This window comes from Streptomyces sp. NPDC048671 (genome assembly GCF_055587045.1).
In genome coordinates, this window is the sequence record NZ_JBVJHB010000011.1 from 282,744 (window position 1) to 335,353 (window position 52,610).

The window sequence follows — 52,610 nt, forward strand, 5'->3', positions numbered from 1 at the left end:
CCCTGGCCGCCGGCCTGGTGGCCGGCATCTCGTGGGCGGTGGCCGAGGACGTGCTGCCCGACGGGCTCACGGTCTCCCTGGAGGGCCAGCTCACCCGCAACCGGGTGCAGCTCTGGCAGGACGCCGCGCACCTGGCCGGGCAGCACCCGCTACGCGGCATCGGCCCCGACCGCTTCGCCGAGCTGAGCCCCACCGCACAGGAGTCGCTCCGCTCCGACGGCAAGCCGCACTCGGCGCCGCTGCAGCAGGCGGCCGAGCAGGGGGTGGTGGGGGTACTGCTGCTGGGGGCCGCGTTCGGCTGGCTGCTGTACGTGCTGTGGCGCTCGCCGCGCGGCACCCCGGTGGTCCTGACCGCCGGTGCCGCGCTCACCGCTCTGGCCGCGCTGGCGGGTGTCGGCAACGCGCTGAGCTTCACGCCGGTGACGGCCGGGGCCGGTCTGCTGGCCGGTCTGGCGTCCGCCAGGCGGCCGATCGGGGACGGCGGACCGGCTCGCGACATCGGGACGGAGCGGTTGCCGCGGGGCGGGGACGGTGCCTGATGCCCCGGCCGGCGGCCGGGGCGTCAGTGCGGCGCCCGAGGGCTCCGGCCGGTGCGTCGGTGCGGTGTGTCAGGCTCCGGCCGGGGCGCCGGTGGCCGGCAGGTGCAGCCGCTCACGGATGAAACGGACGCCCGCCTCCGCGTCGTCCACCGTCACCGTGAACGTCCTGCCGTCGCCGAGCCGGAGCACCAGGCCCTCGCCCCGTCGCACGACCACGGCGGTGCCCTGCTCGGGGCGCCAGCGGTAGCCCCAGCCGCCCCACTGGCGCGGCGTGACCCGGGGTGCGAACTCCGCGCCCACCACATGGGTGAGCAGGATCCGGCGGCGCGGCAGACCTATGTGGCCGCACCGCACTTCGAGGGCGTCGCCGTCGACCCGGACGGCCACGTTCACGAAGGCGAGCGTGCCGAAGAGCATCAGCAGTCCGGCCGCCATGCAGCCGATCACCGACATCAGCAGCGGTGCGATGCCGGAGGTCCAGGTGGAGCTGACGGCGAGCTGGATGCCCAGCGCCAGACAGGCGGCGCCCGCCGCGGCGAGCACCCACTGGGTGTGGTTGGTGGCCCGGCCGGTCCAGACCGCCGAGTGGGAGTCGGCACCGGTGTGCCTCGGTTCTCGGGGATGGTCCCTCATGCCAAGCAGCGTACTGAAGAAACCGCGCGGGGGAACGGGTCCGACAGCTCCGGCCGGGTCGCCGGACGGTCAGCGGGCGGGGCTGACCGCCGTGAGCCGACGCCCCTCCGGGTAGGCCAGAGCGGCTTCCGGCAACTCCGACACCCGGCCGCCGAGGAGCACGGCGAGTCCGGTGCCCGGTTCGGCCGACGGAGCGGGTTCGGCCCCGATCCGGCGCAGTGCCTGGGCCGCGACGGCTCCGGCGGAGCCGTGCAGGACCACGGGGGGCCGGCCGGGCTGCCGCACCGCGTCACGGATGCGCTCGGCGACCAGCTCGTAGTGGGTGCAGCCCAGCACGACGGCCTGGACGTCGGGCGGGGTGAGCGCGGCGGCCGCGGCCAGGGCCCGGTCGATCCCCTGTTCGTCGGCGTACTCCACGGCGTCGGCGAGCCCCGGGCAGGGGACCTCGGTGATGACCGCGTCCCCGGCGAAGTCCCTGATGAGCCGGCGCTGGTACGGACTGCCCGTGGTCGACGGGGTGGCCCAGATCGCGACACGGCCGCCGCCGGCCGCGGCGGGCTTGATCGCGGGGACCGTGCCGATGACCGGCAGGGCGGGTTCGAGCTCGGCCCGCAGCGCCGCCAGCGCGTGCACGGAAGCGGTGTTGCAGGCGACGATCAGCGCGTCGGGACGGTGGGCGGCGGCGGCGCGCGCCACCGCGAGCGCGTGCTCCGTCATGTCCTCGGGGGTGCGGGGCCCCCAGGGCATGGTGCCGGGGTCCGAGGAGAGCACCAGATCGGCGTCCGGCCTCAGCCGGCGTACTGCGGCGGCGGCGGCGAGCAGGCCGATTCCGGAGTCCATGAGCGCGATCTTCACCCAGTCACCATAGTCGACAGCCCTTGCGGTCCCGGCTCAGTGGGGCAGACTTCGGCCAATGAGCGCCATTGTCTGGATCGCCGTGGGTTCCCTCGCCGCGTGGGTGTGGCTGCTGCTGGGGCAGGGCTACTTCTGGCGGACGGACCAGCGGCTGCCGGAACGCGCGGACCCCGCGCACTGGCCGTCCGTCGCGATCGTCGTCCCCGCACGTGACGAGGCCGACATGCTTCCGGTGAGCCTGCCCTCGCTGCTGGCGCAGGACTATCCGGGACCGGCCGAGATCTTCCTGGTCGACGACTGCAGCAAGGACGGCACCGGGGACGTCGCCCGAGCACTGGCCGTACGGCACGGAGGACTGCCGGTGACCGTGGTGTCGCCCGGGGAGCCCCAGCCCGGCTGGACGGGCAAGCTCTGGGCCGTACGGCACGGGATGGCGCTGGCACGGGCCCGGAATCCGGAGTATCTGCTGCTCACGGACGCCGATATCGCGCACGAGCCGGACAGTCTGCGGGAGCTGGTGGCGGCCGCCGGGTCGGGCGGCTTCGATCTGGTCTCGCAGATGGCGCGGCTGCGGGTGGAGAGCGCCTGGGAACGGCTCGTCGTACCGGCCTTCGTGTACTTCTTCTCGCAGCTCTACCCGTTCCGGTGGGTGAACCGGGCGGGGGCGCGGACGGCCGCGGCCGCGGGCGGCTGCGTACTGCTGCGGACCGAGGCCGCGGTACGGGCGCGGGTGCCGGAGTCGATCCGGCAGGCGGTGATCGACGATGTGTCGCTGGCCCGTGCGGTGCAGGGCAGCGGCGGCAGGATCTGGCTGGGGCTCGCGGACCGGGTGGACAGTGTGCGCCCGTATCCCTGCCTGGCCGACCTGTGGCGGATGATCTCCCGGAGCGCGTACGCCCAGCTGCGGCACAACCCGCTGGTGCTGCTCGGCACGGTGCTGGGGCTCGCGCTCGTCTACCTCGCGCCGCCCGTGACGCTCGTGGCGGGACTGCTGGCCCCCGATTCCGTGGCGGCCTGGACGGGGGGCGTCGCCTGGGTCGTGATGGCCGGCACGTACATGCCGATGCTCGGTTACTACCGGCAGTCCCTGTGGCTGGCGCCGCTGCTGCCGTTCACCGCGCTGCTGTACCTGCTGATGACGGTCGATTCGGCGGTGCAGCACTACCGGGGCCGCGGTGCGGCATGGAAGGGGCGTACGTACGCCCGTCCCGAGGCCGCACCGGACCAGTGAACGGCAGGGCTCACTTGCGGCCGGGGGTCCAGTTCATACCCCAGCCGTAGGCCTGGTCGATGGTGCGCTGCGGGCTGACTCCGCGCGGCGGCACGAGGTAGCGGGCCTCTCGCTGCACGGTGAAGTCGCCCCCGTTGTTGCTGATGAGGGCGAGTGCGCAGACCGTGGACGGGACGGTGCACTCGTCGAGCGAGAAATCGATCGCGGCGCCGTGCTGGGGCTGAAGGGTCACCGTGGCGTGCAGATCGGCGAAACTCCGGGCCCCTTCGTAGATGGTGACGAAGATCAGGATCCGCCGGATCCTGGCCTTCTGGTCGAGGTTGATGGTCAGGTTCTCGCCGGAGGCGACGGCGCCGGTCCGGTCGTCACCGTCGAGGTGGATGTAGGGCGGCTGCTGGAGGGCGCCGAAGGCGTTGCCCAGCGCCTGGACCACTCCCTTGCGTCCGTCGGTCAGCTCGTACAGGGCGCAGAGATCGAGGTCGAGATCCGCGTGGTTCGCGACGGCCCGGCCGAGTTTGCTGCCCCACCCCTTGAACTGCTTGCGCACTTCCCAGTTGAGATTGACGCGCATGGAACCCGAAGTGCCGCCCTGCTTCGCGAGCGAGACCGACGGCGCTTCCTTGGTGAGCGTCACCTTGGTCAGCCGGACGGGCTGGGTGACGGGCGGCGCGGGGGGTGCGGGAGGGGCGGGAGGCGTCATCGGGGCGGCGGCGGCCGGCTGGGGGTACTGCGGCGGCTGCGGCGGCGGCATGGAGGCGACCCGGGTCGCCGGGTTGGGCTGTTGGGGTTGCGGAGGCGATGGGGGCTGAGGGGCCCTTTGCGGCTGCTGCGGCTGCTGCGGCTGCTGCGGCTCGTCGACGGAAATCCCGAAGTCCGTGGCCAGGCCCTCGAGCCCGGTCCCGTATCCCTGGCCCACGGCCCGGAACTTCCAGGAGCCCTGGCGCCGGTAGAGCTCACCGAGGATGAACGCGGTCTCGACCGTGGCGTCGGCGCTGTCGAACCGGGCCAGTTCGGAGCCGTTCGCCGTGTCCGTGATCCGTACGTACAGCCCCTTCACCCCGCCGAACGTGCCGCCGTCCGCCGAGGCCGCCACCACGATGCGGTCGACGACGGACTCCACCCGTGCCAGATCGACGGCCAGGCTGTCGGTGGCCGCGCCGCCGTTGACTCGCTTGCCCTCGTGGCGCACCGCACCGGATGCGTGGGCCGGCTGGTTGTAGAAGACGAAGTCCGCGTCACTGCGCACTTTTCCCGAACCGAGGAGAAGGAGCGCCGAGGCGTCCACGTCCGGTGTTCCGGGGGCGGTGTGCCACCCCAGTTCGACGCGCACGGCCTGTGCCGCCACTGGAACATTGGTTCCTTTTAGCATGGTCATGCTCGCCCCCATCACGAGTCCGGCTGCCGAGACCCTTCCCGGTCAACCTAATGCTCTCCCGCCGCAGAACCCACAGCGGCACCGGCAGGCGTCCAGGGATCCGCCGGTAACCCCTCGTGAACTCGCCCCTTGCACGATCAGGACGCGGGGGTGGGGGCGCTCAGCGGGTGACGGGGCGTGGCGCCGTTCCCGCCACCGGGTGCGAGCGGTGGCGGGCGCGGCGCCGTTGCCGCTACCCGGCGTAGGTCTCGTACTCGGCGATCTTCGGGGTGCCGTTCGAGCCGGTGATCTCGAACGTGATCTTGCGCAGGGAGGTCCGGGGGAAGGTGATGACTCCCGCACCGCTGCCGGAGGTCAGCACGGTGCCGGTGTCGCCGTTGACGACCCTCCAGGATCCGATGGCGCCCTCGGCTCCCGACGCCTCCCGGATGCTGATCGCGGCGACGGCGGTGGCGGAGGGCCACTTGACCGAAACGGAACCGGTCGGGCCGGCCGGCGACCAGTAGGTGCTCATGTCACCGTCGCGCACGTTGCCGTAGCTCGTCCCGGCGGCCTTGCCCGAGCCGTCGGCACCGGCGCCGATGCTGAGGTTGGTGCCACTGGGCTGGGTCGGGTCGGGCGTGGGGTCGGTGGGGTCCGGCGTGGGGTCGGTCGGGTCCGGGGTCGGCGTCTGCGGCGAGCAGTTGCCGTCCGAGACCTTCAGCCCCTTGTTGGCGCCCGCGGTCTGCGTCACGATTTCCGGCACGCAGCCGGCGTCGTCGAGGCTGTAGGAGTAGGGGATGCTGACCGTGGTGTTGGACTGCGGGCCGGGGCCGGCGGGGTGGTTATCGCTGCCGGGGGCGGACCACGTCACGTTGTCGAAGGTGTTGCCGCTGACCTGCCAGTATCCGGCCGCGTCGGTGTAGAAGGTACCGAGGACGTCCTTGGAGTCCTTGAAGTAGTTGTTGTCCACCTTCGCGCGGGCCCCGGCCCGGGAGTTGATGCCGGACTTGTTGAGCTTCACGTAGTAGTTGTTGTAGATGTGGGAGATGCCGCCGCGCAGCAACGGGGTGCGGGAGTCGACGTTCTCGTAGAGGTTGTGGTGGAACGTCACGAAGCCGTTGGAGAGTTCGGTCTCGCTGGACCCGATCAGACCGCCGCGGCCGGAGTTGCGCAGGGTGCTGTACGACAGGGTCACGTACTGGGTGTTGGCCTTCATGTCGATGAGGCCGTCGAACCCGTCCGATTCCCCGCCCGAGGCCTCCAGGCTGGCATGATCGACCCAGACGTTACGGACGTTGCTCTCCATGCCGATGGCGTCGCCGCCGTTGGACGTGGGCGAGCCGGACTTCTTGACGTTCCGGACGGTCACGTTCTGGATGATGATGTTGCTGGACTCGCGTATGTGGATGCCCAGTTGGTCGAACACGGCCCCGTTGCCGACACCGACGAGCGTGACGTTGCTGATCTGCTTGAGTTCGATCACACCGGCGGCGGTGTTGCAGCTGCCACCCGACACCTTGGTGGTGTTCGCGTGGTTGATGGTCCCCTCGACCTCGATGGTGATCGGGGTGCTGCTGCTGGCCCGGCCGCACAGGGCGGCGTGGATCGCCGTCCCCGTGGTGGCCCGCACCGTCGCCCCGCCCGCACCGCCGGTCGTCCCACCGTTCTGGGTCGCGTAGCCGGTGGCGCCGCTGGTCGCCGCCGAGGCCTCAGGCATCGTCAGAACCGCGCCTGTCGCTGCCGCCAGGGCCAATGTGGCCACCGCCGCGGAGAGGCGCAGTGCAACTGGTCGTCTCATTTTCGTCTCCCGATTCGTCTTCGAACTGCGGGTGCTGGTCGTGCATGCCGCGGTCGTGCCGGTGGGGCGTCGAAGCCGCCGGTCCGGCGCCGGACCGGTAGCGGCGCATGCGTGATGTCGTGGCAGGGGCCACGACAGCCACTTCCACCGGAACGAGGATCTTGAAAACGGAAAGCGCTTTCTGGATGCAGACCATAGAGCCGCTCCAGTTGGGCTGACAAGACTCCTGCACGCCTGCGAAATAGTTCGGACTGCCCTCAACACGCTTCACTTGCAACGGTGTTGACTACGCGTTCGGGACCGTCGAGGAAGACTTGCCGGCCGACCGCCCGGAATCCGCCGGACTCGTACCGCCCGTCGGGGCAAACGCTTTCATTCACTGACCAGGGGAACTGGTGAATCTCACCGGCGCCCGTGACCGGAGACGTCGTCGTACAGCGGACCGGCCGTCAGGTCCCGCGCAACGGCCCTGTCCTCGACGCCGCAGGGCTGTCGCTCATGGCATCCGCCGCACTACGCCCTGGTCGTCGAAGGCCGCCCCGCTCCCCTGCCCGAGGTCCAGCCACAGCTCGGTGAACCGGTCGAGCAGCCCGGCCGCCGCCGCCACATCGTCCGTCAGCGGCCGGTCGGCCGAATCCGCGTCGAGCACCGCGGCCGCCAGACCGAAGGCCCGGCCGACGGGCAGCCCCGGGTCGAGCCGCATGTCACGCTGGCGCAACGCCCTTACGGCCGCCACGAGTTCACAACCCACGACGAGCCGGTACGCCTCGCACGCCCGCAGCGTCTGACGTGCCGCGAGCGACGCGAAGCTGGCCTGCTCCTCGACACCGCGCGAGAGCACCGCATGGCCGAGGGACGCGGGCGCGGAGAAGGCCCGCAGATCGCCGAGCGCCGCCCCGGCCGCGTACTCGAGGATCATCACGCCCGACGACGCCGGTGCGCCGTCCGCGAGGAACGGCCGCAGCCGGGTGAAGCCCGGTTCGTTCAGCGTGGACAGCCGCGAGGTCGACAGGCGCGCCACCTGCGTCACCGCCAGCCTGAAGTGGTCCAGGGCCAGGGCGAGCTGAGCGACGTAGAAGCCCCCGTGGTGGTAGGCGGCCATGTCCTGCGCCGAGATCAGCGGGTTCTCGGCCGCCGCGTTGATCTCGACCGTGAGCACGTCTTCGAGGGCGTCCGCCGCATCGTGCGCGGGCCCGTGGATCTGGGGCACGCAGCGGAAGCCGTACGGGTCCTGGATCCGGCCGAGCGGCGGCGTGGGGCGGTCGGGGGCGCCGAGCAGCTGCCGCATCCGTTCCGCGACCGCGTACGAACCGGCGTGCCGCCGCGCCTCGTGCACGGGCAGCGCGTACGCCTCGTACGAACCGTCGGTCGCCATCAGGGACAGCGCCGCCACCACCTGAGTGGCCGCGATGAGGCCGCGCAGCTCGTGCAGGGCGAGCGCGGACTGACCGAGGGTCAGCGCGTTGCTGCTGATCAGAGCCAGGGCGTCGTTGTTGTCGAGGGGCTGCGGGGCGGGGGCCGCCCCCGGCCCCCGCCAGGGGTGTTCGCCGGCCAGCGCGAGACCCATCTGCGCGAGCGCGGCGATGTCGCCGGTGCCGACCGAGCCGAATTCGTTGACCTTGGGGTAGGCACCCGTCTCCAGGGCCTCGCAGAGCGCCGTGACGACGGTCGGGCGCAGGCCGGCGCCTCCCGCGAGCAGCTGGTTGGCGCGGACCGCCAGCATGGCGCGGACCTGCCGTGCGGGCAGCTCCTCGCCGATCGCTCCGGCGTGGCTGCGCAGCAGGCGCAGGCCGTGGTCGGCGGCCGCCCCGGTCGGCACGGACTCATTCCGGTTGGCACCCACACCGGTGGATCGGCCGTAGACGCGACCCCACGAGGCGATTTCCCGAGCGGCGTTCCACGAGGTCTCCACCCGCTTCATCCCGTCCGCGCCCGGCACGGGTTTTGCGGTGGATTCGGCCATACGTACGACATCTGCAACCATCAGTCCGCGGCCGTTCAGGACGACAACCGAGTCACTGTCGCCCGTCACCCTGTCCGCGATATGAGACGACATCACTCGTAATTCCTCCTCAACCGGAAGCGCGGTCTTGCCCTACGGCCACTCGTCATCAGGGATTTACACCTGAGCGGCGACTGACTATTGACAATCTATTCAGACACCGAGAACTCTGCATGATGATATGCAGCCGGGCAAGGGACTCCACATGATCCAATTCGATACGGTCAACAAGCGCTTCCCGAACGGCACAACCGCGGTGCACGACCTCTCCCTGGAGATGCCGGAAGGAGGCGTGACCGTCCTCGTCGGATCTTCCGGTTGCGGCAAGACGACGGCACTCCGCATGATCAACCGAATGGTGGATCCGACCTCCGGGACGATCAGGGTCAACGGCAGGGACGTCCTGGAGCAGGACGCCGCCGAGCTGCGCCGCTCCATCGGCTACGTGATCCAGCAGTCCGGGCTCTTCCCCCACCGCACGGTCCTCGACAACATCGCGACCGTGCCGCTGCTGCTCGGCTGGGGCCGCAGGAAGGCACGGGCGCGGGCGGCGGAACTCCTGGAGACGGTCGGCCTCTCCCCCGACGCCGGGAAGCGCTACCCGCACCAGCTCTCCGGCGGCCAGCAGCAGCGGGTCGGTGTGGCCCGCGCGCTCGCCGCGGACCCGCCGGTGCTCCTGATGGACGAGCCGTTCGGTGCCGTCGACCCCGTGGTGCGCACCCAGCTCCAGGACGAGCTCCTGCGCCTCCAGAGGGAGTTGAACAAGACCATCGTCTTCGTCACGCACGACATAGACGAGGCCGTCCGGCTCGGCGACCGCATAGCCGTCTTCCGCACCGGTGGCCACCTCGTCCAGTGCGCGGGCCCCGCCGAACTGCTGGCCCGCCCCGCGGACGCGTTCGTCGCGGACTTCCTCGGCGCGGAGCGCGGCCTGAAGCTGCTGTCCCTGACCACACTGGCGGAGGTCACCCAGGAGCCCGCCCCCAAGGGCACCCGCTGGCAGCTGACCCTCGACGCCGCACGCAAGCCGCTGGCCTGGCGCGACACCGAGACCGAGGCGGAAGCCCCGGTCCGGCCGCTGCGGGACACGGACTCGCTCCTGTCGGCGCTCAACGAGTCGATCGCCGCGCCGAGCGCACTGGTCGCCCGCGTCGACGCCGAGGGCGTCCTCACCGGTGTGACGTCCCGCGAGGACATCCACGACCACGCGGGACGCGTCCACAGCGACGCGAGCACGGTGGCCGCGTGACCGTCGACTGGTCGTGGATATCCGACCACACCGGCGAGCTCACCACCCTGGCCCTCTCCCACCTCCAGGCCGCCCTCACCGCCGTACTCCTCGGCCTGATCGTCTCGCTCCCCCTGGCCGTCCTCGCGCACCGCGTACGCCGGCTGCGCGGACTCCTCCTCGGGCTGTCGAACATCCTGTTCACCATCCCGTCCATCGCCGTCTTCGTCCTCCTCCTGCCGGTCAGCGGGCTCACCCGCACCACCACCGTCATCGGCCTGACGATCTACACGCTCGTCGTGCTCCTGCGGAACACCGTCGAGGGTCTGGACTCCGTCCCCGCCAGGACGAAGGAGGCCGCGAAAGCCATGGGCGCCCGGCCGCTGCGCACCCTGCTCACCGTCGAACTCCCCCTCGCCCTCCCCGTGATCATGGCGGGCGTGCGGATCGCGACGGTGATGGCCATCTCCCTCGTCTCCGTGGCCACGTACATCGGGGACGGCGGGCTCGGGCAGCTCTTCACGGACGGGTTCCAGCGCAACTTCCCCACCCCCGTCATCGTCGGCGTCGTTCTGACCCTGCTCCTCGCGCTCGTCGCGGACGCGGCTCTCGTCGCCCTCCAGTACGTCCTGACTCCCTGGACCCACCGGCAGAAGCAGGGGGCCTGAGCGCTCATGTACGAACTCTTCAAGGATCTCGGCGCCTGGCTGGTCAGCAGTGAGCAGTGGACCGGGCCCGACGGCATCGGGCACCGCCTCGCCGAGCACCTCCAGTACTCGCTGCTCGCCACGCTGATCGCCGCCGCCATCGCACTGCCGGTCGGCCTGCTCATCGGGCACACCGGGCGTGGTGCCTTCCTCGCCATCAACCTCTCCAGCTTCGGGCGCGCACTGCCCACGGTCGGCCTCGTCGTACTGGTCTTCCTCGCCAGCGGCCTCTCGATGTGGCCCGTCTACATCGCCCTCGTGGCGCTCGCCGTCCCCTCGATCGTCACCAACACGTACGCCGGGATGACCGCTGTCGACCCCGAGGTGCGGGACGCCGCGCGCGGCCAGGGGATGCGCTGGCACCAGGTCCTCCTCCAGGTCGAACTGCCGCTCGCGCTCCCTCTGATCATGACCGGGCTCAGGCTCGCCCTCATCCAGGTCGTCGCGACGGCCACCATCGCCGCGTACGTCTCCTTCGGCGGACTCGGCCGGTACGTCTTCGACGGGCTGGCCCAGCGCGACCTCGTGCAGGTGCTCGGCGGCGCCGTGCTCGTGGCGGTCGTCGCGGTCGTCCTCGATCTCGCGCTCTCCGCACTCCAGCGCACCCTTTTCCTCCCCCATGGCCTCAAGGGCATGGGAGGTACCCCCATCCGCCCCGCCAAGCCGGCCCAGGAGCACACACGATGAACCGCAGAAACCTTCTCGGCGGACTCCTCGCCGCCGCCTCCGTCCCCGCGCTCGCCTCCTGCAGCGGCGGCGTCACCTCGCTCGACGGGCAGGGGTCAGGCGGCGGAGGCGGAGGCTCCAGCAAGGACGGCGTCACCATCGGCACCGCCAACTTCACCGAGAACCAGGTCCTCGGGTACCTCTACGCCGCCGCGCTCGAAGCGGCCGGTGTGAAGACCAAGGTCCGCCCCAACCTCGGCACCCGCGAGATCCTCATCCCCGCCCTCAAGGGCGGCGACATCGACCTCCTGCCCGAGTACCAGGGCGCCCTGCTGCACTACCTCGACACCAAGGCGGAGGCCTCGGAGGAGGGCGAGATGCAGAACGCCCTCGCCATGGCCCTCCCGAACGGCCTGCAGATCCTGCCCTACGGCAGGGCCGAGGACTCCGACGCGTTCGTCGTCACCCGGGAGACCGCCGTCAAGTACGGCCTCAAGTCCCTCGCCGACCTCGCCCGGCACAACGGGAAGCTCGTCATCGGCGCGGCGCCCGAGGTCAAGAAGCGCGCGGTGGGAGCGGTGGGCCTCAAGGACGTGTACGGCGTGGAGTTCAAGGAGTTCAAGTCCCTCGACTCCTCGGGGCCGCTGGTCAAGGGCGCGCTCAGGAAGGGGGACGTGGACGTCGCGAACCTCTTCACCACCGACACCGACATCGCCGCCGAGCACTGGGTCGTCCTCACCGATCCCAAGAACCTGGTCCCCGGCCAGCACGTCGTCCCGCTCATCGCCGACCGCAAGGCCGACTCCACGGTCCGCAAGGCGCTCGCCCGGCTCGGCAGCGCGCTGACGACCGAGGACCTCACCGAGCTCAACCGCCTGGTGGACAAGGACAAGAAGGACCCGCAGGACGTCGCGGGCGACTGGGCGGCACGGCACGGGATCAAGTAGCGGCCGCCGCCGGACCGCGGAGCGGGGGTTCGGGGTGCGCGGAGCGGTCGTTCCCCTCCTCCCGTTCCTCGCGGCGCACTTCTGCACGGGCCCGCTCGTGGATCCGCTGGGCGGCGCGGACGTCTCCTGGATGGCGGGCCCGGTGGTCCCCGCCGCCCTGTACTGGCTGCCGGCCCGCCACGACACCTCACACGTCCCGGAGGAGACGCGGTACGCCCCGGTGCCTTCGAAGTAGCTCCCGCCGTCACCTTCTTCGTGGCGCCGCGACGGGCCGTCGGCCGTACCGTCCCGGTTCGTCAGACGATGGCGGGGACGGTTTCGGCACTGCTGGTGGACCAGTTGGTGACGATGGGCTTGTCGACGTTGGCGGGCTCGGGGAGCTTGAGCTCGGCGGGGTCGGGGTCGTCCTCGGTGACGGCGATGATGACGTTCTCGAATTCCTTGCCGTCATTGCTCTTGGTCGTCTTGGGGCTGATTCCGGTGTACGCGACGCTGGAGCCGCTGAGCTTGATGGGGTCCTCGCCACCCTGTCCGACTGGAGAGGCGAGACCGTCGGCGCCGGATCCGAAGGACACGCTGGGGGTGTTGGTGTCCAGGTAGCAGGTGATGCCGGACTTGGCCTGGGCCGTGACGAGGTAGTAGCCGCCGGCCTGGGACTCCGAAGAGACCGTGAAATCCAGGTCGTTGGTGCCGCAGGACTGCCCGTAGCCGCTCTTCCCGCCGTCGCCGGAGCCGGCCTTGTCGCCGCCTGAGCCGGACTTGTCGCCGGAGCCGGCCTTGTCCTCTCCGGAGCCGGACTTGTCGCCGGAACCGCTGGTGGAGGGGCTGTCGCTGGAGGGGCTGTCGCTCCCTCTGCTGCCGGTGGAGGGGGCCGCGGAGCTGCCGGTGTCCGCGACGTCGTCGGGGCCGCAGGCGGTGGCGGTGACGGCGAGGGCCGTTACGGCCGCGGCGGCCAGGACGAGACGGGCGGAACGGGCGGCGAGACGCGAACGCATCATGATCTCCAGCGGCTTTCGGTTGCGATGTTTCCTGCTGCACCGATGACACTAGGGCCGAGTCGATCCTCAAATGATCCTGTAAATGTCCAGGTTCTGTTTCAGCAACCTCGGTTCCAGGAATCGGCGTTGGCTTGCGCCGACCACAGCTCAAGGGGCTCGTCCGGCGCCAAGTCCCAGAACCGCGACCGGCACCTGGTCCGACCACTGACTGCCCTGCTGCACGATCAGCGTGCCGTCGTCCTGCCGCCCGGCCCGTTTCACGACCGCAGGCGGCCCACCGTCTCGGGCGTGAGGTGCTGGGCGAGCACGTCGAGGGCCGCCGCTACCTCGCGCAGCCGCTCGGGGTCGTCCGTGCCGAGTGCGGTGGCCAGCGCGTCGCCGATCCGGGACGCCCGGACCTCGGAAACCCACTCGGACACGTCGGGCGCCCGTCGGATCAACTGCCGTCTGCCGTCGGCCGGGTCGGGCGCGGTCACGATCGACCCCGCGTCCCTCAGACGTGCCACGGTGCCCGAGACCTGGCTCTGGGGCAGGCCCGTGCGCACGGCGATCTCGCTCACCGAGGTGTCGGGGTGACCGAGGAGGTCACTCAGCACGACGAGGGCCGCGCGGGTGCCGACGCGAGGGGTGTCGGCACTCGGAGGCAACTCCGGGAGTGCCTCCTCCCCGATCTTCATGAGGGTCCGGCCGAGCAGGAACAACTGGACCGGGGTCATCGAGGAGCTCATGACCCGCACGCTACTCCCACTCCATCATTGACGATGCATCCCCATTGATGTATCGGAACAGACGCACTGAGCCGTCCGCGGCGGACATGCCGTGGGCGAGCGTGAGCTGAGCCCGTACCCGCGCCGGGGCGATTGGATGGTCAGCTCTGCCGGCGCAGATCGATGGTCCGCAACGCGGCAGGGAGATCCGCCCGATAGGGAATCAGGCCGAAACGCCGGTGCTTGATGGTGGCTGCCACCGTCACCCGGGCCCGCACGGGAGCGCCGGCGGTGGCCTTGACGATCAGTGTGAAGGTCTCGTCGCCGATCAGGGGGTGCCTGCTGGTGGGCTGGATGCGCCATTCCGGGTCGCTGTCCCTTTCGCCCATTCCGATGACGCACAGGTCCTCCCGGCCTTGTCCGGGGGTGAGTTCGAGGCTGGTCTCGACGATCGCGAGCTTGGCGCTGAGCGCGATGGTGGTTGCTCGCTCCACCGGGTGGGAGCGCTTCTTGGGAGAGATCGACCAGGCGATCGGCTGCCGGTCGGCAGGCTCATCAGGGGACTCCAGGAGAACGCCGACGGCTGCGTCGGCGAAGGGGTCGCCGTTCGCCGGTGGGCGGAAGGCACACGTGAGACTGAGGAGGAGATAGTCGCTGTACGAGGCCTCCGAGGTCAGGAAACTCAGCCACTCCGCCTCGCCCGCGGCTGCTTCCTCGGCCGTCAGTGGGTGGGCGATGGCGGTGCTGAGGGAGACCCGGCCCGCGATGCGGTGCTGCGGGGCAGGCGACTGCAGCCGGGGCACCTCCACCAGATCGATCGCGTGGAGCGGGGTCAGGGGCAGTTCAAGCCGGGTCACGAGGCAGCTCCGTGGTTCGAGTCCGAAGGGCGCCAGTCGCCGATGAAGCAGAACGAGCCCCAGTCCCGGTATTCCGGATGGCGGGCGCGGACGGCCGACTGGGCGGCGCGGAAGGCGGCGCGGCGGTCCGGTGTCCGAGCGAGGCGCTCGTAGAGCGTCCCGAAGAACTCCGTGGCCACCTGGGGGTGGACCGGCCACAGGCACCCGATGACCGCGGAGGCGCCGGCCGAGAGGAACGCGGCGGGCAGGCCGCGCAGATTGTCGTTGACGTCGAAGCGGCCCAGAGCGGATTCGCAGGAGCTCATCGTCACGAGTTCGACCCCCCGCAGGTCGGCCTGGAGTACGTCGTGGGCGAAGACGCGGCCGTCGTTGTCCGGATCCGGCGACAGGAAGAGGCACTGGTACCACGACGCCCACTCGTTGTGCGCCCCGTGCGCGGCCACGTGGACGTACCGTGCGTCGGCGAGTTCGGTGAGCAGCCGGCGCGGCGTCGCCGCGGTCCCCAGCACCGCCTGACCGCCCATCGCCGCGGCGACCTGGGCGGCGTGTGTCTCCAGGCCGTCCTGGGCGAGGAGACCGTGCCGGGCGCCCCCTGCCGCGGATGCGAAGGCGACGAGCCCACGTCCGGGGGGACGGTGACGGCCGGGCGCCGGAGTCCGGAGGAAGCCCAGGCTCAGCACCTGAGTGACGGTCCAGTCCTCGGCGAGGGGAGCGCCGTTGACCTCCAGCAGGTGGTACGGGAGGTAGTGCAACGGGCCGTTGGGCCAGATGCACAGATGCCGCTTCCCCCGGGCCCGCCAGCGATCCAGGGAAGCGGCGAAGGCCGCCAGATGCGGGACGCTGTCCTGCCTGAGCTGTCTCTGTGCCTCACGGCTGACCGGCCGGTGCAACGGGTCCGCGACGACGGCGTGTCGCAGGGCCGCGACATGGAAGGCCACGGGGTGGGCGGAAAGGGTGTGTGCCGCGCGTGTGAAGCGAATGAGCCCGGCTTCGAACTCCGACAGGAGCACGGTGTGGTGCTCCATCTCGTCCCGGGTCACAGCCAGGCCGGACAGCGAGGTCACTGGTACCTCGGAGCCGTCCCGGTGGGCGTGGCCGAGGTACAGCGAGAGCAGCACCGTGTCCTCGGTCAGGAGCGCCTGCAACTCGTCAGGGAACATCATCGGCATCCGGTCCGTCGATCCGGTGGCGAGGAGTTCCTGACTGATCCAGCGGTCGGCGGCGCGCTGCATGTTGCGGTGCTCCGTCTCGGCGTCGCCCCCGAGTTCGGACTCGCCTGTGCCCACGTAGAAGAGCATGGCGTCTTCGGCGCTCGGCAGTTCGGGCTCGCTCAAGGGTCCGGACAGCGCCGGCTCTTCCGCCGTGATCCGGGCCAGTAGTCGCGAGAGCCTGGGGGACGGTGCGAATGGACCGGGCCGTGCGGCGATGACCGTGAAGTCAAGTCCCTTGGCAGCTTGGTGAATCGCGAGCATCAGGCCGTAGGAGATGGTGGGTCCGCTCAGTTTGAGGACCAGCTGCTGGTACAGATCCCTCAGCTTCCAGCCGATGACCTCGTCAACGCCGCCCCGCAGCCATACGGAGGCAGGGATCAGTGCCGCCACGGCTTCGCCGGCACTGCTCTCGTCGGCTGCCAGGGCACTGCGTAGAGAGTCCCGACATCTCTCCCACGTAGGGGCTGACGCGCAGCAGCCCCGCGGCGAACAGCGTCTCCGCGAGTTCGACGATGTCCTCGGCGCGGTCGCTGCCGCGCAGAACGGAGATCTGCTCGTCCGCGACGGCACAGGCGCGACGGAAGAGCAGCCCGTCGGCCACCTCGGTCAGCGCGAACCGTCCGGCCTCGACGTAGGCGTCGGCCGCCCACCACCACGGCCCGCCGTGTCCGGCGCCCCAACGGGAGCGCGCGGCTTCCAGGGCGAGGGTGAGCGCCGGCACCGCGTCGTGCGGCTCGCCGGCCGCCACGAGACGCATGGCCCCGGACACCACGGAGCCGATGGCGGCCTCCGAGAGGTCGAGGGACTGGTCCTTCACCCGCCGTACGGCCTCGCTCTCGGAGACGACGCGCGACGAGAGCTGCGCAGCGAGACGGACCAGGGCTTCGGCCTGGCGCCGTACCGCGGCACCGTCCGGACGGGCCGCCGGGCCGTCCTCGGCGGCATGGGCGGCATGGGTGTTGCCGGCCGGCGGGACCACGGTGGCCCGGCGGGCGCGGGACGTCCGCTCAAGAAGGAGCCTCATGGCTCTGCTCAGACAGGCCAGGTGTGGCTCACGGTCAGCGCCATCCGTCAGGTCAACCGCGCGGCGTAGCCACCCGACTGCTTCCCTCAGCACCGGTACGGCGCTGTCCTCGTCACCGGCCGTCCCGTCCGCCGCTTCCACGCGACGGCCGAGAGTCGAACCGAGTCCGGCGGCCGCGCTCGCATACGCGGACGCGTCCCCGGCGGCGTCCGCGAGAGCATCCCGATAGGCCCTCTCGGCTCGGGTGAGATCCGCGTGGTCGCCCGCAACCTCGAAGCGCCCTACAAGGGCCGCGGCGAAGGATCGTCCGCGTCCGGCACGCCGCGCGGGGGACGGCTCCGGGAGAGCCGCGACCCGGCCCAGCAGCTCCACCGCAGCGGCCGCGTCCGCACGCCGTTCCGCCGCGGGACGGCCGGGAAGAGCCGCGCGTCGATGGAACGCGAGACCATGGATGGTGTCCCGGTACGAGTTGTCATCGCTGTCGGCGACAGTCCGGATCAGACCGATGGCCTGGTCGAGGGCAGCGATGTCGCCCTGCTGCTCACCGTCGACGACCAGATCCGCCGCGTGTTCCAGCGGGTCGCTCCACGGGTGGTATCCGGTCTCATCGGCGAGCCGGGGCCACAACTCGCGGGGCACTCGCCGGCGATCGATCAGGTAGAGCAGTCCGAATACGCCGATCGCTGTCTCCAGGTCCCGGACGGCCGGGTCTTCGGCAGCAGGGTCTTGGGCGGCGGGATCTCGGGCGGCCGGGGCGCGCCTGTGCGCCGAGGACCGGGCCCAATAGAACGCGGCAATGGTGTGCAGTACATCGGGGTCGGCCGCTTCTGGTCGGCTGTCCACCGAAGCGAAGAGTTCCGCCGCGACAGCCAAGGCATCGTGTTCGAGCACGATCCGGGGGTCCCCGCCGGTGCCGAACTCCCGTACTCGAGCGGCCAACTCGCTATGAAGCGCGTCCTCCACGAATCCCCCTGACCGTTGGAGTACTCATCGTAGTGAAAGCGGCACTCTCAGCGCCTCTCGTTCGGATCCGGCTGGGCTCGCGGCACCCTCCGAAAGGCTTTCCGGCAACGCGAGTCACGCCCGGTGGACCGCGTCTGCAGCCCCCTGCCGTATGCGCCGCACACCTCTCGCTTTGACCAAGCGCTATTCGCGTCCTGCCGAGTGCCTCGGTGTTGTTCCAGTTCGCTGTCCCAGGCAGGCGCGTGCGCGCTACTCACCGATGATCCGCCGGACACGCCCTGGTAGCGCCTCCGTCACTTCTTGTCAGCCACCGGTTCCTGCACAAAAAACCCCTCTCTTAACGGAGCCTTTAACAATGTCCTGGCAGGCCAGCAGGGCAGAATCAGCGTAAAACGGATAACCCCAAGATTGGGGCTCCCCAATCGGCACATCGTGGGCTTAACTTAGGTGGCATGACCTCCCCTCGCTCCACCTACGGCGGCGGCTACTACGCCGCACCGTCGTTCCCTGACACTCCGATCTACGACTCGCTGGTCGCGGAGCGGGGCACCCCTCAGATCGCGCCGATCCGAGTTCCTGCCGCCTACGACACCGGTAACAGCTATCTGCCGGCGCTCCCGGCGGCCCTGCCGGCTCTCCCGGCGGCGCCCTCCCAGCCCGCTCCGTCGTACGGCTACCAGCAGCCGGCGGCGGCGCAGCAGGGCTACGCGCCGATGCAGCCGGCGCATCTGCAGCACGCCCCGGCGCCGTACATCCCGCAGCAGCCGGCCGCCGGCCGCGGCGGCTACCAGCCGCCGCCGCAACAGCAGCAGCCCCGGCCCGCGCCGGGTACCGGCTACGAGTCGATGCGTCCGGCCTCGCCGCGGCCGGCTCCCGCGCAGTCCCCGTACGAGGACCCGTACAACCGCCCGTACCAGGGCCGGGGGTACTGAGGGAGCACTGAGCGGGGGGCTGAGGGAGTACTGCCGACAGGCGGCGGGCTGTCCGCGGTGGCTGGCAGAATGGGCGCATGCGCCCTGCCGTACCGAGTGCCGTCCGCATCCGTCAGTTCGCAGTGCCGGCGGCACATGCGACCGGCGAGACCGAAGTCGAGCCATGGGGACTCGACGGCGGCCCTCGCCGGATACCCGCCGATGCCGTCGGCCGGACCGTCACGCGACGTCAGCGGCCGCCCCTGGCACCGGAGGTGTCCGCCGCGTCCCTGCCGGGCGGCCTCGCGCCCACGGGAACTCCGGGGGCCGGCCGCCGCGTTGGACGGGGTGGGGTCGCACTCTCCTCGCCGCTCCGGCGCGCGGACCGCACCGTATCGGGTTGAGACGGATACGGAAGGGGGTGCAGGACCGTGCGGGCACTTCCGGGAGTCTGGCGTTGGCGGCACAACCCTCTGCGCCGCGCCACGGACCGGTGCGAGGCGTGGGTGGCACTGGCCGCGTTCGTGCTGCTCGTGCTGGCGGCGCCGGCGGCCGGCTTCTTCTTCGGCTCGCGCACCGACGACGTGTTGCAGGAAGCCGTGCGGGCCCAGCACGCCCGGAGCCATCTCACCACCGCCGTGGTGGTACGCCGGGCGGCGGGTTCACGGCACTTCGTCGCCGACCCCGAGATCTCCGCCGACCGGGCGGCCCTGACCACGGTGCCGGCCCGCTGGCAGGCGCCGGACGGCACGGTCCGCAGCGCCACGGTGACGACCTCCTCGCGCCACACCGCACCCGGGGACCGGGTACGGATCTGGACCGACCGGGAAGGGCATCCCGCGCTGCGCCCGATGGACGCGCCGACGGCGCACACCCATGCCGCGCTGGCCGGATTCGGCGCCGCGATGCTGGCCGCCCTGCTGATCGAGGCCGGACGGCGTCTGATCGTATGGCGCATGGTGCGGCAGCGGTACGAGCGGCTCGACCGGGCATGGGCCAGGGCCGGTCCGGACTGGGGCAGGACGGGCACCGGCAGCTGAGGACCGTCCCGCAATCCCTGGCGGGCGCGCGTGGTCCGCTCCATGATCCAGTCTGGTCCGGGCGAAACACCCCAGGGTGCTGATCGGGTCAACTCCCGCCCTCCGCGCGCGCTACGGTGGACCGGCCCGCCCGTCACTTCGGCAGGCGGACCCCGGACGGTCACTGCCGCGAGGCCGGTGACCCGGGCATCACACACGCACGAGGCGGGGGCACGACAGCGCCATGGCACAGGGCACGGTCCAGGTGACGCACACCGGCACATCGCGGTGGCGGCGCCGCACTGGCGAATACGCCTCCCTCACCGCGGCTCTGGAAGCGGCGGCGGACGGTGATGTGCTCACCGTCGCACCGGGCACCTACCGGGAGAATCTGGTCATCGCCCGCGCGGTGACGCTGCGCGGGCCCGAGGGCTCGCTCGGATCCGTCCGGATCGCACCCGCCGACGGCGTACCGCTGACCCTGCGCGCCTCCGCCGTCGTCCAGGATCTGCATGTGGAGGGCCAGGACTCGGCGGCCCCCGCCCTGCTGATCGAGGAAGGCGCTCCGGAACTCGCGGACCTGCGGATCGTGACCCGCTCGGCCGCCGGTATCGAGGTGCGTGGTGCGGCCCGGCCGACCGTGCGCCGCTGCACCGTCGACAATCCGGCCGGCGTCGGCATCGCCGTACTCGACGGCGCGGGCGGTGTGTTCGAGGAGTGCGAGGTCGTCTCGGCCGGACAGTCGGGTGTCTCGGTGCGCGACGGCGCACATCCCCGGCTGGAGCGCTGCCGTGTCCACCACTCCTCGGGAGCCGGTCTGTCCGTCACGGGGGAGGGCAGCGGCCTCGAGGCGGTCGGCTGCGAGATCTACGAGATCAAGGGCAGCGGAATACAGGTGGCCGCCCGCGCCTCCGCCCACCTCACCGACTGCACGGTGCACCGCACGTCCGCGGACGGCGTCACCCTCGACACCGACGCGGTGCTCACCCTGGCCGACTGCGACATCCACGACATCCCGGAGAACGCGGTGGACCTGCGTTCGCGCTCGGTCCTCACCCTGACCCGCTCCACCGTGCGCCGGTTCGGCCGCAACGGACTCTCTGTCTGGGACCCGGGCACCCGGGTCGACGCCAACCAGTGCGAGATCCACGACAGTACGGGCGACTACCCGGCGGTCTGGGTCAGCGACGGGGCGACGGTGATACTGGACTCCTGCCGCGTCCACGACGTGCCGGACGCCATCTTCGTGCTCGACCGGGGCTCGCGCGCCGACGTCGTGGACAGCGATCTGTCCCAGGTCCGCAATACGGCGGTGTCGGTCAGCGACGGGGCGACGGCGCAGCTCGACGACTGCCGCATCCGGGAGGCGTCCACCGGTGCCTGGTTCCGTGACCACGGGAGCGGCGGCACCCTGAACAACTGCACCATCGACGCCGCCCAGACGGGCGTGATCGTCACCAAGGGCGCCGATCCGACGATCGAGCGCTGCACGGTCACCTCGCCCGCCGAGGCGGGTTTCTATGTGTCGGCCGAGGGGCGCGGCACCTTCCACGGCTGCCGGGTCACCGGGAGCGAGGGCTACGGCTTCCATGTGATGGACGGCTGCCGCACGACGCTCACCCGCTGCCGTACCGAGCGGTGTGCCCGCGGCGGTTACGAGTTCGCGGAGGGCGGTTCGCACGCTGACGGTTCCGGCATCGGTCCGGTCGTGGAGGACTGCACCAGCGACGAGAGCGCGCTGCGCACCGCCACTCCCCCGCCGCCCACGGTCCTGACGGCGACCCAGACGACGCCGGGGCTGCTCGGCGGGGTCCCGGCGCCGCGTGCGGTCGAGCCCGCCGCGGCGGAGACGCCGGCCGAGCCCGCGCGTACCTCCGGGGCGGTCCTGGGTGAACTGGACACCCTGGTCGGCCTCGACAGCGTAAAGCGTGAGGTGCGCGCACTCACCGACATGATCGAGGTGGGCCGGCGGCGCCAGGAGGCCGGGCTCAAGGCGGCCTCGGTCCGCCGCCACCTCGTCTTCACCGGCTCCCCCGGCACCGGCAAGACCACCGTGGCCAGGCTGTACGGCGAGATCCTGGCCTCCCTCGGTGTACTGGAGCGGGGCCATCTGGTCGAGGTGTCCCGGGTCGATCTGGTCGGCGAGCACATCGGCTCGACCGCCATCCGTACCCAGGAGGCCTTCGACCGGGCGCGCGGCGGGGTGCTGTTCGTCGACGAGGCGTACGCCCTGTCCCCCGAGGACTCCGGCCGGGACTTCGGCCGCGAGGCGATCGACACGCTCGTGAAGCTGATGGAGGACCACCGGGACGCGGTGGTCGTCATCGTCGCCGGGTACACCCACGAGATGGAGCGGTTCCTCACCGTCAACCCCGGTGTGGCCTCCCGTTTCTCGCGGACCATCACCTTCAGCGACTACGAGCCGCGGGAGCTGCTGCGGATCGTCGAGCAGCAGACCGAGGAGCAGGAGTACAGCCTCGCGTCCGGGACCGACGAGGCGCTGCTGAAGTACTTCACCGAGCTCCCCAAGGGGCCCGCGTTCGGCAACGGCCGCACCGCCCGGCAGACCTTCGAGTCGATGGTGGAGCGGCATGCGGGCCGGGTCGCCCAGCTCGCCGAGACGAGCACGGACGACCTCACCCTGCTGTATCCGGAGGACCTCCCGGAACTTCCCTGAGCACCTGGCGGGACTCCTCGCCCTCGGCCTGACGGGGCAGGAGCGGGGCCAGCCGTTCCAGGAGCGCGGCCCGCTCCTGGGCGAAGACCGGGTCCGCCTGGTAGTCGGAGTGGCCCAGCACCGGTTCGGGCAGGGGGTGTTCGGGGGTACGCCCGTAGACCAGCGGGTCCTTCAGCGGGCCCCGGTCCACCTCGGGCCCGGACTCCTCGCCGAGCCTGACCTCGCCGCCGATGGGGTCGGTGGCCCGCCACAGATTGCGCCAGCAGTGCACCGAGCGGTGCAGCCCGTCCAGTTGGGCGGGGCCGAAATAGGCGGGGAACCAGCGCCCGTAGAGCCGCTCGATCGGTGAGCCGTAGGTCAGCAGGGCGACTCTGCGACGGGTCTCGGCGGGCAGTTGCCAGACCGCGGACGCGGCGAGGACGCTGCCCTGGGAGTGGCCGGAGATGACGAGCCTGCCGCGGGTCCGTGCGGTCCAGCCGGACATGCGTGAGGCCAGGTCGGGGACGGCGCGCTCGGCGTAGCAGGGCGGCGCGAAGGGGTGTGCGGCGCGCGGCCAGAACGTGCCGACGTCCCAGAGGATGCCGATGGTGCGCCGGGCGGAGGCGTCCCGGTAGGCGCGCCGGCCGCAGGCGACGAAGACCAGGAATCCGAAGCCGATCATCCAGGAGCCGGTCGACTGCGCCGCCTCGGCCACCGATTCGACGAAGGGGCCGCTGCCGTCCATCGCGAGCCCGGGAACCTGTCCGCTCGCCCAGGCACCGCCGACCGCGGCGGTGCCGAGCAGCAGGGCGGCGGTCGAGACCAGGCCGACCATGCCGGGCGCGGAGTCGGTGAGCGCGGCCGTGGCGCGGGTCCGGGCGATCTGTTTGGTACGGGCGGGGTCGGGCCGTACCTCCTCGTACTCCGCGTCGACAGCGGGCTCCAGCCGGCGGGCGGTGAGGCAGGTCCGTACGCCGAGCGCGATGCCGGGAACCAGGAGCAGCACCAGCAGCACGGGGATGACGGAGGCCTGCCAGCTGAGCAGCACCGGCGGTCCGGTGATGACGGCGCTGCGGTCCATTCCGGGGCTGCCGGGCCCGTCGAGCCAGTCGGCGACGCGCTGGGCCACCCCGCCGGTCATCACGCCGCCGAGCGCGCAGGCGAGCATCGCGACCGCGGGGCCGCCGAGTCCGTGCATCACGGTGCGCGGTTCGGGGCTGCGCCGGTACAGGCTCCACGCCACCGCGGCGAGGGCGACGACGAGGGCGCCCTGGGCGAGGGTGACGACGCGGAACGTGATGTCGCCGGGGAGCGTGCCGTGCGAGGCCCAGCCGGGGCGGGACCAGGCGGCGTGCACCGAGGCGACGACGAGGAGGGTCAGCGCGGCCCCGGGCAGGTAGGTGATGACGGCGCGGTCGAGCCGGTTGTCGAGGCGCCGTTCGCTGCGGCCGCGCCGGCAGACGACCCAGAGCACCACGAGCATGGCCAGGACGAGCAGCGCCTCGATCAGCCGGCCGTACACGGCGGGCACCGGTCCCTCGGCGGCACGGTCGTGCCGGGCCGTGGCGCCCGCGACGGAGGCGGTGACGGTCAGGAACCCGGCGGCGGTGTGGGCGGCGCGCAGCCGGGCGACCAGCCGGCGCCCGAACCAGAATCCGGGGCGCCCGAGCGCGGGCCGCAGGGGCTCGGCGGGGGCGGCACCGGTCTCGGGGGCGGTGCCCGGCTCGCCGTCGTCGGGGACCGTTCCGGTCAGCGGGCGCTGGGACTCGTAGGCGCTCCAGGTGCGGTTGGACAGGTACCAGAGCAGTCCCACCAGTGCGGCCGGCACCAGCGCGGCGAGCGCGAGCCGCCGGCCCGGCTGGGACCACCAGCCGCCCTGCGCGGTGGACAGGAATCCCAGCCACGACCGCTGGTTGGAACACCCCCGCGCCCCGGCGCACTGCCAGGCCGTCAGGTCGAGCGCGACCTCGCAGGCCGCGGCCGTCAGCAGGACGGTGAGGCTCAGCGCGACGAGCCGGACGAGCGCCCCGTACAGCCGAATGGTGCGGGGGCGGGCGGTGGCGGCCGGGCGCATCCAGTGGGCGAGGTTGATCACCATGAACGGGAGCAGCAGGAGCCACAGGGCCCGGGAGCCGTTGCCGGATGTGAGGTTGGACCAGCAGTAGGCCTCGGGGATGGGCCGGTCCCGGTACAGCTCGGGGTGCTGCTCCGCGTCGATGTCGTCGGAACGCCGGTATATGGCGGCGGTGGCGTCACCGGTGACCCGGACCGTGCGCGGGTCGACGAGCATCTCCTGGGGCGTGGCCCCGCCGACACCGTGGACCAGCAGTTCCAGCGCTGGTCCGGTGCTCTGCGGGGCCTGGGTGGGAGGTGGCACTGGGGTGACTCGCTCTCGAAGGGGACGGCGGCTGATGTCCGGTCATCAGAATCGCGGCTGAGTGACGGTGTCCGTGCCGCTCTCACGGAATCTCCCCAGTGCGGCGGCCCGCGACACCGCGTGGCAGGATGAGCCCGTCCGAACGGACTCCTGCACAGCCAGAGGGAAGGACCGGACCCGGCGTTGAGCGAGAATCAGAATCTGCTCGCGGAGCAGCGGCGCGCGCTGATCCTCGACGAGGTACGCAGGCGCGGCGGGGTCAGGGTCAATGAGCTGACCCGCAGGCTGAGCGTCTCCGACATGACCGTCCGACGGGACCTGGACGCGCTGGCGCGGCAGGGTGTCATCGAGAAGGTGCACGGCGGGGCCGTTCCGGTGATCGAGGCGAGTACGCACGAGCCCGGTTTCGAGGTCAAGTCGACGCTGGAGCTGACCGCGAAGGAGGACATCGCGCGGGCGGCCGCCGCGATGGCCGTGCCCGGCAGCGCGATCGCGCTGTCCGGCGGCACCACGACCTACGCGCTCGCCCAGCACCTGCTGGACGTACCGGACCTGACGGTGGTGACCAACTCGGTGCGGGTGGCCGATGTGTTCCATGCGGCGCAGCGTCCGGGATCTCCGGGTGCCCGGCCGGGTGCCGCGACCGTGGTGCTCACCGGTGGGGTGCGGACGCCGTCCGACTCGCTGGTCGGCCCGGTCGCGGACCAGGCGATCGTCTCGCTCCATTTCGATGTGCTCTTCCTCGGTGTGCACGGCATCTCGGTCGAGGCCGGTCTGTCCACGCCGAATCTGGCGGAGGCCGAGACCAACCGCCGGTTCGTCCAGTCGGCGCGGCGCGTGGTGGTGGTCGCCGACCACACCAAGTGGGGCACGGTGGGGCTGAGTTCGTTCGCCACGCTGGAGCAGGTGAACACGTTCGTCACGGACGCGGGCCTGTCCGAGGAGTCCCGCGAGGAGATCGAGGAGCACCTGCCCGGTCTGGTGGTCGTGGGCCGGGACGCGGGCGGCGGGCCCGAGCAGGGCTGAGCGCGGGGGGTTCTCTCCGGCCCGGGGTGGAGGCCCCGGATTCCGCTCAGCTCGCGGTGGGGCCGCCACGGCCTAGGATCGTGCTGTGGCCGTCTTCCGGATCGAGCGCTTCACCCCTCTGCCCGCAGCCGAGTCCTGGCGCCGGGTGACGGACTGGGAACGGCACGCCGCGCATGTCCCGCTGACGACGATCACGGTGCCCGCCGGGCTGCCGACCCGGACCGGAACGGTCTTCGTGGCACGGACGGGAGTCGGGCCGCTGGCGTTCGACGATCCGATGGAAGTGGTCCGGTGGTCACCGCCGTCGGGCGGCCGGGCGGGGATGTGCCGCCTGGAGAAGCGTGGCCGGGTGGTGCTGGGCCGGGCGTCGATCGATGTGTATCCCACCCATGCGGGCTCCCATGTGGTGTGGGTGGAGGAGCTGAGCGTCCGGCTGCTGCCGAGGTGGGGCGATCCGCTGATCTCCGGAGCGGGGCGGCGGATCTTCGGCCGGGTGCTCGACTCCATGCTCGACCGGCCGGCGCAGGGGTATCGGTGACCGGTGGCCGCGTATGCGCGGGCAGCTCAGGCCGAGGCCGCGCTCGTGGAGCACTGTCCGCGTCTCGTCCGGCTCGCCCATCTGGTGCTGCCGCCCGCCCCCGGCCGGCACCGGATGCGGGTCGTGGCCGGCGCGGTACGCGTAGCACCGCACGGTCCGACTGCGTCGGCACCAACGACATCTGACGGTGCGACAGATATGGTGAGTCGCGGTCCGTCCGCCGCCGACCGCACGGGAGGTGCGTTCCATGACACGCCGACTCCGCACCGTGGACCTCGACTTCGTCGAGTCCGCACCGCTGAGACTGGTATTCGCCGCGGAGGTGGCCGCGCCGCCCGATGTCGTGTACCGCGCGCTGGCCGATGATGTCGAGGGCTGGCCCGGCTGGTTCACCCAGGTGACGTCGGCGCGGCCGGTCGACGCGGGGGCGGGCCGCGAGGTGCGGCTCCGGGGTGGGGTGGCGTTCCGGGAGACGGTCGTCGCCGCGGAGCCCGGCCTGCGGTACGCCTACCGGGTCGACGACTCCAACGCCCCAGGTTTGCACGCCCTGGTGGAGGAGTGGCTGCTGACCCCGGCCGGCACCGGCACCCGGGTGCAGTGGACCTTCGCCGCCGACGGGTCGGCGCTGTTCCGGTTCACGATGCGGCGGGGGCGGTCGGCGGTGGGCAGGTCGTTCCGGGACGCGGTGCGCAACCTCGGCCGGCGGCTCGCGGCGGCCGCGGCCTGAGGTGCGCCCGCGGGCCGCTGCCGGTGGATCAGGCCGTACTCCCCCCCTGGCCGGGCCAGTTGCCGGTGGCCAGGAAGGTGTCGATGGTCCGGGTGTACGGCGCGATGTCCAGGCCCTGTGCGGCCAGCCAGGAGTCGGAGTAGTACTTGTCGAGGTAGCGGTCACCCGGGTCGCAGATCAGGGTGACGATGCTGCCGGTACGGCCCTGTGCGACCATCTCGGCGACCAGCTTGAACGCGCTCCACAGCCCCGTCCCGGTGGAACCGCCCGCCTTGCGGCCGATGGACCGCTCCAGGGCGCGCACGGCCGCGACGGTGGCCGCGTCCGGGACCTTCATCATCCGGTCGATCGCCCCAGGCACGAAGCTCGGTTCCATCCGCGGTCTGCCGATGCCCTCGATGCGGGATCCGCGGTCGCTGGTGGCGAGGGGGTCGTGGTGGGTCCAGCCGTCGAAGAAACAGGAGTTCTCCGGGTCGGGCACACAGATCCGGGTGTCGTGCTGCATGTAGTGCACGTACCGCGCGATGGTCGCCGAGGTGCCGCCGGTACCCGCGGTGGCGACGATCCAGGCCGGCTCGGGGTACCGCTCCAGCCTCAGTTGCTGATAGATCGACTCCGCGATGTTGTTGTTGCCGCGCCAGTCCGTGGCCCGCTCGGCATAGGTGAACTGGTCCATGTAGTGGCCGCCGGACTCCGCCGCGAGCGTGGCGGACTCCTCGTACAGCCTGTGCGAGTCGTCGACGAAGTGGCAGCGGCCGCCGTGGGATTCGATGAGCCGGCACTTCTCGGGGCTGGTGGTGCGGGGCATCACGGCGATGAACGGCACCCCGATCAGCTTGGCGAAGTACGCCTCCGAGACGGCGGTCGAGCCGCTCGACGCCTCGATCACCGGCTTTCCCGGGCGGATCCAGCCGTTGCAGAGCCCGTAGAGGAAGAGCGAGCGCGCCAGCCGGTGCTTGAGACTGCCGGTGGGGTGCGTCGACTCGTCCTTGAGGTAGAGGTCGATGCCCCAGCTCTCGGGCAGCGGGAAGCGCAGCAGATGGGTGTCGGCGGAACGGTTGGCATCGGCCTGGACCTTGCGTACGGCTTCCTTGAGCCAGGCCCGGTACGCCAGGTCGGTGCGGTCGATGTCAACGGTCGCCACCGCTTCGCCGTCATGCATGGGCTCACTCGTGTCCATCAGCGTGCTTCTCCTCGTACGACCGGTCTCGGCGCGCCCCACGATATGCCCCCTACCTGCACAAACATTGACTTTGATACTCCATAGCCCTGCCTTGGTGTTGCGGGCGGTGCACTGTCTGAACCGTGCGCGGCGCAAATACGTCATTGCGCCCCGACCCGCTCTGGTGCACCCGGGCCGGGTTGTGCACACTTTCTCTCGGGGGCGTGATGAAGGGGGCGAAGGGGCCATGTCCGAAACGGATTTCAGTGAGACGGGCGTACGGATCGACCGGTGGGCGCGCTCGCTCTCACGGGCCGGGCAGGTGACCGTCAAGGACGGCCGGCTGGCACTGCTGACCAGCTACGGCCGGGAGATCGACAGCGCACCGGTGGGGACCGTGAGCACGGGCAGAGCGTGGTTCGCGGGCGGGGACGCGACGGTGGCGCGGGTCAACGGGACGCGGTACCGGCTGACGATGCCGCGTCGCCCGGGGAAGCCCGACGAGGCCGGCCCCGCGCGCCGGTTCCTCGACGCGCTGCGCGGCGCGGGCGGGCGCGGCTGACGGAGCGGCGCCGCCGGGGCACCGCGAGTTGCGGAGCCGTATCCCCTGAGCGACATTGGAGTCACGTCACTCATGGTTCACCGGCGGTGACACTGTGATTCAGGCCGCCGGCCCGGGATCAGCATCAGCCATTCTGCTGGATCCGTTTCTCCGTCTTCTTCCGGACCTATTTCGGGGAGTCGCAGCCGTGATCAGCGAGCCAAGCAGGCACTGCACGGTGGAGCTCCAGGCCCTGCCGTCGCGGATCGGTCAGGTCCGCAGAATCATCTCGGCGCAGTTGCGCTACTGGCATCTCGATCCCTTGATCGACCAGGCAGCGCTGGGCGTCACGGAACTGCTGACCAATGTCCACCGGCATGCACAGCCGGACAAATCATGCACCGTTGAGATCGAGTTGCTCCTCGAACGGCTGACGGTGTCCGTCCATGACCACGACCCACGGCTGCCGACCGTGCGCGATGCCGACGACTCCAGTACATCGGGGCGCGGACTCGCACTGATTGCCGCGGTCAGCGAGAGCTGGGGTGTCCGCCCCCGGGGCGGAGCCGGAAAGATCGTCTGGTTCACTCTTCCGGCCCCTTCCCTGTTCGCCGTCCAGCCACCGCATTCGGTGTACGGGGCGACGACCGACGGACCGTTCGACCTGAGCGGCATCATGTCGCCGGAGGGTGTGCAGCCCTCGGTGGCACGGTCGGTGTCGGTCGGCTGACACGGCAGGAGCGGGGCGCCACTTGAGGCGTCCCGCTCCCGCCGTGTCCGGCCCGGACGATCCAGGCCGTAGGGCGTGTTCGCGTCCACCGGTTCCCGCTGAGTGGTGCCGGTGCTCACCGGCTGCGAGCTTGCCGGTCGCTTCGATCGTCGAGGGCGCCGAGTCCGGTGTCGCCGATGTACGCCGCACCCGCGGTCATGCCGGACCGCCCTTGCCACGGGTGCCGAACTGCTCGTCGAGGACGGAGAGACGGCGCCAGTACTCGTCCTCGTCGATCTCCCCGGCGGCGAAGCGGCGGCCGAGCATGGCGATCGGTGAGTGTTCGGCCGGGCCGCCCCGCATCGGCCGGCCCTGCCAGGGGCCGCGCCGGCCGCGCCAGACCGTGCGGCGCAGGACCGTGACGACGGTGATGACGACGGCTGCCCAGACGAGCGGGAAAAGGAAGATCCACGGTCCGGGTCCGCCATGGAGGGCCAGGGTGTTCATCTCGGTCAGCTCCTCGGTTCAGGGTGCTCGCTCACGTTCTTCTGTCGCTTCCGAGCCTGTCTCCGGGGAGGGGTCCGCGTCGTCGTACGGCCAGCGGCAGTGTGCGTACCCCCTCGGGAGTAGACGGCGGGTCCGTGGCTGCTCCCGCCCGCCGTTCATCGCCCCTGGTCTCTGTACCTACTGGTATGTACAGTGGGTTCATGAGCACTCCGGACCGTCTGATCGAAGCCACCCAGGAGCTCCTGTGGGAGCGCGGCTATGTGGGTACGAGCCCCAAGGCCATCCAGCAGCACGCGGGCGCCGGCCAGGGCAGCATGTACCACCACTTCAGCGGCAAGCCCGATCTGGCTCTCGCCGCCATCCGGCGCACGGCCGCCGAGATGCGCGAGGCGGCCGGCCTCATCTTCGACTCCCCCTGCTCGGCGTACGAGCGGATCTCGCGCTATCTGCTGCGTGAGCGCGACGTGCTGCGGGGCTGCCCGGTGGGGCGGCTGACGATGGACCCGGAGGTCATCGCGAGCGACGAACTGCGGGCCCCCGTCGACGAGACGATCGCGTGGCTGCGCGGCAGGCTGGCCTCGATCGTCCAGGAGGGCCTGGAGCACGGCGAGTTCACCCGCCCTCCGGTGCCGGACGACATCGCGGCGACGATCGTCGCGACGGTGCAGGGCGGCTACGTACTGGCCCGCGCCTCGGGTTCGGCGGATGCCTTCGACGCGGCCGTCCGCGGACTGCTCGCGCTGCTCGGGCCCCGTACGGATGCCGCCTGACCCCTGCCGCACGGAGACGAACCGGACGGGCGACACCGTAACCCGACGACCCGAGGAGCGGACGATGCACGCCATGCAGTACGAGATCACCCTTCCCGTCGACTACGACATGGGCGTCATCCGCGACCGGGTGGCGGCCAAGGGCCCCCTCCTGGACGACTTCCCCGGACTCGGCATCAAGGCCTACCTGATCCGGGAGCGCGGCGAGAACTCGCCGGTCAACCAGTACGCGCCGTTCTATCTGTGGTCGACACCCCAGGGCATGAACTCCTTCCTCTGGGGCCCCGGATTCCAGGGCATCGTGCGGGACTTCGGGCGGCCCGAGGTCCACCACTGGGCCGGGCTGTCGTACGAGGAGGGCCCCTCGTCGAAGGCGCTCCCCCGCACGGCCACCCGCCGCCGCGTACCCGTACCGGCGTCGGCCGCTCCGGCGGACGCGGTCGGAGCCGCGCTGGAGGAGAGCAGCCGGCTCGCGAAGGCTCCGGGCGCGGTCGCCACGGCGCTCGCCGTCGACCCCCGCCACTGGGAGCTGATCCACTTCACGCTCTGGGACCGTCTCGCGCCGGAGGAGCCCGGAGAGCGCTTCGAAGTGCTCCACCTCAGCCAACCGGGGCGCGGAGACCTCAGGAAGGGGCGCCAGTGGTAGCCACGGTCCGCACCGTTCTCGGGGACGTCCCCGCCACCCTCGCGTTCGACAGCCCGCCTCGGCGGCTGGAGAAGGTTCTCGGGTGAACGGGCGCGTTCGGCGGGATCGCGGTCCCGCCGAACGCGCAGCCGTCCGACCGCCCCTCAGGCGAGCGCGCCCAGGGGGTCGTCCAGCACCGGCTGCCAGGCCAGCTCCGCCGCACCGACCAGGCTGTTGTGGTCAAGGGTGCAGGGCAGGATCGGCACACTGCCGCTGCGCCCCCACAGGCTGCGGTCGGCGACCACGGCCCGCAGCCGTTCCGGGTCGGCGTCGAGCAGCGCGCGGTGCAGTCCGCCGAGGATGATCCGGTCCGGGTTGAGGATGTTGACCAGCCCGGCCAGACCGAGGCCCAGCCGGTCGATCAGCTCCTCCGCGGCGACGCGCACCGCCACGTCGTCGTACTCGTTGCGCAGCAGGTCCCCGGACTGCTTGAGGAGCGACTCCTCGGGGCCGGGTGCGCGCCCGGCCGCCGTGAGGAAGGCGAGCGGGTCGGTCTCGACGTCGAGGCAGCCGCGGCCGCCGCAGTGGCAGGGCCGGCCCTCCGGGTTCACCGTGAGATGGCCGACCTCCAGGGCCAGCCCCGAACTCCCGCTGTGCAGGCGGCCGTCCAGGACGAGCGCCCCGCCGACACCGCGGTGTCCGGTGGCCACGCAGAGCAGATGCTGCGCACCGCGCCCGGCCCCGTGCCGGTGCTCGGCGAGCGCGGCGAGGTTGACGTCGTTTCCGGTGAACGCCGGTCCCGCGATGCCCGCTTCGCGGACGCATGTGGCGAAGATCTCGCGGACCGGGGCGCCCGCGGGCCAGGCGATGTGGAGCGGGTTGAGCGCGGTGCCCTCCGGCTCGGCGACCGCGGACGGCACGGCGAGCCCCGCCCCCACGCACCTCAGCCCGCTGTCCCGCAGCAACCGGGCGCAGTCGTCCACGACTTCACCGATGACCTGCGCCGGGTCCGCCGTGACGGTGACGCACCCCGGGGCGGTCGCGACGAGCCGGCCGCCGAGCCCGACCAGCGCGGCCCGGAAGCCGTCCGCGTGGACCTGGGCCGCGACGGCCACCGGCCCGGACTCCCGCACCGCCAGCCGGTGCGAGGGACGCCCCTGCGAGCCCGCGGCCGAACCGGGGCTGGAGTCCACCCTGATCAGGCCGAGCGCCTCCAGCTCCGCGGCGACCGCGCCCGCCGTGGCACGGGTGACACCGAGCTCGGAGGTGAGGACCGCACGGGTGGGCGCTCGTCCGGTATGGACCAGTTCCAGCGCGGGCCCGAGCGCACTGCGGCCCCTCTCCAACTTCGTCCGGGTGGTGGTCACCTTGCCGTTCATGGGGGCGAGTCTCCCATGATCCGGAGGTGTTGCGGACGCCGTGGTGGCCGGGTTCCTCCCCCTGTGCGGCCGCGGCCGTCAACCGTCTTGCGCCCGTTGTCGGCGGGCCTCTATGCTGACTTTGTGCCGCAACTAAACAAACTGCGGACGGCCCTGCCGGGGGGACCGGGCGGCAACCCCGCCCCACCCTCGTCCTCCCGTCCGCGCACCGCACTGACCGTGTTCTTCGCCCTCGACGGGTTCCTCTTCGCCGGCTGGGTGGTCCGTATCCCGGCCATCAAGCACCAGACCGGCGCCTCGGCCGCCACCCTCGGCCTCGCACTCCTCGGCGTATCCGCCGGCGCCGTGATCACCATGATGCTCACCGGCAGGCTCTGCCACCGCTTCGGCAGCCACGCGGTGACCGTGGTGTGCGGAGTACTGCTCCCGCTCAGTATCGCGCTGCCCGCGCAGACCCATTCGGCACTCTCGCTCGGCCTGGTGCTGCTGGTGTTCGGCGCCGCGTACGGCGGGATGAACGTGGCGATGAACAGCGCCGCGGTGGATCTGGTCACCGCCCTGCGGCGCCCCGTGATGCCCAGTTTCCACGCCGCGTTCAGTCTCGGCGGCATGGTCGGTGCCGGGCTCGGCGGGCTGGTGGCCGGCGGCCTCTCGCCCGCGACGCATCTTCTCCTCCTGACCGGATTCGGACTGCTGGTGACGGCCGTCGCGGGCCCGGTTCTGCTGCGGCACACGGTCGCCAAGCCCGCGGCGGAGGCGGCCGCGAGCGCGGAGCGGCCCAAGCGCCTGGACGGACGGGCCCGCCGCGTGGTGCTGCTCTTCGGCATGATCGCGCTCTGCACGGCGTACGGCGAGGGCGCCCTTGCCGACTGGGGCGCGCTTCACCTGGAACAGGATCTGCACGCCCACCCCGGTATCGCGGCAGCTGGCTACTCGCTGTTCGCCATGGCTATGACGGCGGGCAGGCTCAGCGGCACGGCGCTCCTCGAACGGCTCGGCCAGACCCGGACCCTGGTCGCGGGCGGCGGCACCGCCGCGGCGGGCATGCTGCTCGGTTCGCTCGCCCCGACCACCTGGCTCGCGCTCCTCGGATTCGCCGTCACCGGGCTCGGCCTGGCCAACATCTTCCCGGTCGCGGTCAGCAGGGCCGGCGAGCTGGCGGGTCCCGGCGGAGTGGCCGCGGCGTCCACGCTCGGATACGGCGGAATGCTGCTCGGACCGCCCGCGATCGGCTTCCTGACCGACTGGTTCTCGCTGCCGGCGGCGCTCACCACGGTGGCCCTGCTGGCGGCAGCCGCGGCGGCGCTGGGGTACGGCGCCCGCAACGTGGCGCACACCTGAGCAAGTGCTCACATGAGCAGGTGAGTAGCGGTACTCAGGCAGAAACGGTTCCCCCGACGCACCATGGAGAAGTCAGCCACCAACGGGGAGCAACGATGAACAAGCCGGTCATATCCAAGCACCACCTTCGCTCAGTCGCACGCCTGACCTTCGGCAACGTCGCCTCACTGATCTATCTGGGAGTGGTGGCGGCCACCGCCGTGTTCGTCACCGTGGACATCCTGTTCGTCACCCACGAGGACGCCTCGTTCTCCGGGGTCTGGCTCTTCTTCCTGGCGGCGCCCACCGTGTTCGTCTTCCTCCTCGGCAGCTCGATGTGGGGCGCGGAGGCGGTCGGGCCCGACTGGTACCTGTACCTGGCCCTGGCTGTGTCCGTGCTGGTGCAGTCGTTCGTCCTCGGCTGGTTCGTACGCCTGCTGCGCGGCGGCGCCGGGCGGACGCGTTCCGCCCACCCCGCGTGACCACTGGCCCGATCCCTGCCATGGAGATCGCGGAGCACGTCAACACCCTGGCCGCCGAAGGCCGGAAGCCGCGCGGCAGGCGCACGAGACCACGATCCACCGGGTGGAAGAGCCGGCTGCGTACCGAGGCGCCCCGCACGCTGCGGGTGCGGGCCACGGACACCGGCACGGTCTGGACCGTACAGCTCTCGGCGGAGCCGCCGCGGGCCGTGCGCGGGACCGGGGCGCCGAGGAAGGGGGCGCCGCTTTGGGTTCGGGGGCGGGATATCCCGGCGGCGCACGGACGGGATGCGCTCCGCCTCCGATCGGGGTGGGGTTGTCCGCTGTCACCGCTCCTGTGACACTTCGGACATGGGACAGCGAAGCCAGGCCGACCGGGACGCCATGACCGTCGAGATCGGCTTCGCCGTGCTGACCGGAGCCCTGATGGCCGCCGGAGCGTTCATCGTGGTCTGCGTCCCCACCGTGTTCCTCGCACCGCACGGCGGCCCCCGGTCCGCGTTGTTGATGATCGCGGCCGGCGTGGCCGGGCTCGTCCTCATGGGGCGTGTCATCGACGTGCTGTGGCGGTTCGGCCGCCGGGACACCGCCGTCGAGATCGGGCCGGCGGGTGGTCCGCCGGCGCCGGTTCAGCCCAGCCAGCCGGGGCGTACGAGCCCCGACTCGTAGGCGAGCACGACCAGTTGGGCCCGGTCGCGGGCGCCGAGCTTCACCATGGTGCGGCTCACATGGGTCTTGGCCGTGAGCGGGCTGACGACGAGCCGGCGGGCGATCTCCTCGTTGGAGAGCCCCATGCCGACCAGGGCCATCACTTCCCGTTCCCGTTCCGTCAGTTCGCTCAGGCCCGTCGCGGCCGCGGGTTCCTTGGAGCGGGCCGCGAACTCGGCGATCAGGCGACGGGTGACACCCGGGGACAGCAGCGCGTCACCGGCGACCACCGCCCGGACGGCCCGCAGCAGCTCTTCCGGCTCGGTGTCCTTCACCAGAAAGCCGGAGGCTCCGGAACGGATCGCCTCGAAGACGTACTCGTCGAGTTCGAAGGTGGTGAGCATGACCACCTTCACCTCGTTCAGCGCGGGGTCCTCGGTGATCGCGCGGGTCGCGGCGAGGCCGTCGAGACGCGGCATCCGGATGTCCATCAGCACGGTGTCCGGCCGCAGTTCGCGCACCAGGCGGACGGCCTCCCTGCCGTCGGCGGCCTCGCCGGCCACCTCGATGTCCGGCTGGGCGTCCAGGAGCGCCCGGAATCCCGCCCGGACCAGCAGCTGGTCATCGGCGAGCAGTACGCGAATCACGGTGTCTCCTTCTGGTGCGGTGCCCCGTCGGTCCCGCCGGCCGGCAGGGGGAGTTCGGCGCGTACCCGGAAGCCGCCGTCGGGGCGGGTCCCCGCCTCGATCGTGCCACCCAGCGCCGCTGCCCGCTCCCGCATGCCCGCCAGCCCGTTGCCGCTGCCCCCGGCGTCCGTGCCGGTGGCCGGTCCCCGGTCGTCGACACGGAGCCGGATGCGGCCCGGCCCGTAACCGATCCGGACCTCCGCGGTACGCGAACCGGAGTGCCGCACCACATTGGTCAGCGCCTCCTGCACGATCCGGAACGCGGCCAGGTCCGCACCGGGCGGCACGGCGCCGCGTGCGCCGTCCGTCGTGACGGTGACGGCCAGCCCGGCGCTCGCGGCCTGCTCCACCAGTTCGGGCAGCCGGTCGAGTCCGGGCGCCGGCGTCCTGGGCGCGTCCCCGGGGGTGCGCAGCGTGTCGAGGACCTGTCTGACCTCGCCGAGCGCCTCCTTGCTGGCGGCCTTGATGGTCGTGAGCGCCGTGCGGGCCTGTTCGGGGTCGGAGTCGAGCAGGGCGAGGCCGACCCCTGCCTGGACGTTGATGACGGAGATGCTGTGCGCGAGGACGTCGTGGAGCTCCCGGGCCATCCGCAGGCGCTCCTCGTCGGCCCTCCGTTTCTCCGCGGTCGCCCGTTCCATCCGCTGGGCGGCCCACTGTTCGCGGCGTACGCGGACGAACTCCGCGGCGGCGACGATGGCCACCACCCAGGCGGCGACCCCGACTTCCTGCCCCCAGGGCGGGGCCGAGTCGCCGGAGGGCGGCAGCCAGCGGTAGAGCCAGTGGGCGACCAGGAGATGCCCCAGCCACACCATGCCGACCGCCGACCACGCGGCCCTTCGGTGTCCGGCGACGACGGCACTGAAGCAGCCCACGGCGACGGCCAGGAAGACCGGTCCATACGGATAACCGGCACCGAGATAGACCATCGCCGCGGCCGAACTCACGAAGACGGCCGCGACGGGGTGGCGGTGGCGCAGCAGGAGCACGGCAACGGACACGAGGAGCAGAAGCCGGGCGAAGAGGTCCAGCGGGGCCTTCTCGCCGAGCTGGCCGTGGGCCGCGATACTCGATCCGACCATGACGACGACGCCGAGCAGCAGGGTCGACAGCCAGGGCAGGCGGGCGGCGGACCGACCCCGCACCCCGGTCAGCCAGCGCGGCGGCTCACCGTGGCTCCAGGGCCCGCCGGGGCCGCGGTAGTCCGTCGTCGCGCCATCCGGTTCCCCGTGCGCCCAGGGCCGTCGCCGCGGCGGTCCGCCCTGTTCACCAGGGGGGCCGCCGCTTGCCTGTGAGCGCTGCTCTTCCATGCCGGCCACGCTAGACCGCGGACCACCGCGCGGGCGTCCGCCGGGCGTGGTGATCACCCGTACTCCCTGTGGAGTACGGCGAACGGGGAGGGCCTGATCCCGGCCGGTCCCGTGGACGCCCGGGGTCAGGCGTGCCCGGGGTCAGGCGTGCCCGGGGCGCGGCGCGTTATCGGCGCCGCGCCCGCTCCGCCGTGCTGGTGCCGCCGCGGCCGGCGGTGCCGAGCAGGCCGACCGTGCGGGCCAGCTCCTCGACGGCATGGCGGAAGAAGACGTCCCTGGCCTCCACGACCCGGTTGAACTGGCCGAACACCTCGAACGACACCAGCCCGAACAGCTGCGACCAGGCGGCGACGATCGATACGGCGACCGCGGGGGGCAGACCGGGGGCCAGGTCCGCGGCGAGCCTCTCGGCCTCGGGACGCAGCTCCCCGGCGAGCGGCGGCAGCGCGAGCCCCGCCTCGCGGTGGGCGTCCTCGACAACGGCGATGAGGACGCGGCCGACGCGCGACGCGGGGCCGACGGTGGCCTGCGGCGCCGTGTAGCCGGGCACCGGCGAACCGTAGATCAGGGCGTACTCATGGGGGTGCGCCAGCGCCCACCCGCGTACGGCACAGGCGACCGCGACCCAGCGTGCCAGATGGGCGGCGGGCTCCGAGGGGCCCGGAGCTCCGGTCCGTCCCGCGCTCTCGGCGGCCTCGCCCACGGAGTCGTACGCATCGACGATCAGGGCCGTGAGCAGTTCGTCGCGGCTGGGGAAATAGCGGTAGAGGGCGGAGGAGACCATGCCGAGCTCGCGCGCCACCGCGCGCAGCGAGAGTTTCGCCGCTCCCTCGGCCGCGAGCTGCCTGCGCGCCTCGTCCTTGATAGCGGCGGTGACCTCGATACGGGCCCGTTCCCTGGCTCCTCGGATAGCGCTCATGGATCTCAGTCTGCCACGCGACCAGAGCGGCGACCAATAACGAGAGCAGTGCTCTTGATTTTTGACACCGCTCTCGTGCACACTGATCTCAAGCGAGAGCACCGCTCTCCCAAGCAGCCCGAGCAGCCCAAGCAGTGGGAGTCATCATGTCGCAGGCTTACTACCTTCAGGGAAGCCCGCTCACCGTCCGCCTGAACGGCTTCGTCGGCCGCCTCGCCCGGCACGGCGTCAGCCTGCTCGGCACGCAGGAGATGTCGGTCCGCGGACGCAAGAGCGGCCAGATGCAGCGCATCCCCGTCAACCCTCACACCTACGAGGGCGCGCAGTACCTGGTCTCGGCCCGTGGCCACTCGCAGTGGGTGCGCAACATGCGGGCCGCGGGCGGCGGCGAACTGCGCAAGGGCCGCGGCAACCGCGTCTTCACCGCCGTGGAGATCGCGGACGACGCGTACAAGGCGGTCGTCGTCCGCGCTTACCTGAAGCGCTGGGGCTGGGAGGTCAACCAGTACTTCAAGGGCATCACGGCAAAGTCCACGGATGCCGAGCTCCTCGCGGCCTGCCCCGACCACCCCGTCTTCCGGATCACCGTCGAGGACTGAACGGCCGGCCCCGACGGGCCCCTCCCCCGCACCGCCTCGGCCGGACCCCGCGACTGCCGGATCCGGCCGGACGTACGCCGTTCCCCCCGAGGAGCGGCGGTGGTTACTTACGGTCCATCGTGGACATGGCCCGCTGCGCCAGCGGATGCGAACGGACCAGCTCGGCCAGCGAGGTCGTGCCCCGGGTGATCCCCGCGAACGCGTTCCACGCCGGGCGGAATCCGGTCAGCACCGCGTGCAGCATCCCCGGGCGGCGCTCGAAGAGCTTCAGCATGCGCCGCCCCACGCTCATCTCGACGCCCAGCCCGGCCTTGATGGCGAAGGCGTAGTTGAGCGCCTGACGGCGGGCGTCCACGGCGTCGTGCGACTCCGCGACCCGGACCGCCCACTCCCCGGCGAGCCGCCCCGAACGCAGCGCGAACGAGATGCCCTCGCGGGTCCACGGCTCCAGCAGACCGGCCGCGTCACCGCACACGAGCACCCGGCCGCGCGACAGCGGCGAGTCGTCGCTGCGGCAGCGCGTCAGATGGCCGGAGGAGATCTTCGGTTCGAAGCCGGCCAGACCGAGCCGTGCGACGAAGTCCTCCAGGTACCTCTTGGTGCCGCCGCCGTCGCCGCGCGCCGAGATCACACCGACCGTCAGCGTGTCGCCCTTGGGGAAGACCCAGCCGTAACTCCCCGGCATGGGGCCCCAGTCGATCAGCACCCGCCCGGCCCAGTCCTCCGCGACCGTCTGCGGAACGGGGATCTCCGCCTCCAGGCCCAGGTCCACCTGGTCGAGCTTCACCCCGACGTGGGCTCCTATCCGCCCGGCACTGCCGTCCGCGCCGACCACCGCACGGGCCAGGACGGTCTCGCCGCCGGACAGCACGACCGCGACCGTGCGCCGGTCGGGCACCGCGGCGCCGTGCTGCTCCACCCGGGACACCGTCGCGCCGGTGCGCAGTTCGGCTCCGGCCTTCTGCGCCTCCTCGACCAGACCCGCGTCGAACTCGGGGCGGTTGATCAGCCCGAAGAGCATGCGCTTGGAGCGGCGGGTCCGCGCGAGCCTGCCGTTCAGCGAGAACGTGACCGCGTGAATCCGGTCCCGCAACGGCAGTTCGAATCCGGGCGGCAGCGAATCACGCGAATACCCGATGATGCCGCCGCCACATGTTTTGTAACGGGGCAGTTCCGACTTCTCCAGCAGCAGCACCCGACGGCCGGCGACCGCCGCCGCGTATGCCGCGGAGGCTCCCGCCGGTCCGGCGCCGACTACGACGACATCCCACACGGACGACTCTTCGTGCTCATGTCCGGCGTCTGCGTTCTCGCTGCTCACGATGTGCTTCTGCTCCCGATCCGACCAGTGGCCCAAGCTGCTCACGGCATCCTACGGCGCGTTCCGCCCAACCCCTGCTGTGGGAGGATCGGCCGTGCCTCCGTCGTAACCACAACGCCGCATTCGCGGCGTTCAAGTACACGGATTCGTACACATAACGTCGCACCTGCTAGGAGCGTGCCCATGACCGCCCATCCGATTTCCGAGACCATCGCCTCACTGATGCCCCGTGCCAAGGCGGAGCTCGCCGAGCTGGTGGCCTTCCAGTCGGTGGCGGATCCCGCGGTGTACCCGAGGAGCGAGTGCGACGCCGCCGCCGACTGGGTCGCCGGGGCGCTGCGCGCCGAGGACTTCCAGGACGTCGCCCTGCTCGACACCCCGGACGGCAGCCGGTCCGTCTACGGCTTCCTGCCCGGTCCCGCCGGGGCGCCCACCGTGCTGCTCTACGCGCACTACGACGTGCAGCCGCCGCTCGACGAGTCCGCCTGGCTGTCCCCGCCCTTCGAGCTGACGGAACGTGACGGCCGCTGGTTCGGCCGGGGCTCGGCCGACTGCAAGGGCGGCTTCGTCATGCACCTCCTCGCGCTGCGCGCCCTCAAGGCGAACGGCGGGGTGCCGGTCTCCGTGAAGGTGATCGCCGAGGGCTCGGAGGAGCAGGGCACCGGAGGCCTGGAGCAGTACGCGCAGGCGCATCCGGAGCTGCTCGCCGCCGACACCGTCGTGATCGGCGACACCGGCAACTTCCGGGTCGGTCTGCCCACGGTCACCTCGACCCTGCGCGGGATGACGATGCTGCGGGTGCGGCTCGACACCCTCGAAGGGAACCTGCACTCCGGGCAGTTCGGCGGCGCGGCGCCCGACGCGCTGGCCGCGATGATCCAGTTGCTCGCGTCGCTGCGCGCCGAGGACGGTACGACGACCGTCGACGGCCTCACCACCGGGGCGGAGTGGGACGGCCTCCAGTACCCCGAGGCCGAGTTCCGCAAGGACGCGAAGGTCCTCGACGGGGTGGAACTCATCAGCACGGGTACGGTCGCGGACCGGATCTGGGCCCGGCCGGCCGTCACGGTGATCGGCATCGACTGCCCGCCGGTCGTCGGCGCGACCCCCTCGGTGCAGGCGAGCGCGCGGGCACAGATCAGCCTTCGGGTGCCGCCGGGCGTCGATGCCGACGAGGCGACGAAGCTGCTCACCGCGCATCTGCGGTCGCGCGCGCCGTGGGGCGCCCGGGTCTCGGTCGAGCAGGTGGGCCAGGGGCAGCCGTTCCGCGCCGACGTCTCCAGCCCGGCGTACGCGGCGATGGCGGATGCCATGCGGGCCGCGTACCCCGGACAGGAGATGCAGTCCTGCGGCATGGGCGGCTCGATCCCGCTCTGCGACGCGCTCGCCTCGCTGTACCCGGAGGCGGAGATCCTGCTGATAGGGCTGAGTGAGCCCGAGGCGCAGATCCACGCGGTGAACGAGAGCGTGTCGCCCGAGGAGCTGGAGCGGATGTCGGTGGCCGAGGCGCTGTTCCTGCAGAACTACGCCGCCTCCAAGAAGGCCTGAGCGGCCCACCCGCGTCCCGTCGGGCCGGGCCGGCCGCCCAACGCCTCCCGGCCCGCCGCCGCTACGCGTTGAGCGAAGCACGCCCAGAGCGTAGATCCGTGCGGCGGACGTCCGCCGCTGCGTACGTTCGCCGCATGGATCTCGTCGAAGTACTTCCCCAACTGCACATGTTCCGTTTCCCGATCGGTCAGGCGTACCTCTGGCGCGACGGGGCGGAGCTGACCCTGATCGACGCGGGCGACATCAGCGCCGCGCCCGCCATCGAGAACGCGGTGCGCGGCCTCGGTCTGGACCCCGCCCGCATCTCCCGCATCGTCATCACACACGGCCATCGCGACCACTACGGCGCCGCCCAGGAGCTCGCCGACCGCCACGGCGCCGAGATCCTGGCACACCGGCTCGACGCCCCGGTGATCCGGGGCGAGGAGGAGATCGGCGATCCCGTGCTGCTCGACTGGGAGGTTCCGTTGTACGAGCACGGGCTGACCGTTCCGGTGGCCCCTGCGACCCGGGTCGACCGCGAGCTCTCCGACGGCTCGATGATCGACTTCGGCGGCGGTGCCCGGGTGATCCACTCCCCCGGCCACACCCCGGGTTCCATCGGTGTCCATCTCCCCGCGCACGGGGTGCTGTTCACCGGGGACTGCGTGGCCGGCGTGGGGCAGGTCATGCTGGGCGTCTTCAACATCGACCGCGAGCAGGCCATGGCCTCGTTCCAGCGGCTGGCGGCACTGGAACCGGCCACGGCCTGCTTCGGACACGGCGATCCCGTCACCGTCGGCACCGCAGCGGTACTGCGCACCTCAGCCGACCGGGACTCCGGCCTCCAGGTTGAACACGGCTGACTGTTCGCGGGCCCGCAGCGCCCAGCGCAGCCGTTCGTACCGGGTGGGCGGCAGCATGGTGGCCGCCTCCGCCTCGGTGACGAACCGCCAGCCGCGCAGTTCGGAGCCGGGCAGCGTCAGCCGCTCGGCGTCCCGGCCCGGCAGCAGGCCTCCGTCGAAGAGCAGCCGCAGCCCGCCGTATCCGGGCGGCTCGGGCGCCTCCCAGTCGATGACGAGCAGTTTCGGCACCCGGGCGAGCTGTATCCCTATCTCCTCGGCGACCTCCCTGATCCCGGCCTGCGCAGGGGCCTCGCCGGACTCCACGATGCCACCGGGGAACTCCCAGCCGGGTTTGTAGGTGGGGTCGACGAGCAGGACCCGGCCGTCCTCGTCGAAGAGCAGCACCCCGGCCGCGACGGTCTCGGCGGTCGGGTCGGGATCCTGCACGATCTCGCAGGCCGGCGCCGCCCCCGTGTGCAGGGCCTCGGCTATCAGTTCGGCGGTCTCCCGCGGGGTGAGCGCGCTGTTGTCGATGGTGTGGGCGTCCCCGGTGATCCAGTCGAGCGCCGACCGGTAGGGCCCGATGTGCTCGTACGCCCACTGCCGGACCTGTTCGCTGCGTTCGGGATCGTCGTCGTCCTCCACTCGGTCGGCGATCCGTTTCCGCAGGATCGTTTCCTCCGGTGAGAGCAGCACATGGCGCACCGGAACGCGCCGGGCGGCGAGCCCTCCGAAGATCTCGTCGCGGTACTCCTGTCGCAGCAGCGTCATCGGCACCACCAGTACCCCACCGACCTCGGCGAGCAGGGCCGCCGCGGTGTCCACCACCATGCGCCGCCAGATCGGCAGGTCCTGGAAGTCGGTCACCTCGGCGAGCTTCTTCTGGGGCAGCAGATACCGCAGCGCCGCGCCGGTCAGTTCCGGGTCGTAGAAGGTGCTGTTCGGGATCAGATCGATCAGTTCGCGCGCGGCGCTGGTCTTCCCCGCGCTGAACGCACCGTTGATCCAGACGATCACGTTTCCCCCTCTTCCGTAGCCCCCTGTGGCTTGCCCGCAACACCCTGCCGCGAAAACCCGTTCGAGGCGATGCCGTTGCACGAACGCAACCGCGGACGGCCCTCACCGGCATCCCGAGGGACAGGGAGCGGCGCCCACGGAGCCGTAACGGAGACGGCCGGACGTCGTTGGAGCCGACAGCGGAAAGAACGACAGGGGGTGAACCGTGCTTCGCACCGTGCTTGAGCAGTTCCCCGCAGGAGGCCCGCGGGGCAGTTGGCCGGCGGAGGAGTTCGCGGCGGCCCGCCGCGGCGAGGGTGTCGCGGCGGAGGTCGTGATGGATCTGGAACAGGACGCGTTCCTGGTGGTCGTGCCGCAGCAGTACTCGGACCGGGGCCGCTGACGGCACAGCGGGTACAGCGGGCCGGTGCGGCAGGGCTTCCGGGAACGCGCGGAACACGCCCTGGCGCTCAGGGGGTGTCGCCCCGCCAGTCCCACTTGTACGGCTCATTCGCCCTCGGTCCGTACTCGGCCCTGCCGCCGGCCCCGTAGGAGCCGATCTCGGTGATCAGGGCGGAGCCGTCCGCGAGGGCGACCTCCGTCCAGCCGGTCACGTCCAGCAGCAGCCCGTCGAGCGGGCCGCCGACCAGCTCCCGGTAGACACGCCCCGGCCGGGGCCCGGGGTCGGGGTCGTCGTGATCGGCGCCGTACACCCGTCGCCGCATGATCTCGTCCATAGCAGCAGGATCGCACCGACCACTGACAACTTCCTCGGTCGGCGGGCCCGTGTGACTCGATCGGAGGCGCCCCTGCCCCCTTCCAACAGACTTCAACACGCTCTACCGTAATCGCACGTCTTGGCGTGCACATGCCGTCACGTGAGTCGGCACGATTCCGGAGGAACGTATCAATGCGTCATCTTCCAGTCCGCACAACCCGCTCAGGCCCCCACAGAGTCATCGGAGCGCTGACCGCAGGACTCCTGTGCGCGGCGGGGATCGCCTTCCCCGCCGCCGCGGACTCCCCCGGACCCGCCCCCGCCCCGGCGTCCACCGCCGGCGCGCGGGCCGGCAGCGATCTCGCTCTCACACCCCCCATGGGGTTCAACAACTGGAACTCGACCCACTGCCGGGCCGAGTTCAACGAGTCGATGGTCAAGGGCATCGCGGATCTCTTCGTCGAGAAGGGCCTCAAGGACGCCGGCTATCAGTTCGTCAATCTGGACGACTGCTGGGCCAAGCCGCAACGCGACGCGGCAGGCAAGCTGGAGGCCGATCCGGCGCGGTTCCCGAACGGCATCAAGGCCGTCGCGGACTACGTCCACTCGAAGGGTCTCAAGCTCGGCATCTACACCAGCGCGGGCACCAAGACCTGCGACAGTGTCGGACTTCCCGGCGCACTCGGCCACGAGTACAGCGATGCGCAGCAGTTCGCCGACTGGGGCGTCGACTACCTCAAGTACGACAACTGCAACAACCAGGGCGTCGACGCGAAAGAGCGCTATACGACGATGCGGGACGCGCTTGCCGCCACCGGCCGCCCCATCGTCTACAGCATTTGTGAATGGGGCGAGAACAAGCCCTGGGAATGGGCCGCGGAACTCGGCAATCTCTGGCGCACCACGGGCGACATCAACGACAGCTGGAGCAGCATGCTGTCGATCATGAAGCAGAATCTGCCGCTCGCCGCGGCCGCCGGACCGGGACACTGGAACGACCCCGACATGCTGGAGGTCGGGAACGGCGGGATGACGGACACGGAGTACCGCACCCACTTCTCCATGTGGTCGGTGATGGCCGCCCCGCTCCTCATCGGCTCCGATCTGCGCAAGGCGACACCCGAGACGTTCGACATCCTCTCCAACCACGAGGTCATCGCGGTCGACCAGGACCCGCTGGGCAAGCAGGGAACCGTGCTCTCCTCCGACGAGGGGCGCTGGGTCGTGTCCAAGGAGCTGGAGGACGGCAGCCGGGCGGTGGCGCTGTTCAACGAGACCGGGAACGCGCAGCGGATCTCGACGACGGCCGCGGCGACGGGGTTGCCTCGGGCAGCCGCGTACACGATGCGTGATCTGTGGGAACACACGGACTACAACACCGCGGGCGACATCTCGGCGACCGTTCCGGCGCACGGGACCGTGCTGCTTCGTGTCGCCGCCGACAGCGGGTGGGCCTCGCATCCACCGGCCGCTGAACTCAGCCTGAACGGGAGCCCGTTGGTCGAGGCCGGACGCACCGCACCGCTGACGACGACGATCACCGATCTGGGCCGTACGCCTGCTCTGAAGGTCTCGGCGGCCCTCACCGGACCGTCGGGCTGGCAGGTCAGGGCCGGCTCGGCGACGACTGCCGCCGCGCTGCCCACCGGACGGACGCTGACCACGCGCTGGCGGGTGACGGCCCCGGCCGGCACGGCGACCGGCACGTACGACCTGACGCTCACCGCTCAGTACCGCTCGCCCGGCGGGAAGAGTGTGCGGTCCTCGGTGCCCTTCCAGGCCCATGTCGTGGTGGCGCCACCGGCCGGCGGCGGCTATCTGAGCGATCTGCCACAGCTCTCCGCGTCCAACGGCTACGGGCCGGTCGAGAAGGACACCAGCAACGGTGAGAGCGCGGCGGGCGACGGGAATCCGCTCACCATCGGCGGCGAGGTCTACGCGAAGGGGCTGGGCGTGCACGCGGACAGCACCGTCGAGTACTACGCGGGCGGCGCCTGCGACACCGTGACGGCCCGGGTCGGTGTGGACGACGAGAAGGGCGACAAGGGAAGTGTGGCCTTCGAGATCTGGGCCGACGGCACAAAGGCGGCCTCGACCGGGGTGCTGACCAACGCGATGCCGGCGCAGCCCGTCTCGGCGGATGTGAGCGGCGCCCAGGTCGTCCGCCTGGTCGTCACCGACGGAGGAGACGGCGACGACTCCGACCACGCGGACTGGGGGGACCTGCGCATCACCTGCTGACCGAGAACCCCCTGCGCGCGAAGGGCGGGCCCGGCGCCTCGGGCCTGCCCCTCGCATGAACAGCAGCGGACTCATAATCCGTCGGACAGCCCTTACGACCTGAACCGCCCGATCCGCCTGATCCGCTCGCTGTCGCGCGACAGGCCGTCAGACCGGGACCACTCCGTCCGCGCCCGCCCGGACCGCGAATGCCGCTGCCGCCGCACCCACCAGCCCCGCGTCGTTGCCCATGACCGCGGGCGCCACCGTCAGCTGCTGGACGAACGAGAGCGTGGCGTAGCGGCGCAGTGCGCTGCGCAGCGGGGCGAACAGGACGTCGCCCGCACCGGCCACTCCCCCGCCGATCACCGCGATGTCGATCTCGACGAGCGTGGCCGTCGCGGCGATGCCCGCGGCCAGCGCCTGCGCGGCCCGCTCGAAGGAGGCGGCGGCGACCGCGTCCCCCGCCCTCGCCGCGGCGGCGACCGCCGCGGCCGAGGCGTCACCGTCCGGGCCGGGCCGCCAGCCGCCCTCCAGCGCCCTGCGGGCGATGTTGGGCCCGCTGGCGATGCGCTCGACGCAGCCGCGCGAACCGCACGGGCAGGGATCGCCGTCCAGGTCGACACTGATGTGCCCGATGTGGCCCGCGTTGCCGCTCGGGCCGGGACGGAGCGTGCCGCCGAGGACGAGCCCGCCGCCGACGCCGGTCGACACGACCATGCACAGCGCGTTGTCGTAACCACGTGCCGCGCCCAGCCAGTGCTCGGCCGCGGTCATCGCGACCCCGTCGCCGACCAGCTCGACCGGAAGCCCGCCGGCCGCCCTGCTCACCCGCTCCACCAGCGGGAAGTCCCGCCAGCCGGGAACGTTGACCGGACTGACGGTCCCGGCGGAGGCATCCACCGGGCCCGCGCTGCCGATCCCGACGACCGATGCCCGCGCCCACAGCGGCGAGACGGTCAGCTCGGCCAGCACATCGCCGACCGCCTCCATCACCCTCTGCCCGCTCTCCCGGGCGGGCGTCGGCCGCTGCGCGCGTACGAGGAGCCTGCCGCTGCCGTCCACCAACGCGCCGGCGATCTTGGTGCCGCCGATGTCCAGCGCGGCTACGAGGTCGGTATGCATCGGTGTGGGCTCCGGATGGTGAGGGGGTGGGACCTGCGGCTTCAGTAAATAGTCTGCATAGTCTCCATTCAGCTGACAACGTTGTCCAGGGCCTATGCTCGACGCCACAGCCTCCGGCCCCTTCCGCGGTACTCTCCGCGGCCCCGCCGGACAGCTCCGCACCCGACGACAGGACAGCGCACCGTGGCCGAGACCACCCGTCACCCCGAGCCCCGTTACGGTAACCGGCCGACCATGAAGGATGTGGCCGCGCGTGCCGGAGTGGGGCTCAAGACGGTCTCCCGCGTGGTCAACAGCGAGCCGGGCGTCACGCCCGACACCGAGCGCCGGGTCCAGGAGGCCATCGACGCGCTGGGCTTCCGCCGCAACGACAGTGCGCGCGTGCTGCGCAAGGGCCGTACCGCCTCCATCGGACTCGTCCTGGAGGATCTCGCCGACCCCTTCTACGGGCCGCTGAGCCGCGCCGTGGAGGAGGTCGCCCGCGCGCACGGCGCCCTGCTCATCAACGGTTCGAGCGCCGAGGACCCGGAGCGCGAGCAGGAGCTCGTGCTCGCGCTGTGCGCGCGCCGGGTCGACGGGCTCATCGTGATTCCGGCCGGTGACGACCACCGCTATCTGGAGCAGGAGATAAAGGCCGGCATCGCGACCGTCTTCGTGGACCGGCCGGCGGGCCGGATCGATGCCGACATGGTCCTCTCGGACAGCTTCGGCGGCGCCCGCCAGGGCGTCGCCCATCTGATCGCGCACGGCCACCGCCGGATCGGGTTCATCGGTGACCAGCCCCGCATCCAGACCGCCACCGAGCGGCTGCGCGGGTATCACACCGCCATGACGGACGCCGGGATAGCCGTGCAGGACTCCTGGGTCTCCCTCGGGTCCACGGAGCCCGACCGGGTCCGCCGGGCGGCCGAGACGATGCTCTCCGGCCCGGAGCCGGTCACCGCCCTCTTCTCGGGCAACAACCGGGTGACGGTGACCGTGGTACGTGTCCTGGCCGACCGCGAGCGGCCGGTCGCCCTGGTCGGTTTCGACGACATCGAGCTCGCGGATCTGCTCGGTATCACCGTCATCTCCCAGGACGCCGCGACCGTCGGCCGCACCGCGGCGGAACACCTCTTCCGCCGTCTGGACGGCGCCGACCACGCCCCGGTGCGGGTGGAGCTCCCCACCAGGCTCATCGCGCGCGGTTCGGGCGAACTGCGTCCGTCCTGAGAACACTTGAGTGTTTTCGCACCGTCTGGCCTTCTAGGAGACACGGTGCCCGGTTCACTAGGATGTCGGTCGCACCGCGCCCGTGCTCCTATTCCGGGGGAAGGTCAGACGCAAGGTGAACGAACGCACGCTTGAGGCATTGGGCCTCGATGAAGCGCCACGCGAACACCCGCTCATCTACCCGGGAGCCTGGCCCGTGGAATCGGGCCTGCTGCATCGGAACCAGTATCTGAGGTTACGGCCCAAGCGGAATCGACGGCTTGCCCAGTGGCTGGTGGAGAGCCCCGGCAACGAATTCGGCGGCAACCCCGAACCCGGTCGCCCTGTACCACTCGACTTCGCGCTGATGAGCGCCAACGAACCGCTGATCGGTGAGCGATTCCCCGTGCTCTCGATCGGGTCGAACGCCTGCCCGGCCCAGCTCCGGCACAAGATGGACGGGCTGGGCGTCTCCTCGACCGTTCCCATGGTCAAGGTCCGCTCAACAGGAATCGAGGTCGGGGTCTCCGCCTATGTGAGCCCGCTCGGCTACGTCTCGGCATCTCCTTTCCACACGCCGGGCAGAACCCGCGACTTGTTCGTCACCTGGCTGGACGCGGCCCAGTTGGAGATCGTCGACAGCAGCGAGGGCGTCTTCACACCCGGTGGCGAGTACGACCGGGTGTTCCTGCCCGCCGCCGGCTTCCCCGTGGAGATGCCCTCCGGCGAGTGGCTGGGCGGTGTCTACGCGTATGTGCACCGCTACGGCGTGATCCACGACGGAGCGGGCGCCCCCAGGCCGCACCCCGGCGAACGGCAGTTGCTCACCGACCTGCTCTCGGAGTCGCGGCGCCTGCGGGAGTGGTTCGGCGACACCCCGGAGGAGTTCAGCTCGCGGGCTCGCGGCGACGAACAGCTCTGCGAGAAGGGCACCCGGCTGTTCCGGGACGAGGAGCGCACCACACTGTCCGGGCTGGAGGGGCTTGTCCCCGAAGCGCCGTCAAACATTCCGTACGACGACATCCACCCGGCCAATGAGCTGCCCTCAGGCTCCTTCCACGCCGCCCGCACCCCCGATACCTACGACCAACGCGGTTCGGGCGTCGTCAGGATCTCGGCCGGGCTCGCCGCCGCCCTGCGCCACCCGAGCCATGTGATCGTTCAGAACGTTCAGGTCCCCACTGCCCGGCACGAGCGCCTGGGTGCACTGGCCAATGTGGTGGTCGCGCCCGAGATCAACCGGGAGGACCGGCACACCGTACAGGTCGACCGCTCGCTGCGTATCTGTGTGGGGGTCGAGCCGGGCGAAGCGGTCACGGTGCGCCCGGCCACGCTGCCCAAGCCCAAGCACCGATGGCAGGATGTGCTGTTCGGCAAGCAGAGCTACGTCACCTGCAGGATCCAGGACGGCGATCGCGCCAGCGCGGAACACGAAGTCTGCCTGCTGGACGCCCTCACACTTCAGCTCATCGGTGTGACAAGCGGCGACGCCGTGGTGCTGGAGGGCTTCCCCGACGAGAACGGGATCGTGCCGGTCCTCGAACTGAAGGCCATCCAGACGAGTGACGAAGTACAGAACCGTCGCACCGAGCTGCATGGCGGCGACATGACCAGCCGCTATCCGAGCTCACTCGACGCACTCGGCACCTATCCGGATCTGCCCTGGGCGTTCCTGGACCGCCGGCTGTGGTCCGGGCTCGGCGTCGAGGGGCAGTGGCTGGCGACCGTGCGAATCCGCTGCAGCCGTACCTACCAGCTCAAGAAGGAACTCCGCGAAATGGTGTTCCTGCTCGGGCTCGCGTTCATCGGCGTGGTCACCGTACTGAACAGCATCCTTTGGAGGATCACCAGCCTGGCGATCCTCGTGCTGCTCGTCGGTGTGCTGGTGAGCATGCGGCTGCGCAGCAGACTCACCCAGCGCGCGCGGCGCATCGGAGGCCCCATACAGCGCCGGTGATCCGGTCGTCCCGGGCGCGGCCCGCGCCGCGCCCGGGTGCGGCACCTGCTACGGCGCCGTGACCGTCAGCCCGCCGCGGCGCGGTGAGGCGAAGGCGTCCAGGTCCACGCGGGTCAGTCCGGTCAGCCGGGCCACCTCCGCGGTGTCCAGCGCGCCGCAGTCGATGCCGCGCAGCAGATAGCCGCTGAGCGCCTTGGCGGTGGCGGGTTCGTCCATCACGTCGCCGCCCGCCTTCGCCACGTACGCGGCGAGCCGGGCCGCTGCCTGTTCCAGGCCCTCGCGGTAGAAGGTGTAGACGGCCGCGTAACGGGTCGGCAGGTGGCCCGGGTGCATGTCCCAGCCCTGGTAATAGGCACGGGCCAGAGCGCGCCGCGTGAGGCCGTAGTGCAGCCGCCAGGCTTCGTGGACCTGCGGGGTCGGGCCGACGGGGAGGACGTTGGTCGAGCCGTCGGAAACACGTACGCCGGTGCCCGCGGCGGCCACCTGCATGACGGCCTTGGCGTGGTCGGCGGCCGGGTGGTCGCTCGCCTGGTAGGCGGCGCTGACGCCGACACAGGCGCTGTAGTCGAACGTGCCGTAGTGCAGACCGGTCGCGCGGCCCTGCGCGGCGTCGATCATCCGGGCGACGGCGGCGGTGCCGTCGGCGGCCAGGATGGACTGGCTGGTCTCGATCTGGATCTCGAAGCCGAGCCGCCCCGAGGGCAGACCGTGTGCCTCCTCGAAGGCTTCGAGGAGCTGGACGAAGGCGGTGACCTGTTCGGGGTACGTCACCTTCGGCAGGGTGAGCACCAGACCGTCGGGAAGCCCGCCCGCCCGCATCAGGCCGGTGAGGAAGACGTCCGTGGTGCGAATCCCCCGGTCCCGGACGGCTGCTTCCATGCACTTCATCCGGATGCCCATGTACGGGGCGGCCGTGCCGTTCCCGTACGCGTCGGAGACCAGCCGGGCCGCACGGGCCGCGGCCTCGTCCTCCTCGGCGTCGGAGCGGGGGCCGTAGCCATCCTCGAAGTCGATCCGCAGGTCCTCGACGGGCTCGCGCTCCAGCTTGGCGCGCACCCGGTCGTGGACGGCCACGGCGAGCTCGGCCGGGATGCCGAGAACAGCCGCGAGGGAGGCCGCGTCGGGGGCGTGCTCGTCGAGCGCCGTCAGCGCCTGGTCGCCCCAGGAGCGGATGGTGCCGGCGGTGAAGGTGTCCCCCGGTACGTAGACCGTGTGGACGGGCTGGCGGGTCCCGGGGTCGCCGGGGTAGCGGCGGGCGAGTTCGGCGTCCACCCCTGTGAGGGAGGCGCTGATCCCGTCGCTGACCGCTCCGGCGAGGCTCGTCGCCACCTTCTCCTGCTGACCCATTTCCGCACCCTCCACGCTCTCATTGTTTCCGCTTCCCGGAATCAACAATCCGTATAGTGAAGTTATAAGGCTGCCGTACCTGCGTCAATGGTGATCGGAAACGGGTGCGGGGCCGCGCGGTGTGGTCACCGTGCGGCCCCGGGCCGTTGGATCGTGCGGGTCGTGCCTGTGCCGGGTGACGGGTCAGCCCCTGCGGGTGGTGATCTCGTCGGTGAGCTGGGGCACGACGTTGAAGAGGTCACCGACGACGCCGTAGTCGACGAGGTCGAAGATCGGCGCCTCGGCGTCCTTGTTGATCGCGACGATCGTCTTCGAGGTCTGCATCCCCGCCCGGTGCTGGATCGCACCCGAGATACCCGACGCGATGTACAACTGCGGCGAAACCGACTTACCCGTCTGCCCGACCTGGCTGGAATGCGGATACCAGCCCGCGTCCACCGCCGCACGCGACGCACCCACCGCGGCACCCAGCGAATCCGCGAGCGCCTCGATCACATGGAAGTTCTCCGCACCATTGACCCCACGCCCACCCGAGACCACGATCGCGGCCTCCGTCAGCTCCGGACGCCCCGTCGACTCACGCGGCGTACGCGACACCACCCTCGTCCCCGTCGCCAGCGCCGAGAACGACACCTCAAGCGCCTCCACCACACCCGCACCCGAAACCGGCTCCACCGGCGCGGAGTTCGGCTTCACCGTAATCACCGGCGTACCCCGCGAAACACGCGACCT

The 52,610-nt window shown here is 71.4% G+C and carries 48 protein-coding genes and 2 pseudogenes (1 of these 50 only partly in view); 27 read left to right on the forward strand and 23 right to left on the reverse strand.

All coding sequences use genetic code 11. The features are described 5' to 3' along the window. Positions 1–539: the 3' portion of an O-antigen ligase family protein gene (locus tag ACZ6S6_RS24015; RefSeq protein WP_469706877.1), read on the forward strand. 526 nt of this gene lie to the left of the window's left edge; 539 of the gene's 1,065 nt are visible here — the last part of the coding sequence; the start codon falls outside the window, past its left edge; the stop codon is at positions 537–539. Between the two features lie 69 nt (positions 540–608). Here ACZ6S6_RS24015 and ACZ6S6_RS24020 read toward each other — a convergent pair whose 3' ends face one another. Beyond that, positions 609–1,172: a hypothetical protein gene (locus ACZ6S6_RS24020; protein WP_362964408.1), complete on the reverse strand. Its 564-nt coding sequence runs from the start codon at positions 1,170–1,172 to the stop codon at positions 609–611. 69 nt (positions 1,173–1,241) lie between these two features. Then, positions 1,242–2,027 (reverse strand): glutamate racemase, encoded by a 786-nt coding sequence (locus ACZ6S6_RS24025; protein WP_362964410.1) that lies wholly within the window; start codon positions 2,025–2,027, stop codon positions 1,242–1,244. Between the two features lie 58 nt (positions 2,028–2,085). Between ACZ6S6_RS24025 and ACZ6S6_RS24030 the strand changes: the two genes are divergently transcribed. Then, positions 2,086–3,258 carry a glycosyltransferase gene (locus ACZ6S6_RS24030; protein ID WP_362964412.1) on the forward strand — a complete coding sequence of 391 codons (1,173 nt, stop codon included), beginning with the start codon at positions 2,086–2,088 and terminating at the stop codon, positions 3,256–3,258. Between the two features lie 10 nt (positions 3,259–3,268). Here ACZ6S6_RS24030 and ACZ6S6_RS24035 read toward each other — a convergent pair whose 3' ends face one another. The 3 genes from ACZ6S6_RS24035 to ACZ6S6_RS24045 form a co-directional block, all read right to left on the reverse strand. After that, the gene (locus tag ACZ6S6_RS24035; RefSeq protein WP_469706878.1) at positions 3,269–4,645 is read right to left on the reverse strand and encodes a TerD family protein; all 1,377 of its coding nucleotides are present in this window, start codon (positions 4,643–4,645) and stop codon (positions 3,269–3,271) included. A 220-nt stretch (positions 4,646–4,865) separates the two neighbouring features. Next, positions 4,866–6,413 carry a pectate lyase family protein gene (locus ACZ6S6_RS24040; protein WP_469706879.1) on the reverse strand — a complete coding sequence of 516 codons (1,548 nt, stop codon included), beginning with the start codon at positions 6,411–6,413 and terminating at the stop codon, positions 4,866–4,868. A 496-nt stretch (positions 6,414–6,909) separates the two neighbouring features. Further along, positions 6,910–8,469 carry an aromatic amino acid ammonia-lyase gene (locus ACZ6S6_RS24045; RefSeq protein WP_469706880.1) on the reverse strand — a complete coding sequence of 520 codons (1,560 nt, stop codon included), beginning with the start codon at positions 8,467–8,469 and terminating at the stop codon, positions 6,910–6,912. Between the two features lie 127 nt (positions 8,470–8,596). Here ACZ6S6_RS24045 and ACZ6S6_RS24050 point away from each other — a divergent pair, with 127 nt between their 5' ends. The 5 genes and pseudogenes from ACZ6S6_RS24050 to ACZ6S6_RS24070 all read left to right on the forward strand — a co-directional run. Next, positions 8,597–9,664: an ABC transporter ATP-binding protein gene (locus ACZ6S6_RS24050; RefSeq protein ID WP_362964420.1), complete on the forward strand. Its 1,068-nt coding sequence runs from the start codon at positions 8,597–8,599 to the stop codon at positions 9,662–9,664. Then, positions 9,661–10,311, forward strand: coding sequence for an ABC transporter permease (locus ACZ6S6_RS24055; protein ID WP_362964422.1), 651 nt, complete (start codon positions 9,661–9,663; stop codon positions 10,309–10,311). The genes ACZ6S6_RS24050 and ACZ6S6_RS24055 overlap by 4 nt, the downstream gene beginning before the upstream one ends. A gap of 6 nt (positions 10,312–10,317) precedes the next feature. After that, the gene (locus tag ACZ6S6_RS24060; protein WP_362964424.1) at positions 10,318–11,037 is read left to right on the forward strand and encodes an ABC transporter permease; all 720 of its coding nucleotides are present in this window, start codon (positions 10,318–10,320) and stop codon (positions 11,035–11,037) included. Then, positions 11,034–11,963, forward strand: coding sequence for an ABC transporter substrate-binding protein (locus ACZ6S6_RS24065; RefSeq protein WP_362964426.1), 930 nt, complete (start codon positions 11,034–11,036; stop codon positions 11,961–11,963). The genes ACZ6S6_RS24060 and ACZ6S6_RS24065 overlap by 4 nt, the downstream gene beginning before the upstream one ends. Before the next feature lie 58 nt (positions 11,964–12,021). Further along, positions 12,022–12,198 (forward strand): annotated as a pseudogene (locus tag ACZ6S6_RS24070) (cytosine permease); the annotation flags it as partial. 61 nt (positions 12,199–12,259) lie between these two features. Here the strand turns inward: ACZ6S6_RS24070 and ACZ6S6_RS24075 are convergent. The 5 genes from ACZ6S6_RS24075 to ACZ6S6_RS24095 form a co-directional block, all read right to left on the reverse strand. Then, positions 12,260–12,958 carry a DUF4232 domain-containing protein gene (locus ACZ6S6_RS24075; protein ID WP_362964492.1) on the reverse strand — a complete coding sequence of 233 codons (699 nt, stop codon included), beginning with the start codon at positions 12,956–12,958 and terminating at the stop codon, positions 12,260–12,262. Between the two features lie 260 nt (positions 12,959–13,218). Continuing rightward, positions 13,219–13,677 carry a MarR family transcriptional regulator gene (locus ACZ6S6_RS24080; RefSeq protein ID WP_469706907.1) on the reverse strand — a complete coding sequence of 153 codons (459 nt, stop codon included), beginning with the start codon at positions 13,675–13,677 and terminating at the stop codon, positions 13,219–13,221. 152 nt (positions 13,678–13,829) lie between these two features. Beyond that, positions 13,830–14,525: a hypothetical protein gene (locus ACZ6S6_RS24085; protein WP_469706881.1), complete on the reverse strand. Its 696-nt coding sequence runs from the start codon at positions 14,523–14,525 to the stop codon at positions 13,830–13,832. Continuing rightward, complete coding sequence (locus tag ACZ6S6_RS24090; protein ID WP_469706882.1) at positions 14,522–16,126, reverse strand: CHAT domain-containing protein; 1,605 nt, start codon at positions 16,124–16,126, stop codon at positions 14,522–14,524. Before ACZ6S6_RS24090 ends, ACZ6S6_RS24085 begins: the two co-directional genes overlap by 4 nt. Continuing rightward, complete coding sequence (locus ACZ6S6_RS24095; RefSeq protein WP_469706883.1) at positions 16,080–17,723, reverse strand: hypothetical protein; 1,644 nt, start codon at positions 17,721–17,723, stop codon at positions 16,080–16,082. The genes ACZ6S6_RS24090 and ACZ6S6_RS24095 overlap by 47 nt, the downstream gene beginning before the upstream one ends. Positions 17,724–18,175: 452 nt before the next feature. Between ACZ6S6_RS24095 and ACZ6S6_RS24100 the strand changes: the two genes are divergently transcribed. From ACZ6S6_RS24100 to ACZ6S6_RS24110, 3 genes are all read left to right on the forward strand, one after another. Next, the gene (locus ACZ6S6_RS24100; RefSeq protein WP_469706884.1) at positions 18,176–18,655 is read left to right on the forward strand and encodes a DUF6643 family protein; all 480 of its coding nucleotides are present in this window, start codon (positions 18,176–18,178) and stop codon (positions 18,653–18,655) included. 410 nt (positions 18,656–19,065) lie between these two features. Continuing rightward, positions 19,066–19,674 carry an Rv1733c family protein gene (locus tag ACZ6S6_RS24105; protein WP_362964434.1) on the forward strand — a complete coding sequence of 203 codons (609 nt, stop codon included), beginning with the start codon at positions 19,066–19,068 and terminating at the stop codon, positions 19,672–19,674. A 223-nt stretch (positions 19,675–19,897) separates the two neighbouring features. Next, on the forward strand, positions 19,898–22,330 hold the full coding sequence (locus ACZ6S6_RS24110) for a right-handed parallel beta-helix repeat-containing protein (RefSeq protein WP_362964436.1): 2,433 nt from the start codon (positions 19,898–19,900) through the stop codon (positions 22,328–22,330). On the opposite strand, the pseudogene ACZ6S6_RS24115 reads toward ACZ6S6_RS24110, so the two are convergent. Then, positions 22,303–24,599 (reverse strand): annotated as a pseudogene (locus ACZ6S6_RS24115) (hypothetical protein); the annotation flags it as partial. The gene ACZ6S6_RS24110 and the pseudogene ACZ6S6_RS24115 overlap by 28 nt on opposite strands. A gap of 270 nt (positions 24,600–24,869) precedes the next feature. On the opposite strand from ACZ6S6_RS24115, the gene ACZ6S6_RS24120 reads away from it, so the two are divergent. From ACZ6S6_RS24120 to ACZ6S6_RS24130, 3 genes are all read left to right on the forward strand, one after another. Next, the gene (locus tag ACZ6S6_RS24120; protein WP_362964438.1) at positions 24,870–25,712 is read left to right on the forward strand and encodes a DeoR/GlpR family DNA-binding transcription regulator; all 843 of its coding nucleotides are present in this window, start codon (positions 24,870–24,872) and stop codon (positions 25,710–25,712) included. An 85-nt stretch (positions 25,713–25,797) separates the two neighbouring features. Next, positions 25,798–26,250 (forward strand): SRPBCC family protein, encoded by a 453-nt coding sequence (locus tag ACZ6S6_RS24125; RefSeq protein ID WP_362964440.1) that lies wholly within the window; start codon positions 25,798–25,800, stop codon positions 26,248–26,250. Positions 26,251–26,497: 247 nt separating this feature from the next. Then, a complete protein-coding gene (locus ACZ6S6_RS24130) occupies positions 26,498–26,977 on the forward strand; it encodes an SRPBCC family protein (protein ID WP_469706885.1) in 480 nt (159 codons plus the stop codon). 28 nt (positions 26,978–27,005) lie between these two features. Here the strand turns inward: ACZ6S6_RS24130 and cds1 are convergent, their stop codons facing one another. After that, positions 27,006–28,157, reverse strand: coding sequence for an L-cysteine desulfhydrase Cds1 (gene cds1 / locus ACZ6S6_RS24135; RefSeq protein ID WP_469706886.1), 1,152 nt, complete (start codon positions 28,155–28,157; stop codon positions 27,006–27,008). 229 nt (positions 28,158–28,386) lie between these two features. Here cds1 and ACZ6S6_RS24140 point away from each other — a divergent pair, with 229 nt between their 5' ends. Then, entirely contained in the window at positions 28,387–28,701 is a 315-nt protein-coding gene (locus ACZ6S6_RS24140) for a hypothetical protein (protein ID WP_362964446.1), read from the forward strand. 187 nt (positions 28,702–28,888) lie between these two features. Next, on the forward strand, positions 28,889–29,410 hold the full coding sequence (locus ACZ6S6_RS24145; RefSeq protein ID WP_469706887.1) for an ATP-binding protein: 522 nt from the start codon (positions 28,889–28,891) through the stop codon (positions 29,408–29,410). A gap of 195 nt (positions 29,411–29,605) precedes the next feature. Here the strand turns inward: ACZ6S6_RS24145 and ACZ6S6_RS24150 are convergent, their stop codons facing one another. Further along, complete coding sequence (locus ACZ6S6_RS24150) at positions 29,606–29,896, reverse strand: SHOCT domain-containing protein (protein WP_469706888.1); 291 nt, start codon at positions 29,894–29,896, stop codon at positions 29,606–29,608. A gap of 200 nt (positions 29,897–30,096) precedes the next feature. Here ACZ6S6_RS24150 and ACZ6S6_RS24155 point away from each other — a divergent pair, with 200 nt between their 5' ends. Together ACZ6S6_RS24155 and ACZ6S6_RS24160 are read left to right on the forward strand one after the other, a co-directional pair. After that, on the forward strand, positions 30,097–30,666 hold the full coding sequence (locus tag ACZ6S6_RS24155) for a TetR/AcrR family transcriptional regulator (RefSeq protein ID WP_469706889.1): 570 nt from the start codon (positions 30,097–30,099) through the stop codon (positions 30,664–30,666). 64 nt (positions 30,667–30,730) lie between these two features. Beyond that, positions 30,731–31,312 (forward strand): DUF4865 family protein, encoded by a 582-nt coding sequence (locus ACZ6S6_RS24160; protein WP_469706890.1) that lies wholly within the window; start codon positions 30,731–30,733, stop codon positions 31,310–31,312. A gap of 143 nt (positions 31,313–31,455) precedes the next feature. Here ACZ6S6_RS24160 and ACZ6S6_RS24165 read toward each other — a convergent pair whose 3' ends face one another. Continuing rightward, the gene (locus ACZ6S6_RS24165; RefSeq protein WP_362964456.1) at positions 31,456–32,670 is read right to left on the reverse strand and encodes an ROK family protein; all 1,215 of its coding nucleotides are present in this window, start codon (positions 32,668–32,670) and stop codon (positions 31,456–31,458) included. A gap of 219 nt (positions 32,671–32,889) precedes the next feature. Between ACZ6S6_RS24165 and ACZ6S6_RS24170 the strand changes: the two genes are divergently transcribed. The 3 genes from ACZ6S6_RS24170 (at position 32,890) to ACZ6S6_RS24180 (ending at position 35,141) form a co-directional block, all read left to right on the forward strand. Then, positions 32,890–34,011 carry an MFS transporter gene (locus ACZ6S6_RS24170; protein WP_362964496.1) on the forward strand — a complete coding sequence of 374 codons (1,122 nt, stop codon included), beginning with the start codon at positions 32,890–32,892 and terminating at the stop codon, positions 34,009–34,011. Positions 34,012–34,106: 95 nt separating this feature from the next. Next, on the forward strand, positions 34,107–34,472 hold the full coding sequence (locus tag ACZ6S6_RS24175) for an SCO4225 family membrane protein (RefSeq protein WP_469706891.1): 366 nt from the start codon (positions 34,107–34,109) through the stop codon (positions 34,470–34,472). A 351-nt stretch (positions 34,473–34,823) separates the two neighbouring features. Continuing rightward, the gene (locus ACZ6S6_RS24180) at positions 34,824–35,141 is read left to right on the forward strand and encodes a DUF6332 family protein (protein ID WP_362964460.1); all 318 of its coding nucleotides are present in this window, start codon (positions 34,824–34,826) and stop codon (positions 35,139–35,141) included. On the opposite strand, the gene ACZ6S6_RS24185 is transcribed toward ACZ6S6_RS24180, so the two are convergent. The 3 genes from ACZ6S6_RS24185 to ACZ6S6_RS24195 form a co-directional block, all read right to left on the reverse strand. Beyond that, on the reverse strand, positions 35,102–35,767 hold the full coding sequence (locus ACZ6S6_RS24185; protein WP_469706892.1) for a response regulator: 666 nt from the start codon (positions 35,765–35,767) through the stop codon (positions 35,102–35,104). The two genes, ACZ6S6_RS24180 and ACZ6S6_RS24185, sit on opposite strands and share 40 nt — an antisense overlap. Then, positions 35,764–37,113: a sensor histidine kinase gene (locus ACZ6S6_RS24190; protein ID WP_469706893.1), complete on the reverse strand. Its 1,350-nt coding sequence runs from the start codon at positions 37,111–37,113 to the stop codon at positions 35,764–35,766. The genes ACZ6S6_RS24185 and ACZ6S6_RS24190 overlap by 4 nt, the downstream gene beginning before the upstream one ends. A 166-nt stretch (positions 37,114–37,279) precedes the next feature. Continuing rightward, on the reverse strand, positions 37,280–38,032 hold the full coding sequence (locus ACZ6S6_RS24195) for a TetR/AcrR family transcriptional regulator (protein ID WP_469706894.1): 753 nt from the start codon (positions 38,030–38,032) through the stop codon (positions 37,280–37,282). Between the two features lie 146 nt (positions 38,033–38,178). Between ACZ6S6_RS24195 and ACZ6S6_RS24200 the strand changes: the two genes are divergently transcribed. After that, complete coding sequence (locus ACZ6S6_RS24200; RefSeq protein ID WP_362964468.1) at positions 38,179–38,631, forward strand: nitroreductase/quinone reductase family protein; 453 nt, start codon at positions 38,179–38,181, stop codon at positions 38,629–38,631. A gap of 103 nt (positions 38,632–38,734) precedes the next feature. Here the strand turns inward: ACZ6S6_RS24200 and ACZ6S6_RS24205 are convergent, their stop codons facing one another. Next, positions 38,735–39,952, reverse strand: a complete 1,218-nt coding sequence (locus ACZ6S6_RS24205; protein ID WP_362964470.1) for a geranylgeranyl reductase family protein — start codon at positions 39,950–39,952, stop codon at positions 38,735–38,737. 183 nt (positions 39,953–40,135) lie between these two features. Between ACZ6S6_RS24205 and ACZ6S6_RS24210 the strand changes: the two genes are divergently transcribed. Continuing rightward, entirely contained in the window at positions 40,136–41,500 is a 1,365-nt protein-coding gene (locus ACZ6S6_RS24210; RefSeq protein ID WP_469706895.1) for a M20/M25/M40 family metallo-hydrolase, read from the forward strand. A 134-nt stretch (positions 41,501–41,634) separates the two neighbouring features. Beyond that, positions 41,635–42,345, forward strand: coding sequence for an MBL fold metallo-hydrolase (locus ACZ6S6_RS24215; protein ID WP_469706896.1), 711 nt, complete (start codon positions 41,635–41,637; stop codon positions 42,343–42,345). Here the strand turns inward: ACZ6S6_RS24215 and ACZ6S6_RS24220 are convergent. Next, positions 42,304–43,341 (reverse strand): NUDIX hydrolase, encoded by a 1,038-nt coding sequence (locus ACZ6S6_RS24220; RefSeq protein ID WP_469706897.1) that lies wholly within the window; start codon positions 43,339–43,341, stop codon positions 42,304–42,306. The two genes, ACZ6S6_RS24215 and ACZ6S6_RS24220, sit on opposite strands and share 42 nt — an antisense overlap. Before the next feature lie 205 nt (positions 43,342–43,546). Here ACZ6S6_RS24220 and ACZ6S6_RS24225 point away from each other — a divergent pair, with 205 nt between their 5' ends. Further along, a complete protein-coding gene (locus tag ACZ6S6_RS24225; protein ID WP_362964478.1) occupies positions 43,547–43,723 on the forward strand; it encodes a hypothetical protein in 177 nt (58 codons plus the stop codon). A gap of 67 nt (positions 43,724–43,790) precedes the next feature. Here ACZ6S6_RS24225 and ACZ6S6_RS24230 read toward each other — a convergent pair whose 3' ends face one another. Further along, complete coding sequence (locus ACZ6S6_RS24230; protein ID WP_362964480.1) at positions 43,791–44,057, reverse strand: hypothetical protein; 267 nt, start codon at positions 44,055–44,057, stop codon at positions 43,791–43,793. A 173-nt stretch (positions 44,058–44,230) separates the two neighbouring features. Between ACZ6S6_RS24230 and ACZ6S6_RS24235 the strand changes: the two genes are divergently transcribed. After that, the gene (locus tag ACZ6S6_RS24235) at positions 44,231–46,279 is read left to right on the forward strand and encodes an NPCBM/NEW2 domain-containing protein (RefSeq protein WP_469706898.1); all 2,049 of its coding nucleotides are present in this window, start codon (positions 44,231–44,233) and stop codon (positions 46,277–46,279) included. A 147-nt stretch (positions 46,280–46,426) separates the two neighbouring features. On the opposite strand, the gene ACZ6S6_RS24240 is transcribed toward ACZ6S6_RS24235, so the two are convergent. Next, positions 46,427–47,383 (reverse strand): ROK family protein, encoded by a 957-nt coding sequence (locus ACZ6S6_RS24240; protein ID WP_362964485.1) that lies wholly within the window; start codon positions 47,381–47,383, stop codon positions 46,427–46,429. A gap of 183 nt (positions 47,384–47,566) precedes the next feature. Between ACZ6S6_RS24240 and ACZ6S6_RS24245 the strand changes: the two genes are divergently transcribed. Both ACZ6S6_RS24245 and ACZ6S6_RS24250 read left to right on the forward strand, forming a co-directional pair. After that, positions 47,567–48,595: a LacI family DNA-binding transcriptional regulator gene (locus tag ACZ6S6_RS24245; protein WP_362964487.1), complete on the forward strand. Its 1,029-nt coding sequence runs from the start codon at positions 47,567–47,569 to the stop codon at positions 48,593–48,595. 115 nt (positions 48,596–48,710) lie between these two features. Next, complete coding sequence (locus tag ACZ6S6_RS24250; RefSeq protein WP_469706899.1) at positions 48,711–50,531, forward strand: hypothetical protein; 1,821 nt, start codon at positions 48,711–48,713, stop codon at positions 50,529–50,531. Positions 50,532–50,579: 48 nt separating this feature from the next. On the opposite strand, the gene ACZ6S6_RS24255 is transcribed toward ACZ6S6_RS24250, so the two are convergent. Beyond that, complete coding sequence (locus tag ACZ6S6_RS24255; protein ID WP_469706900.1) at positions 50,580–51,878, reverse strand: DUF6986 family protein; 1,299 nt, start codon at positions 51,876–51,878, stop codon at positions 50,580–50,582. 183 nt (positions 51,879–52,061) lie between these two features. After that, on the reverse strand, positions 52,062–52,610 hold a 549-nt coding region (locus tag ACZ6S6_RS24260), incomplete at its 5' end, for an electron transfer flavoprotein subunit alpha/FixB family protein (RefSeq protein ID WP_469706901.1).

Bases quoted from the DNA above. Each gene is read 5' to 3' on its own strand.
- ACZ6S6_RS24215 (WP_469706896.1), top strand. From the start codon at position 41,635: ATGGATCTCGTCGAAGTACTTCCCCAACTGCACATGTTCCGTTTCCCG.
- ACZ6S6_RS24020 (WP_362964408.1), bottom strand. From the start codon at position 1,172: ATGAGGGACCATCCCCGAGAACCGAGGCACACCGGTGCCGACTCCCAC.
- cds1 (WP_469706886.1), bottom strand. From the start codon at position 28,157: ATGGACACGAGTGAGCCCATGCATGACGGCGAAGCGGTGGCGACCGTT.
- ACZ6S6_RS24240 (WP_362964485.1), bottom strand. From the start codon at position 47,383: ATGCATACCGACCTCGTAGCCGCGCTGGACATCGGCGGCACCAAGATC.
- ACZ6S6_RS24255 (WP_469706900.1), bottom strand. From the start codon at position 51,878: ATGGGTCAGCAGGAGAAGGTGGCGACGAGCCTCGCCGGAGCGGTCAGC.
- ACZ6S6_RS24150 (WP_469706888.1), bottom strand. From the start codon at position 29,896: ATGAACACCCTGGCCCTCCATGGCGGACCCGGACCGTGGATCTTCCTT.
- ACZ6S6_RS24040 (WP_469706879.1), bottom strand. From the start codon at position 6,413: ATGAGACGACCAGTTGCACTGCGCCTCTCCGCGGCGGTGGCCACATTG.
- ACZ6S6_RS24230 (WP_362964480.1), bottom strand. From the start codon at position 44,057: ATGGACGAGATCATGCGGCGACGGGTGTACGGCGCCGATCACGACGAC.
- ACZ6S6_RS24200 (WP_362964468.1), top strand. From the start codon at position 38,179: ATGTCGCAGGCTTACTACCTTCAGGGAAGCCCGCTCACCGTCCGCCTG.
- ACZ6S6_RS24140 (WP_362964446.1), top strand. From the start codon at position 28,387: ATGTCCGAAACGGATTTCAGTGAGACGGGCGTACGGATCGACCGGTGG.
- ACZ6S6_RS24155 (WP_469706889.1), top strand. From the start codon at position 30,097: ATGAGCACTCCGGACCGTCTGATCGAAGCCACCCAGGAGCTCCTGTGG.
- ACZ6S6_RS24100 (WP_469706884.1), top strand. From the start codon at position 18,176: ATGACCTCCCCTCGCTCCACCTACGGCGGCGGCTACTACGCCGCACCG.
- ACZ6S6_RS24065 (WP_362964426.1), top strand. From the start codon at position 11,034: ATGAACCGCAGAAACCTTCTCGGCGGACTCCTCGCCGCCGCCTCCGTC.
- ACZ6S6_RS24050 (WP_362964420.1), top strand. From the start codon at position 8,597: ATGCAGCCGGGCAAGGGACTCCACATGATCCAATTCGATACGGTCAAC.
- ACZ6S6_RS24080 (WP_469706907.1), bottom strand. From the start codon at position 13,677: ATGACCCCGGTCCAGTTGTTCCTGCTCGGCCGGACCCTCATGAAGATC.
- ACZ6S6_RS24175 (WP_469706891.1), top strand. From the start codon at position 34,107: ATGAACAAGCCGGTCATATCCAAGCACCACCTTCGCTCAGTCGCACGC.
- ACZ6S6_RS24110 (WP_362964436.1), top strand. From the start codon at position 19,898: ATGGCACAGGGCACGGTCCAGGTGACGCACACCGGCACATCGCGGTGG.
- ACZ6S6_RS24035 (WP_469706878.1), bottom strand. From the start codon at position 4,645: ATGGGGGCGAGCATGACCATGCTAAAAGGAACCAATGTTCCAGTGGCG.
- ACZ6S6_RS24045 (WP_469706880.1), bottom strand. From the start codon at position 8,469: ATGTCGTCTCATATCGCGGACAGGGTGACGGGCGACAGTGACTCGGTT.
- ACZ6S6_RS24060 (WP_362964424.1), top strand. From the start codon at position 10,318: ATGTACGAACTCTTCAAGGATCTCGGCGCCTGGCTGGTCAGCAGTGAG.
- ACZ6S6_RS24235 (WP_469706898.1), top strand. From the start codon at position 44,231: ATGCGTCATCTTCCAGTCCGCACAACCCGCTCAGGCCCCCACAGAGTC.
- ACZ6S6_RS24075 (WP_362964492.1), bottom strand. From the start codon at position 12,958: ATGCGTTCGCGTCTCGCCGCCCGTTCCGCCCGTCTCGTCCTGGCCGCC.
- ACZ6S6_RS24195 (WP_469706894.1), bottom strand. From the start codon at position 38,032: ATGAGCGCTATCCGAGGAGCCAGGGAACGGGCCCGTATCGAGGTCACC.
- ACZ6S6_RS24190 (WP_469706893.1), bottom strand. From the start codon at position 37,113: ATGGAAGAGCAGCGCTCACAGGCAAGCGGCGGCCCCCCTGGTGAACAG.
- ACZ6S6_RS24130 (WP_469706885.1), top strand. From the start codon at position 26,498: ATGACACGCCGACTCCGCACCGTGGACCTCGACTTCGTCGAGTCCGCA.
- ACZ6S6_RS24180 (WP_362964460.1), top strand. From the start codon at position 34,824: ATGGGACAGCGAAGCCAGGCCGACCGGGACGCCATGACCGTCGAGATC.
- ACZ6S6_RS24165 (WP_362964456.1), bottom strand. From the start codon at position 32,670: ATGAACGGCAAGGTGACCACCACCCGGACGAAGTTGGAGAGGGGCCGC.
- ACZ6S6_RS24030 (WP_362964412.1), top strand. From the start codon at position 2,086: ATGAGCGCCATTGTCTGGATCGCCGTGGGTTCCCTCGCCGCGTGGGTG.
- ACZ6S6_RS24210 (WP_469706895.1), top strand. From the start codon at position 40,136: ATGACCGCCCATCCGATTTCCGAGACCATCGCCTCACTGATGCCCCGT.
- ACZ6S6_RS24160 (WP_469706890.1), top strand. From the start codon at position 30,731: ATGCACGCCATGCAGTACGAGATCACCCTTCCCGTCGACTACGACATG.